The sequence below is a fragment of the Pantoea sp. App145 genome (genome assembly GCF_047947045.1).
Lineage (GTDB): Bacteria > Pseudomonadota > Gammaproteobacteria > Enterobacterales > Enterobacteriaceae > Pantoea.
Genome location: NZ_CP133290.1, coordinates 115,343 through 173,013, shown reverse-complemented (window position 1 = coordinate 173,013; position 57,671 = coordinate 115,343). Strand labels below are relative to the sequence as shown.

At 53.8% G+C, this 57,671-nt stretch carries 53 protein-coding genes and 1 tRNA gene (2 of these 54 running past the window's edge); 16 read left to right on the top strand and 38 right to left on the bottom strand.

Going from position 1 to position 57,671, the window contains the following annotated elements; all coding sequences use genetic code 11:
• From tssH to RCF31_RS00640, 24 genes are all read right to left on the bottom strand, one after another.
• A protein-coding gene (gene tssH, locus RCF31_RS00755; protein WP_416412169.1) for a type VI secretion system ATPase TssH crosses the window boundary here: on the bottom strand, positions 1-310 show its start. Its footprint begins 2,294 nt before the window's first position; 310 of the gene's 2,604 nt are visible here — the first part of the coding sequence; it begins with the start codon at positions 308-310; its stop codon lies off the left edge, out of view.
• A 54-nt stretch (positions 311-364) separates the two neighbouring features.
• Positions 365-1,414 carry a type VI secretion system baseplate subunit TssG gene (gene tssG / locus RCF31_RS00750; RefSeq protein ID WP_416412168.1) on the bottom strand — a complete coding sequence of 350 codons (1,050 nt, stop codon included), beginning with the start codon at positions 1,412-1,414 and terminating at the stop codon, positions 365-367.
• The gene (gene tssF, locus RCF31_RS00745) at positions 1,411-3,285 is read right to left on the bottom strand and encodes a type VI secretion system baseplate subunit TssF (protein WP_416412167.1); all 1,875 of its coding nucleotides are present in this window, start codon (positions 3,283-3,285) and stop codon (positions 1,411-1,413) included. The genes tssG and tssF overlap by 4 nt, the downstream gene beginning before the upstream one ends.
• A gap of 2 nt (positions 3,286-3,287) precedes the next feature.
• Positions 3,288-3,863 (bottom strand): type VI secretion system baseplate subunit TssE, encoded by a 576-nt coding sequence (gene tssE / locus RCF31_RS00740; RefSeq protein ID WP_332666900.1) that lies wholly within the window; start codon positions 3,861-3,863, stop codon positions 3,288-3,290.
• A complete protein-coding gene (locus RCF31_RS00735; RefSeq protein WP_416412166.1) occupies positions 3,853-4,680 on the bottom strand; it encodes a type VI secretion system accessory protein TagJ in 828 nt (275 codons plus the stop codon). Before RCF31_RS00735 ends, tssE begins: the two co-directional genes overlap by 11 nt.
• A gap of 15 nt (positions 4,681-4,695) precedes the next feature.
• Entirely contained in the window at positions 4,696-5,655 is a 960-nt protein-coding gene (locus RCF31_RS00730; protein WP_416412164.1) for a hypothetical protein, read from the bottom strand.
• Between the two features lie 10 nt (positions 5,656-5,665).
• On the bottom strand, positions 5,666-6,457 hold the full coding sequence (locus tag RCF31_RS00725) for a PP2C family protein-serine/threonine phosphatase (RefSeq protein ID WP_299449432.1): 792 nt from the start codon (positions 6,455-6,457) through the stop codon (positions 5,666-5,668).
• Positions 6,454-8,235, bottom strand: a complete 1,782-nt coding sequence (gene tagH, locus RCF31_RS00720) for a type VI secretion system-associated FHA domain protein TagH (RefSeq protein ID WP_416412163.1) — start codon at positions 8,233-8,235, stop codon at positions 6,454-6,456. Before tagH ends, RCF31_RS00725 begins: the two co-directional genes overlap by 4 nt.
• A 135-nt stretch (positions 8,236-8,370) precedes the next feature.
• The gene (locus RCF31_RS00715) at positions 8,371-8,766 is read right to left on the bottom strand and encodes a lysozyme inhibitor LprI family protein (protein WP_416412161.1); all 396 of its coding nucleotides are present in this window, start codon (positions 8,764-8,766) and stop codon (positions 8,371-8,373) included.
• A 490-nt stretch (positions 8,767-9,256) separates the two neighbouring features.
• Positions 9,257-9,682 carry a hypothetical protein gene (locus RCF31_RS00710; RefSeq protein ID WP_416412159.1) on the bottom strand — a complete coding sequence of 142 codons (426 nt, stop codon included), beginning with the start codon at positions 9,680-9,682 and terminating at the stop codon, positions 9,257-9,259.
• A gap of 27 nt (positions 9,683-9,709) precedes the next feature.
• Complete coding sequence (locus RCF31_RS00705; RefSeq protein WP_299449424.1) at positions 9,710-10,123, bottom strand: hypothetical protein; 414 nt, start codon at positions 10,121-10,123, stop codon at positions 9,710-9,712.
• Entirely contained in the window at positions 10,120-11,112 is a 993-nt protein-coding gene (locus RCF31_RS00700; RefSeq protein ID WP_416412158.1) for a hypothetical protein, read from the bottom strand. The genes RCF31_RS00705 and RCF31_RS00700 overlap by 4 nt, the downstream gene beginning before the upstream one ends.
• Positions 11,113-11,192: 80 nt before the next feature.
• Positions 11,193-11,675 carry an Hcp family type VI secretion system effector gene (locus RCF31_RS00695; protein WP_084875884.1) on the bottom strand — a complete coding sequence of 161 codons (483 nt, stop codon included), beginning with the start codon at positions 11,673-11,675 and terminating at the stop codon, positions 11,193-11,195.
• Between the two features lie 222 nt (positions 11,676-11,897).
• On the bottom strand, positions 11,898-13,397 hold the full coding sequence (tssC, locus tag RCF31_RS00690) for a type VI secretion system contractile sheath large subunit (RefSeq protein WP_416412156.1): 1,500 nt from the start codon (positions 13,395-13,397) through the stop codon (positions 11,898-11,900).
• A gap of 2 nt (positions 13,398-13,399) precedes the next feature.
• Positions 13,400-13,927, bottom strand: coding sequence for a type VI secretion system contractile sheath small subunit (tssB, locus tag RCF31_RS00685; protein WP_416412155.1), 528 nt, complete (start codon positions 13,925-13,927; stop codon positions 13,400-13,402).
• Between the two features lie 69 nt (positions 13,928-13,996).
• A complete protein-coding gene (tssA, locus tag RCF31_RS00680) occupies positions 13,997-15,019 on the bottom strand; it encodes a type VI secretion system protein TssA (RefSeq protein WP_416412154.1) in 1,023 nt (340 codons plus the stop codon).
• Between the two features lie 11 nt (positions 15,020-15,030).
• Positions 15,031-15,744 (bottom strand): type VI secretion system-associated protein TagF, encoded by a 714-nt coding sequence (gene tagF / locus RCF31_RS00675; protein ID WP_416412152.1) that lies wholly within the window; start codon positions 15,742-15,744, stop codon positions 15,031-15,033.
• Positions 15,745-15,758: 14 nt separating this feature from the next.
• A complete protein-coding gene (gene tssM / locus RCF31_RS00670) occupies positions 15,759-19,385 on the bottom strand; it encodes a type VI secretion system membrane subunit TssM (RefSeq protein ID WP_416412150.1) in 3,627 nt (1,208 codons plus the stop codon).
• 3 nt (positions 19,386-19,388) lie between these two features.
• Positions 19,389-20,630 (bottom strand): DotU family type VI secretion system protein, encoded by a 1,242-nt coding sequence (locus RCF31_RS00665; RefSeq protein ID WP_416412149.1) that lies wholly within the window; start codon positions 20,628-20,630, stop codon positions 19,389-19,391.
• A 16-nt stretch (positions 20,631-20,646) separates the two neighbouring features.
• Positions 20,647-21,987, bottom strand: coding sequence for a type VI secretion system baseplate subunit TssK (gene tssK / locus RCF31_RS00660; protein WP_416412148.1), 1,341 nt, complete (start codon positions 21,985-21,987; stop codon positions 20,647-20,649).
• A 9-nt stretch (positions 21,988-21,996) separates the two neighbouring features.
• Entirely contained in the window at positions 21,997-22,500 is a 504-nt protein-coding gene (gene tssJ, locus RCF31_RS00655; RefSeq protein ID WP_084875898.1) for a type VI secretion system lipoprotein TssJ, read from the bottom strand.
• Positions 22,501-22,526: 26 nt separating this feature from the next.
• A complete protein-coding gene (locus RCF31_RS00650) occupies positions 22,527-23,117 on the bottom strand; it encodes an SH3 domain-containing protein (RefSeq protein ID WP_416412146.1) in 591 nt (196 codons plus the stop codon).
• A gap of 939 nt (positions 23,118-24,056) precedes the next feature.
• Complete coding sequence (locus tag RCF31_RS00645; protein WP_299449392.1) at positions 24,057-24,713, bottom strand: methionine ABC transporter permease; 657 nt, start codon at positions 24,711-24,713, stop codon at positions 24,057-24,059.
• On the bottom strand, positions 24,694-25,794 hold the full coding sequence (locus RCF31_RS00640) for a methionine ABC transporter ATP-binding protein (RefSeq protein WP_416412144.1): 1,101 nt from the start codon (positions 25,792-25,794) through the stop codon (positions 24,694-24,696). Before RCF31_RS00640 ends, RCF31_RS00645 begins: the two co-directional genes overlap by 20 nt.
• A gap of 194 nt (positions 25,795-25,988) precedes the next feature.
• On the opposite strand from RCF31_RS00640, the gene RCF31_RS00635 reads away from it, so the two are divergent.
• The 3 genes from RCF31_RS00635 to RCF31_RS00625 all read left to right on the top strand — a co-directional run bounded on the left by RCF31_RS00635 (position 25,989) and on the right by RCF31_RS00625 (position 28,928).
• Positions 25,989-26,627 (top strand): TetR family transcriptional regulator, encoded by a 639-nt coding sequence (locus tag RCF31_RS00635; protein WP_299449386.1) that lies wholly within the window; start codon positions 25,989-25,991, stop codon positions 26,625-26,627.
• A gap of 75 nt (positions 26,628-26,702) precedes the next feature.
• Positions 26,703-28,082, top strand: a complete 1,380-nt coding sequence (locus RCF31_RS00630; RefSeq protein ID WP_416412143.1) for a D-arabinono-1,4-lactone oxidase — start codon at positions 26,703-26,705, stop codon at positions 28,080-28,082.
• 18 nt (positions 28,083-28,100) lie between these two features.
• On the top strand, positions 28,101-28,928 hold the full coding sequence (locus RCF31_RS00625) for a glycosyltransferase family 8 protein (protein ID WP_416412142.1): 828 nt from the start codon (positions 28,101-28,103) through the stop codon (positions 28,926-28,928).
• A gap of 107 nt (positions 28,929-29,035) precedes the next feature.
• On the opposite strand, the gene RCF31_RS00620 is transcribed toward RCF31_RS00625, so the two are convergent.
• Entirely contained in the window at positions 29,036-30,157 is a 1,122-nt protein-coding gene (locus tag RCF31_RS00620) for a Gfo/Idh/MocA family protein (protein ID WP_416412141.1), read from the bottom strand.
• 344 nt (positions 30,158-30,501) lie between these two features.
• On the opposite strand from RCF31_RS00620, the gene RCF31_RS00615 reads away from it, so the two are divergent.
• Positions 30,502-30,577, top strand: a tRNA-Asn gene (locus RCF31_RS00615).
• Positions 30,578-30,655: 78 nt separating this feature from the next.
• Here RCF31_RS00615 and RCF31_RS00610 read toward each other — a convergent pair.
• Complete coding sequence (locus RCF31_RS00610; protein WP_416412140.1) at positions 30,656-30,823, bottom strand: hypothetical protein; 168 nt, start codon at positions 30,821-30,823, stop codon at positions 30,656-30,658.
• Between the two features lie 154 nt (positions 30,824-30,977).
• Between RCF31_RS00610 and RCF31_RS00605 the strand changes: the two genes are divergently transcribed.
• Positions 30,978-31,271 (top strand): hypothetical protein, encoded by a 294-nt coding sequence (locus RCF31_RS00605; protein WP_416412138.1) that lies wholly within the window; start codon positions 30,978-30,980, stop codon positions 31,269-31,271.
• 58 nt (positions 31,272-31,329) lie between these two features.
• On the opposite strand, the gene RCF31_RS00600 is transcribed toward RCF31_RS00605, so the two are convergent.
• Entirely contained in the window at positions 31,330-32,352 is a 1,023-nt protein-coding gene (locus tag RCF31_RS00600) for an LLM class flavin-dependent oxidoreductase (RefSeq protein ID WP_084875917.1), read from the bottom strand.
• A gap of 217 nt (positions 32,353-32,569) precedes the next feature.
• On the opposite strand from RCF31_RS00600, the gene RCF31_RS00595 reads away from it, so the two are divergent.
• Together RCF31_RS00595 and RCF31_RS00590 are read left to right on the top strand one after the other, a co-directional pair.
• Positions 32,570-33,541, top strand: a complete 972-nt coding sequence (locus RCF31_RS00595; RefSeq protein ID WP_416412136.1) for a fatty acid desaturase — start codon at positions 32,570-32,572, stop codon at positions 33,539-33,541.
• Positions 33,534-34,322 (top strand): phosphate/phosphite/phosphonate ABC transporter substrate-binding protein, encoded by a 789-nt coding sequence (locus tag RCF31_RS00590; protein ID WP_416412135.1) that lies wholly within the window; start codon positions 33,534-33,536, stop codon positions 34,320-34,322. The genes RCF31_RS00595 and RCF31_RS00590 overlap by 8 nt, the downstream gene beginning before the upstream one ends.
• 2 nt (positions 34,323-34,324) lie before the next feature.
• On the opposite strand, the gene fusA is transcribed toward RCF31_RS00590, so the two are convergent.
• Positions 34,325-36,421 carry an elongation factor G gene (gene fusA, locus RCF31_RS00585; protein WP_416412134.1) on the bottom strand — a complete coding sequence of 699 codons (2,097 nt, stop codon included), beginning with the start codon at positions 36,419-36,421 and terminating at the stop codon, positions 34,325-34,327.
• 204 nt (positions 36,422-36,625) lie between these two features.
• On the opposite strand from fusA, the gene RCF31_RS00580 reads away from it, so the two are divergent.
• Positions 36,626-37,537 (top strand): ketopantoate reductase family protein, encoded by a 912-nt coding sequence (locus tag RCF31_RS00580; protein ID WP_416412132.1) that lies wholly within the window; start codon positions 36,626-36,628, stop codon positions 37,535-37,537.
• Between the two features lie 78 nt (positions 37,538-37,615).
• On the opposite strand, the gene RCF31_RS00575 is transcribed toward RCF31_RS00580, so the two are convergent.
• Positions 37,616-38,542, bottom strand: coding sequence for a LysR family transcriptional regulator (locus tag RCF31_RS00575; RefSeq protein ID WP_416412131.1), 927 nt, complete (start codon positions 38,540-38,542; stop codon positions 37,616-37,618).
• A 115-nt stretch (positions 38,543-38,657) separates the two neighbouring features.
• Here RCF31_RS00575 and RCF31_RS00570 point away from each other — a divergent pair, with 115 nt between their 5' ends.
• Genes RCF31_RS00570 through RCF31_RS00560 form a run of 3 tightly spaced genes read left to right on the top strand, consistent with a single transcriptional unit; the run spans position 38,658 to position 41,438 of the window.
• Positions 38,658-40,097 carry an NAD-dependent succinate-semialdehyde dehydrogenase gene (locus RCF31_RS00570; protein ID WP_416412129.1) on the top strand — a complete coding sequence of 480 codons (1,440 nt, stop codon included), beginning with the start codon at positions 38,658-38,660 and terminating at the stop codon, positions 40,095-40,097.
• A gap of 10 nt (positions 40,098-40,107) precedes the next feature.
• On the top strand, positions 40,108-40,440 hold the full coding sequence (locus tag RCF31_RS00565) for a carboxymuconolactone decarboxylase family protein (RefSeq protein ID WP_299449354.1): 333 nt from the start codon (positions 40,108-40,110) through the stop codon (positions 40,438-40,440).
• Between the two features lie 17 nt (positions 40,441-40,457).
• Complete coding sequence (locus RCF31_RS00560) at positions 40,458-41,438, top strand: NAD(P)H-quinone oxidoreductase (protein WP_416412128.1); 981 nt, start codon at positions 40,458-40,460, stop codon at positions 41,436-41,438.
• A 3-nt stretch (positions 41,439-41,441) separates the two neighbouring features.
• Here the strand turns inward: RCF31_RS00560 and RCF31_RS00555 are convergent, their stop codons facing one another.
• Positions 41,442-42,215 (bottom strand): YdcF family protein, encoded by a 774-nt coding sequence (locus RCF31_RS00555; protein WP_416412126.1) that lies wholly within the window; start codon positions 42,213-42,215, stop codon positions 41,442-41,444.
• Between the two features lie 99 nt (positions 42,216-42,314).
• Between RCF31_RS00555 and RCF31_RS00550 the strand changes: the two genes are divergently transcribed.
• A complete protein-coding gene (locus tag RCF31_RS00550; protein WP_416412125.1) occupies positions 42,315-43,373 on the top strand; it encodes a LacI family DNA-binding transcriptional regulator in 1,059 nt (352 codons plus the stop codon).
• A 42-nt stretch (positions 43,374-43,415) separates the two neighbouring features.
• Here the strand turns inward: RCF31_RS00550 and tmaR are convergent, their stop codons facing one another.
• From tmaR to dacD, 4 genes are all read right to left on the bottom strand, one after another.
• Entirely contained in the window at positions 43,416-43,736 is a 321-nt protein-coding gene (gene tmaR, locus RCF31_RS00545) for a PTS system regulator TmaR (RefSeq protein WP_013509702.1), read from the bottom strand.
• 281 nt (positions 43,737-44,017) lie between these two features.
• Positions 44,018-45,076 (bottom strand): FUSC family protein, encoded by a 1,059-nt coding sequence (locus RCF31_RS00540; RefSeq protein ID WP_416412124.1) that lies wholly within the window; start codon positions 45,074-45,076, stop codon positions 44,018-44,020.
• Between the two features lie 171 nt (positions 45,077-45,247).
• Entirely contained in the window at positions 45,248-45,709 is a 462-nt protein-coding gene (locus tag RCF31_RS00535; protein ID WP_299449341.1) for a GyrI-like domain-containing protein, read from the bottom strand.
• A gap of 53 nt (positions 45,710-45,762) precedes the next feature.
• Complete coding sequence (dacD, locus tag RCF31_RS00530; protein ID WP_416412123.1) at positions 45,763-46,929, bottom strand: serine-type D-Ala-D-Ala carboxypeptidase DacD; 1,167 nt, start codon at positions 46,927-46,929, stop codon at positions 45,763-45,765.
• Between the two features lie 195 nt (positions 46,930-47,124).
• Between dacD and sbcB the strand changes: the two genes are divergently transcribed.
• On the top strand, positions 47,125-48,546 hold the full coding sequence (sbcB, locus tag RCF31_RS00525) for an exodeoxyribonuclease I (RefSeq protein ID WP_416412122.1): 1,422 nt from the start codon (positions 47,125-47,127) through the stop codon (positions 48,544-48,546).
• 51 nt (positions 48,547-48,597) lie between these two features.
• Here the strand turns inward: sbcB and RCF31_RS00520 are convergent, their stop codons facing one another.
• Both RCF31_RS00520 and RCF31_RS00515 read right to left on the bottom strand, forming a co-directional pair.
• Positions 48,598-49,956 (bottom strand): APC family permease, encoded by a 1,359-nt coding sequence (locus RCF31_RS00520; RefSeq protein ID WP_299449336.1) that lies wholly within the window; start codon positions 49,954-49,956, stop codon positions 48,598-48,600.
• Between the two features lie 370 nt (positions 49,957-50,326).
• The gene (locus tag RCF31_RS00515; RefSeq protein WP_299449333.1) at positions 50,327-51,742 is read right to left on the bottom strand and encodes a glutamine synthetase family protein; all 1,416 of its coding nucleotides are present in this window, start codon (positions 51,740-51,742) and stop codon (positions 50,327-50,329) included.
• Between the two features lie 211 nt (positions 51,743-51,953).
• Between RCF31_RS00515 and puuD the strand changes: the two genes are divergently transcribed.
• The 3 genes from puuD to RCF31_RS00500 are packed head-to-tail and all read left to right on the top strand — an operon-like array spanning position 51,954 to position 54,574.
• The gene (gene puuD, locus RCF31_RS00510) at positions 51,954-52,718 is read left to right on the top strand and encodes a gamma-glutamyl-gamma-aminobutyrate hydrolase (protein ID WP_416412120.1); all 765 of its coding nucleotides are present in this window, start codon (positions 51,954-51,956) and stop codon (positions 52,716-52,718) included.
• A complete protein-coding gene (gene puuR, locus RCF31_RS00505) occupies positions 52,715-53,272 on the top strand; it encodes an HTH-type transcriptional regulator PuuR (protein ID WP_299449327.1) in 558 nt (185 codons plus the stop codon). The genes puuD and puuR overlap by 4 nt, the downstream gene beginning before the upstream one ends.
• Before the next feature lie 24 nt (positions 53,273-53,296).
• Complete coding sequence (locus RCF31_RS00500; protein ID WP_416412119.1) at positions 53,297-54,574, top strand: NAD(P)/FAD-dependent oxidoreductase; 1,278 nt, start codon at positions 53,297-53,299, stop codon at positions 54,572-54,574.
• A 34-nt stretch (positions 54,575-54,608) separates the two neighbouring features.
• Here the strand turns inward: RCF31_RS00500 and RCF31_RS00495 are convergent, their stop codons facing one another.
• Positions 54,609-56,915, bottom strand: a complete 2,307-nt coding sequence (locus RCF31_RS00495) for a hypothetical protein (protein ID WP_416412118.1) — start codon at positions 56,913-56,915, stop codon at positions 54,609-54,611.
• Between the two features lie 30 nt (positions 56,916-56,945).
• Positions 56,946-57,671, bottom strand: partial view of a glycosyltransferase family 2 protein gene (locus RCF31_RS00490; RefSeq protein WP_416412117.1) — the 3' portion only. The gene runs 78 nt beyond the window's last position; only the last 726 of its 804 coding nucleotides appear in the window; its start codon lies off the right edge, out of view; its stop codon occupies positions 56,946-56,948.

The following is a 57,671-nucleotide window of genomic DNA, read 5'->3' as shown; positions in this document are numbered from 1 at the left end:
AGGCGTAAACCCAGGCGCGTTCTACCGCGCTGTCGATGTGTTCGGCAAGATCGGAGACGGCACTGGCACCGCGCGGCAGGCGATCCAGCGCCGCCACGATATCCCGCGTCAGCGCGTTTTCATCCAGTGAAAAATGGCTGATGACCTGCTGTAAATCCCCCTCCTGTTGCTGCATCAGCTGATGCAGCCAGTGCACCAGTTCAACATAGGGATTGCCACGCAGCTTACAAAAGGCGGTGGCGCTTTCCAGCGAGGAAAATAACAGCGTGTCCAGTTTACCGAATAACACGGCTCGGCTGATTTCAGACATATCGGGTCCTGTAATATGAAGAAGCTGGCTATGTGGCAGGGAAAAGGGGTTGGGCTAGAGCGAAGCGGCCTCAACCTCAAAAACGAAATCTTCGCGATCGACAGGCTGGTCGGGCTGTCCCAGCCAGCTGGTATAACCCAGACGGGCATTACCCCCTAAAGTCACGCCGTTGACATCTTCAGCCGCAAGAATCAGGCTGAGATCCCATTGCATTTCGATGCCGAGATAATGGCGCACCCAGTCGCGCACCTCGCATGCCCCTTTCCCGTCGGGCAGGAAATGCGCATATTGCTCAGCGCTAAGTGGGCCAAAACGCAGGCGGAAGCGATGCTGAACATCACGCACTGCAATCCCAAGAAAGGCGGACTCTCCCAGACGAGGCATTTGCCTTCCGGCACCGAGTCGGGCCTGGTCACGGTGATCCAGCGTCAGCCATTGCGGTACGTTTTGCTCCATCGTCACTGGCACACCAAAATAGAGGCGCAGAATGCGTTCTAAACCTTCTGCATCGTGTCCGTGGCGGCTGAGATGGCCCACCAGCATCAGTCGGGCATGCAGGCTGAGCGAACTGGCCTGCTGTTGCGCCGGAAAACCAATGCCCGCCAGACACGCCAGATAATCCTGAAAGCGTTTATCGTCACCGCGATCCAGCGAGGCGGTCGGCTGCGCATCAGCCCAGGCGCGATAAAACAGCAGCGTGGCACGATGGTGGAACAGGTCGGCAAAAGCTGAAAGGCTGTGGTCCTGATGATGGCTGATGCGCTCGCGCACGTATTCAGTCAGATGCGTCGGGAGCGGACCATTTGGACCAAACAGGCCAAAACTGTAGATCGAGACATCATGACGTCCATCCTCTTCGCGCTCACTGACTTTAGCCAGCGTCGCCGGGGCAAACGCCAGTGAAGGCGTCTGGCCGAGACGGACGGCTTCGAACTTCGGCAGTGGCGCACGCCCCAGGCTATAACGCTGACCACTCTGCGCATTCAGCCTGCGCAACAGCTGGAAAAGATCGTAGCGCCAGGGCGCAGCCATCACCGCCTGCCAGAAATCATCAGACAGACGACTGGCGCGCTGCAGCGGAATAACCTGTGCGACATCACTCATAGCAGTGCCTTCTGGCCCATACGTGGCGACCAGTAACCAATTTCGCCCCGTTGCTGGCTGCTCAGGGTCAATTCGGTAAAGCTGTTGAGCGCCACCAGCCGCGAGAAGACACGCTCCAGCACGCTGCCAAACAACCATGGGCTGGCACCGGAGAACACCTGCTCATCCACCTCCAGCGCGATACTCACGCCGCGAGCAAACACCACCGGCCCTGGCTCAGGGACACGACGATGCACCGCCTTCAGCTGGCAATGGCGGATACCTTCAATCTGGCGGGCCACCGGTGCCTCAGCCAGATTCGCATACAGGCTGAGTAACTGACGCAATGCAGCAGCACCTTCGCCGTCAGCGCTGTCCATCAGGCTGAGGTAGTTCATTTGCAGATGGCTTATCAACCGCCAGGAGGATAACCCTTCAGCCAGCGCCGGACGCGGCGGTGTTGGCCCTTTGCAGAGCGTCAGCTGGCTTACCGGGATAGAGTCCGGCATGACGAAGTTGCCCTGCTCCTGTTGCAGCAACATCAGCGGTAAATCACGGCTGGTGCACATCACTTCAGCGGAGAAGAAACGCATGTCATCCCGCCACGGCGAATGATGTTCATCAACCAGTGAGAGAAAAACTTCAGAACCGATATAGCCGGTGCGGGTGCCGTAACGTTGCGCATGTTCCGAGAGGGTGCGTTGTTCGCGGCGCAGAGAAAAATACGCGCCATAGTCGCCGCTATCCGGGCTGAAAGTGCTCCAGAACGGGCGGAAAACCTGTTCCTCGCGTTGCCCGTCTACCGTGGCAAACAGCCGCTGCACCGAGTACACCTCATAATCCAGCGGGCGGATATTGTCCACCACCAGATGATATTCATGCTGGCTGTCGCTGACTTTCAGGCGCTCAGCCGTTTTCGGAAACAGATTAATCACCGGTGTGCAGTGCAGCGCCAGATGGCTGCGATCCACCACGCTTTCCAGCTCAGGGTCGGCCTTATCGAGCAAAATGATGATGTCGAATGCCTGTGCTTTGTGGCATCCCGCCAGAAACGACGCCAGCTGGTGCAGGCTGATAAACTGAAAACGCGCCGGGAAGGCAAAATATTCCTGCAACAGCCGATAGCCATCGAAATTGCGCAAATCGTCCGGCAACAATGCCTGCTCCGGTGCAAAGCCCTGCTGTTGCAGCGCACTATCTGCCAGCACCTGGCGCTGTGGCTGCGCCTCTACCGATTGCAGCAGGATGCCAACCCGATGCTGCATCAACAGTTCCAGTAACTTCAGCGCCTGAATATCCGGCCCGCTGAGGTATAGCATCAAATCATCGAGATTCAGCTGACTGAGAGAGGAAACGCCCTCGCACTCGATACGCACCCGTAACGCGCTACTGGCACCATGTCCGCTGAGTTTCAGTTCACCCAACGGGATATCACCCGGGACGCCACCCAGTGACACTTCACTGATGCGTAAGGGATGGAGCATCACGTCGTGTGCCGTGGTGTAACTGCAGGTGACGCCGGATTTTTTCAGGCTCTGGCTTTCCATCATGGTGCCGCGTGGCACCAGAAAGCCGTTGCTGATATCCCCTTTACGGCTGTCCGGCGTTAACTGAGCTATCGCCATCGAAGGTGTGGGTGCCAGATAACCCGGTGCAATCATTTCCAGCAGCCGCTGCGAGAAGCGTGGGAACTCTGCATCCATTTTCAGCTGCACGCGGGAGGTGAGAAACGCGAACCCCTCCATCAACCGTTCAACATAAGGATCAGCGACATCAATGCCGCGCATCCCCAATCGCCCCGCCACTTTGGGGTAATGGGCAGCAAACTCCGCTCCCATTTCGCGCAGATAGGCAAGCTCACGGTTGTAGTAGTCGAGCAGTTTACTGTCCATGATTACCCCGCATCCTGTAGTTCGAAATGGCCGCTTTCAAGATCCACCTCGGTACGGAACAGAAACTCCAGCGGATAAGGTACGCACCACAGGCGACCTTTGATCTCCAGTGACAACACGTTGTGCAGATCGAGGGAAGTCAGGTCGCTAACGCAACGCACCTGCAAACCCTGCGGCAGGATACGGGGTTCAAAATGCAGGATGGCATCGGTCATTTTGCGCTGGACATCCTGCCATTCGATATCGGACATATTTTGCCCGGCCAGCGGTGCGACGCCGAAATTCCACACCGAGCGCTGCACATGGGTAAAGCAGTCGAGATCCTGCTGCGCTTCGTTGTTGATGGTGTTAAACAGCCACTGCAAATCACGCAGCACATGGCGACGCAAAGTACTGTGGCTGATCAGGATACTGTTGCCAGGCTCCGTGCGTTTGTCGGGGGCATCATCGGTCAGACGATCCAGCAGCGATGATTGCAACTTGTCACGCGAAGTGAGGGTGTCGCGATTTTTACGCGCACGATAGCCGCCATGCAGCTGGGCATAGCCGTCCTGTTGCGCAGGATAATCACGGCTCATAAGACGACTCGACGAGATCGAACGTGAGGCGCTGCAGCGCCAGCAGCGGATATTCAGCGCTGTCGCTCAGCCAGACTTTCTGACCGTGACCAATAAACTGGCTGTCGTCATTGCCCAGCGGTTGCCATTCGGTGACGCTGCTACGCAGCCAGCGCTCTTCAGGCGTTGCCGTGAGAGGATAACGCACCGGAAGCTGACAGACCTGCTCGCTGCCATCCACCAGTTGTACCCGCGTGTGACGCCATACCAGATCCGTCACGCTGGTCGGTGCCTGAAACTGCATTTCACGAATGGCGGCAAACGGAATCCAGTAATAACGCCCGTTAACCAGCGCCTCACAAACCGGACCAAAACGGCTGTCACCATCCATCAACCAGGGGAAATCCATCTGCTGGTCCTGTTGCTCCAGCGAACCCGGATTCGCGGCAGCGTTTTCCAGTGCCTGCTGACGCAGTTCGGTGCCATGTGCAACATCTCCGGCAATGTCAGCCTGCAACGCAGCCAGCAAGGTTTCACACCACATCCAGGCACTGCCCGGCAGGTGTGGCTGAGCTTCACCCTGCAATACCGCAGCGCGCTGTTGTTCACCGGCAATCGCCTGTTGCAGCAGCGTGACTGTCGGTTGCGCCTGCGGGGTCAATGCCAGCCAGGATTGCAGCTGGGTTTGCGCTCGCGTCCAGTTGCCAGCCAGACACAGCAGTTGAACAAAGGCAGCGCGCAAATCGGCATCAGCCGGATTCGCCTGGATCTGCGCCGTAATGCTGGCAAGATTTTCCGCCAGTGATGCGGTAGCCAGACGCTGTTGTAACCTGTCCATGCATGCTCCTTTGCGTTAGTTAACGGTGCGATAAACGGCAGCAGCCGGATCTTTCAGTTCCGGATGCAATTGTTCCACCAGCAGAATTTTCAGCGGTGATGCATTGTTCAGCCACGGCGACCAGACTTTGCGTACTTCCTGCAGCCGGGCGCGTAATGCGCTTTCATCCGCAGCATCGCTGGCTGGCATTTGTACCACCACCTGATCAGGTGCCTGCCAGCCGTTAAACTGCGGGCTAAACGGCAATACCAACCAGCTTTCTGGTGATTTCTCGTTACTCAGCACCATGCGCTCACGGTTGACCGTGGTAATCGTCAGTTCACGGGGTGAGGGTTTGCTATTCAGCCCGGCAACCGGAAATCCCTGCAGGAAGGTGACTTCCACCGATTTTGCTGCGCCATTCCCCATCTGTGTCAGGGTGCTGTGACCACTCAGCCAGCCATCCTGAGCGCAGACCAGTCCCTGTTTCGACGGGACAAAAATCGCGCTGGAATGTGCCGGTTGAGTCCACCAGGTACGGAAATGGCACCCATCCAGCAGACTGAATTGCTGCCAGGGCGTGGTATCCGCAGGGGGTGAATTGAGCACCGGTGCCGCCGGTGCTGGGGCAGCGACGGGTGGTGGTGGCGTGGTGACGGGCTGCCAGTTCTTCGTCTGCTCGGCACTGCCCTCTGCCAGCGCGTGACCTTGCTCATCCTCCAGCTGCCAATGCAGCTGTTGCAGCGACTTACACTGGGAAGCCATCAGCCCCGCCACGCGCGGCAGGAATCCATCCAGTACCGCTGCATTTTTTTCACCTTTGGTGACGATGCGCAGATCCACACTCTTCTGGCACCAGCTTGCCAGCTGGTTATCTTTTACGTCATCAATCCAGACATCCAGTTTCTGTGCCGGGGACTGAACAATGCGATAGTTCTCTGCAAAAGCGTGTGTGCTCAGCAGCAACGCAGCCAGACCCAGTAATCCATATTTCATGTTGGCGTTCTCAATCGCGAAGAGGGAAAAACTGCGCCGCATCTGACAGCGAGTGCAGTAAGGTGGTGTCCTGAGGTGAACCAACCCAGACAGCCAGCGCACTGAAATTATCCTGCTGACCTTTTTCCGGTTGGTCGTTTCTGATGATTTGTTGCATCAGCGTCAGCCACTCCTGTGGCGTATTGACCATATGCAACGATTGCTGCATCTGCTCCAGCGTGACGCCGTGCCAGAATCCATCGGTGCACAATAAAAAGGCGTCACCATCTTCAATCTCCACCACATCGCTATAGCTGGCATCACGCTGTTCATCCCCCATACCAAGGGCAAAATAAAGCAAGTTGGTATTGATCCCTTCCGTCTGATGACCAGCATCTTTCATTTGCTGGACCAGGCTGTGATCGGTCGTGACGTGATACAGATAACCGCGCCGAAATAAATAAAGACGGCTATCTCCAGCATGTGCCCAGTAGGCCAGCTCGTAATCACGATCGATAAACAGGCTGACCAGCGTCGTACCCATACGACTGTGCTCGCTGCTGGCTTTCTGCTGCTGGCGAATCGCGTGATTGGCGTGATTAACATAATTGCGGATGGACTGTGCATTCAGGTGGCTATCACCGTTGAAAGCATCCATCAGGCTGCTGCGGGCGATGGTGGCCGCCACCTCACCGCCGGGAAAGCCCGCTACGCCGTCACAAACGACAAAGCAGGCTGAACGTTCACCGATGATTTCACCGGTCTGATCCTGATTGCTGGCGCGGTCGCCCTGATTCGACGTGGAAGCAATGGTGATATTCATGCGTCATCCGTGTGGGTTTGTGAGTCTTTGTACTGATTAACTTCCATGTCATAGGCGTGCAGGAAGGCTTCGCCGAACAGGGTGTGGAAGTCGTCTTCGATTTCTCCGGCTGTTTCACCGTAACGCTCAACAAAATGTTCCCACAATGCCGCCTTGCGACTGCCGGGCAGCCCCAGACGCGATACCGATCCCGCCTGACGCGCCTCTTCTTCCAGCTGATCCGGGTTAAAGGATTGCAGCATCGAAGCGATAATGGCGCGGATTCCGGCGATCATTCCCAACTGATGCGCCTGCAAATCGATCAGTGCATCACGCACCGCCTGACGGGGTGGCATAAAGCCGGGCATGCGGCTGCCAAACATCTGCATCAGGACAGTTTTGCCCGAGGGCAGCAATTTGAAGGGGTTGTTGGCGTCGTCGAGAATCACCGTCATATCCGCTTTTACGCCACGCTTCAGAATCGAACGTGAAGAGAGCAGCGCCACCGTCCCCTGTGAGAACATGCTGAGCATCTGACCAAACTGACGCATCTGTTCACGATCGAACTGCGGCGTGGGCTGCAAATCCTGCAACCCCATGCCTTCCAGCAAGGCATCCAGCAATTCGCCTTTTAACGCGTCGCCACTGCTCTGAGCTGAAGTACCGCTCTGGCTGCTGGAAGCCACCGGGTCAATACGCAGACGACCTTTCGGCGTCGGTGATGGTGTACGTTGTACCGCCTGCGGTGTCGGCAGGGTGATGCCGCCGTATTCAACCTGGCTTGCCGGGCTGGCTTCCACGGCCTCATCAATCAATGGCACAGGTTCAGCGGCTGGTTGTGTTTCGGTGTCGTCAAACAGCGGTGAACTGCTCAGATCGGCCAGTTTGACGTCTGAGGCTTCTTCTTCAGGCTCAGGTTGGGTGACGCTGATGGCTTGCGCTGGCTGTGGCTGTGCCAGCGGAACCGCCCCTCCCATCATCAGGCCGAGCGGATCGTCATGAATACGAGGATCGGGAGCGCTCTGGCTGCCAAACAGGCTGAGCGGGTCCAGTTCCGCGGGCTTCGCTTCGGGCGGTGCCGCTGCAACGACGCTTTTCTGCCCTGCCAGCGCGCTCGGCGTTGCATCGTCGAAAATACTGTCCTGGGCGAACAGGGCGTCACCGGCATCAAACAGGCTGTTATTTTTAGGCTGCTGACCAATATCCAGCGGGGCATCATTAATCAGTGAGGCCAGCGGATCTTCCGGGTTACGATCGGGCGATGCGGGGGCCGTCAACGGGTTCACTTCTGGCGCTGCGGGTGTCACTTTGTTTGGCTTCGAGAGATCATCGGAGATGGAGAACTCCTTCGCCAGGCTATCCCAGATCTCACTAGGGATCGCAGCGGTACCGCTGGCCACTGCTGCGGGGGGTTCATCAGCAATCACAGCAGGTTTGGTCACCGACTGGGATGGGGCCTTCGGCGGCTGAGCGGGTTGCTGTGCGTTAATATCATTAACCAGCAGCTGATAGTCATCAATGCCGAGAATATCGCCGTCCTGTAATTCCACCTGTCGCCCACGTTCCAGCGGAATATCGTTCAGCATCACACGCGTGACGTTGCCGCGATTCGTCAGGCGACATTCACCGTCAGCGGTAATATGGACAATGGCCTGTAAACGGGAGATGGTACGGTCGTCATCGGGTAACACCAGGTTGTTATCAACACCACGACCAATGGTGCCACCAGGTGGTAAGAAGTCAAAAAGGGCTTGCGGCGGCTGATGGCCGGGTTTAGTCGTTATTATCGTAAAGCGCATAACGGATTCCTGCGGTTAGCTGTTCGGCATCTATATTGCGCACCTCTCGGAGGAAAGGGGCGGGATATAGGGAGCTGATTTTTTTGAGTGGGGAAGTTTAATTTATAAAGCCAGAATGGTTTGATACCGGTAAAGTCAGTTATAAGGTATGATTTTAAGTTGTTCGACACGTCCCATATCTATTCGGGAGATACATGTATCATTAAGGGTATTGTGAACAATGGTGCCTTTCTCGGCGATAAAGGATTCAAGATTACATTGACCATTACGATAGACAAGCCATCCTCTCTGGGACTTGATGAGAATATCGAGGTAATTTTTCAGATCTACAGGTGAAGATTTGTATTCATCTTCTATTCTTTTTTTCGCCGCAAGGTATTCCGTATTTAAGGCTTGTTCAGACTTAAGTTTCTCTTCTTTACGGCAGGCATAGTTTTCACTATCACTTACCGCATGGCTACATACACTCTGAGCATTGGCATAACATTGATACAGAGCCAGTAATGATGCTATTGCTACTCTTTTATTCATGAGCTTCCCTCTCCTTTTGAGGAAACCAACTCGACTACAGGCGGGTTAAATCTACAAGTCACTTACACACATGAATAAAAATCACCATAAAAGAAAAAAATAAAGCCGTTATAAAATAAATCACCCTATACAAACTCAACAACCCTTTCATCCAACCTATTTTATCATTTGGTTGTTTCTGAACAAACTCATACGCTTCCCTCCTGACAAACTCATTACGCGAAAATCGTATTTTCTCCCAACGATACAATCGCATAAAAAAGCCAATTTCTGATAATTAGCATAGAAACCCATATGACTAGAGACTTTGGTGGTAAGATCTAACTGCAGCCCTGCTTGTTCATACTCATCTAAAAAATCATCATATTTGTTTTTGTTTCTTTTAAAAACAAAGTTCGCATATATATGCAAAAATCCAATCAAAAAGAACAAAAATACGCTTCCGTACATAAAAAAATCACACATATTAACCTGACTCATCCTTGATAATTCAAAAATACAAAAATCTCCAGATCAAAGCGACTACAACGAACAACCCAGCCATACCGAAAGCAAACATATTTACTCGATGAAGTTTAATAATCCAGCCAATTTTATCCTTTGGGAGCTCCTGAACAAACTGATATGTTTCCGCACTCACCACCTCATTTTTCTTGTAATACCACGCCTTCCCATAGTAGAGGCGGGTAAAATACATGATTTTAAGCTCATTCAAGAAACTTCCAAAATGAGTGGAGATGCTGGTTATTATATCCAATTGCAAGCCTTTACTACCAAAATCCTTTAATAGAGAATCATAGATTCTGGCATTAATTTTGAACAGGAAGACTCCATACATATGAATACTGAAAGTAAGAAGTAATAAAAAAACTTGTAAGAAAAGCAGGAAATCATAAAAGGCATCGTATTTATCCACGATAGTACCTACCACACCACCATTGAGCTACTTCAGAAAAGAATTGGATATAAAACTTAATGCAACAGCAAGAAACAGCACCGTAAAACTGGCAACATTTAACTTATGCAAACTCAATATCCAGGAAATTCTGCTCAGCGGCTGATTTTTAACAAACAAGTTCGCTTCTTCACTCACGGATTTATTTCTATCCAGATAAATTTTCTTTCCGTGATAAACATCAACAAAATAAGCTATTTTATGCGCATTAAATATTGGACCAAGAAAAGATGCAAAATTCGTGATGATATCCAACTGAATACCGTGCTGTCTGAAGTCACTCAATAAAGACTCGTACTTACTTTGATTTTTTTTGAAAACAAAATAAGCGACTAACTGTGAAGAGAATGCGATAAAATATAACACCAGAGATAAATATAGGAAATAATCAGCCAATGTCATAATAACTTATCCATTAAAGAACCCACACTCACTTCTGCACCTTTTGCTGCAATTATTCCACCAGCAGCAGAGCTGACTATAGTACACGTTAGCAATCCGACAGGTCCAGTAACTGCTCCAACCGCAAGACATGCCCCTCTCAGGGCAAGGGCCGCACCGATGCCACCATAAATGCCTGCCGCAGTGCTGGCAGCAAACTGGGTGTATTTACTTACCGCAACCTGAGCACATTCATCCCTGCGGTCTACGGTGCAGGCATCATAAACATCATTTGTCGTATTCAACGCACTAAATCCAATCGATACCCAGCCACCCATTTTCATAAACTTTGCGGCCTTCGCGGCACCATCAACGTAGGTGGAGTAACCACGAATTGCACCAACCCCTGCACTCTCCCAGTCGTGTACGATCGATGAACTTGACAGGTTTAAAGCGTGTTTTAACTTCTGATAAGGCTGTAATTTCAGTACCAGACGGGAAAATTTATTTAACAGCACATCCAGTTCGCCAAACAAACGACGACGCTCAACAAAGAACTGCTCGCCGATAAGCGTACCCGCAGTCAGGTATTGGTTGCGGTAAGCGACCTCAATGGCGGTCAGTTTTTTACCAATCTCCGCGAAATATTTCTCTCCGGCATCACCGATAACACCCGATGATTTGTCCATAAAGTTGGTGATTGCTGCAATCGAAGCGTAATGCTGATGAAAAAAGCTGGCTTCATCTGCAGAGAGATGATCCAGGCTGTTATTGGTCGCAGTTTTTGCTGCTCTCAACGCATTCATGGCTGCCGGGCTGTTATGACCGTAGGGATCAGCCACTATCAGTATCTGCCCTGGTTTCGCCCAGGCGACATCCGCATTTAATTGCAAAAAGTAATTGGCCGCCGCAATATTGCGGTTTCCGAACAGAAACATCGCCTGCTCTGTCAGTCTGCCGGGACGTTGCACCACACAAAAACCCGGTTCAACCATGCTATTTCCGCTCATCACAATATCCTTTTGCTATTAAATGCAGTTATTTTTTAATATCACATAAAGCGGCCCCGTAAGGCCGCCTTATAAAACAATTACGACTCTTTGTTTTCTTTAATATTCCAGCCAGCGCTGCTCTCAGCACCTTTACCACCAGAAGAACTTTGCTCCCAGTATTGCTGTTTCACTTTCGCTGCCTGGAAACCGTAGGTCACAGCCAGAGTGTCGCCATTGGCAGCACCTGTGTAATCCAGACGAGAAACCAGCACGTCTTCCAGCGTGATACGCGCATATTCAACCTGAGAACCACCGGCTTTGCACACGGACAGTTCCACTTTAGTCACGTGTTTACCGTTCGCACAGTACTTCAGAATAGCGGAGGTGGATTTGTCGATCAGGGCATTCACGCTCAGATCATTAAAGTTCACTTTACCGGCACCGCCGCCGCCACCTACTGCCATATTGCCAGGCTGAGTCGCCCCCCAGCTAAAGGAGGTAATATCCGTCCAGCCGGTGTGATTAGAGTCCTTTGACTCACCCGTCACACCATCAACTTTTAAAAACATATCTATAGCCATAATTCTCTTCTCTTGTTTGATTTACGCTTTGCTTTTAACAAGCATCGTTATGGCAAACAGGAAAGCATGGGGCTGAATAAAACAGTCCATATTTTACCTCTGCCTCGTGTTCTGAATAGCGCTACATGTGTTATTCAGAGGGGATTCTTATTACGAATTAACGCAATAAGAAAAGGGTGCAGAGAACCTGAAAATTCAGATTCTCTGAATCATTCGCAACGATTAATTATCTTTCGATTTCAGCGACGGCAGTTTTGATACCAGTCGCAGTGATACCGTCAGACCTTCAAGCTGATAATGCGGACGCAGGAAGAATTTCGCCGCGTAATAACCCGGATTATCTTCCTGTTCTTCAACATTGACTTCGGCTGCCGCCAGCGGCTTGCGTGATTTGGTTTCCTGAGATGAGTTAGCCGGATCACCGTCTACGTAGTTCATCACCCAGTCGTTCAGCCAGCGCTCCATCTCATCGCGCTCACGGAAAGAACCAATTTTGTCGCGCACGATGCATTTCAGATAATGAGCAAAGCGGCAGCAGGCAAACAGATACGGCAGTCGAGCCGCCAGACGTGCATTGGCAGTCGCGTCAGGATCGTGATATTCAGCCGGTTTCTGTAACGACTGCGCACCAATAAAGGCAGCAAAATCGGAGTTTTTACGATGCACCAGCGGCATAAACCCATTTTTCGCCAGCTCGGCTTCACGGCGATCGCTGATGGCAATTTCGGTTGGACATTTCATATCCACGCCGCCATCGTCGCTCGGGAAGGTATGACAAGGCAGATTTTCTACCGCCCCGCCCGATTCCACGCCGCGAATGGAGGTACACCAGCCGTACTCTTTAAACGAACGGTTAATGTTCGCCGCCATCGCATAAGCGGCGTTGCTCCAGGCGTAATTGTTATGATCGGAACCGTCAGTCTTTTCTTCGAAATCAAAGCTATCGACCGGATTGGTGCGGATACCATACGGCAGACGCGCCAGGAAACGTGGCATCACCAGGCCGAGGTAACGTGAATCTTCCGATTCACGCAGGCTGCGCCAGGCCGCGTATTCCGTGTTCTGGAAGATCTTGGTCAGATCGCGTGGATTGGCCAATTCCTGCCAGGACTCCATCTGCATCACTTCCGGTGCTGCACCGGTAATAAATGGACAGTGCGCGGCAGCGCCAATACGCGCCATTTCACCCAGTAGCTCCACATCCTGCGGGCCGTGGTCAAAGTAGTAATCGCCCACCAGGCAACCAAAGGGTTCGCCACCAAACTGACCATATTCCTGCTCATAGACTTTCTTGAACAATGGGCTACGATCCCAGCCAACACCTTTGTAACGCTTCAGCGTGCGTCCCAATTCCTGCTTGGAGATGCTCATAAAACGGATTTTCAGCATCTCATCCGTTTCGGTGTTATTCACCAGATAACTCAAGCCACGCCAGGCGCTTTCCAGTTTCTGAAACTCATCGTGATGAATAATCTGGTTAATCTGCTGCGATAATTTCTCGTCAATTTCCGCGATCAGTGACTGGATGGTGCGATAGGAATCGTTCGAGATAGTCACGGTATTTTCCAGCGCCTGATGCGCCAGAGTTTTTACCGCGCTTTCTACCGCTTCTCGTGCCTGATCGTTCTTCGGGCGGAACTCTTTACTGAGTAACGCACTAAACTCATCCTGGCTGAAGCTGGTGCCACCCTGTAGTTGCTGCTGTTCGGTGCTCTGGCTCATGATTACTCCTCCTTCCCTTCTGCCGCGTCAGCCTGTTTTGGCAGATGCGTCAGCGCCTGCAACAGCGTGGGATCATGCAAAATCTTGCCAATCAGCTCTTCCGCACCATTTTTGCCATCCATATAGGTCAGCAGGTTGGCGAGTTGAGTGCGCGCTTCCAGCAGTTTGTTGAGCGGCTCAACATGACGGGCAATCGCATCGGGCGAGAAATCATCCATGCTTTCGAAAGTCAGTTCGATATTGAGTTTGCCTTCGCCGTTCAGAGTGTTGTCCACCTGGAACGCCGCACGAGGCTTCATCGCTTTCATGCGCTCGTCAAAATTATCAATATCGATCTCAAGGAATTTACGATCATCAACGGCTGCCTGCGGTTCCAGCGGCTTGCCTGCGAGGTCTGCCAGCACGCCCATGACGAACGGCAGCTGGATTTTGCGCTCCGCGCCATAGATCTCCACGTCATATTCGATCTGAACGCGAGGCGCGCGGTTGCGGGCGATAAATTTCTGCCCACTGGATTTCATTGTGGCCATGGTTTTCTCCATAAATGATGCGCGGGTAAAGGCGCAGGTCTCACTGCGTGATGAAGAGGTAAACGCGCGTTAGTTACGGCGTCCGAAAATATTTTCCAGCTGGTGAACCCCGTCCGGGGCCAGATCACGGATGATGTCCATAAAGTCGAGCTCGATCAGCCGTTGCACACGATCAATCATCAGCGGTGCCGGATGGCTGGGTTCGTGCTGGCTGAAGTATTGCTTTACCTTTTCCAGCATCAGTTGCGCATCGGCGCGGGTGCTGAGTTGCGCGCTACGCCAGTCAGGTGCATTGCGTGTGGCCCCAGGGACTGCGGCAGGGGAAGATTCATCGGCGGCCTGCTCACTGGCAGTGTCAGGTTGCATCGTTCCCGGATCACCGGGCTGAGCCAGCCCCGCTAACAGCGCAAAACTTTTCTGCAACTGCGCCATATCTGGTGCTGCGGTTTCATCCAGACGTTCCACCAGGATTTCGCGGATAGCTTGCAGACGCACATGAATACTCAGCACGGCTTCAGCCGCAGGTTGCCCTGGCTGTGCCAGTTCATCCCGCAAGCGCGCCATGCCGCCGGGGTAATCAGCAATTTCCGCTTTGCTGCCGTCGCACAGGGCGGCGGCATCGCGCAGGATGATGCCATCGGAAGCATGGCGTAAAAGCCAGGCCTGACGTACCGCCGCGGTCAGAGAAGATTGATCCCCCAGCAGCGCCAACGCGTTAATACGGTAGAAAGGATCCTGCTCGCCATCCTCTTCCAGACGGGGCCAGAGCGGTTCCCAATACAACAGCAGGGCCTGTTCAATCAGTGTCAGCCCCCGGGCATACCCCAGCAGACCCTGGAGATTGGCCCACGCCTGCGTCAGTGCCAGCATCACGCGCAAGTCTTTGCTGCGACTAAGCAACTCAGTCGCCAGTTTTTCTACCCGGTTCCAGTCAGCCGGTTCCGCCGGGATGATGGTGTCACCAAATTGCTGTTCCGCCTTACCGGCACTGGCCTGCTCCATCGCCTGATAATCTGCGTGGTATTCCAGGTTTTCACCGCAGGGATGGTCATTGCTGACCGGTGCCAGCAGCTCCTGAATATTGATCGTCATGCGGGTACACCTCAGGATTCAAACATAGGGGGATAAAGTCCGTTTCGTCCTGGCTTCGCGCCGCCAGCGGGATCAAACAGTAGCGAAAACAGCTGTGCAGTGAAGTTGCCACTATGCACATGGGTGTACAGCGGGAATCCGTCGCTCTGATTTGTCCACCAGAAACTGGTGTAAAACTGTGGGTCAAAGCTGTCGGCAGGCAGTTGCCAGCTCAGGGTCGAGACACTTCCCCCCTCCCCGATAATCGCCAGAATGTCCGAGGGCTCGCCACTCGCCTGCTGCTGTGGCTGCGGAATGCTGAGCAGCGCCTGATCCAGTTGCTCCACTGTGCTGCCATCCCTCACCACCCGCAACAAGGTGTTGCCGACCTGCTGATACCAGTCACCGGAATGGGCCAGCAAAGCAGGTGACCATTCCGCAGGGCTGAAGTGGCGCAAGGCGCACAGCGGGTAGTGACGGCCCACGCTGTCGCGCGAGGCGGTCAGGCTGCCCATCTGGATGAGCTGGCTCCCCAGCATCGGGGGTACCACAAAATTCCAGACCGGTGCGCTCAGAAAGTCACGCGAAGGGGCGCTCTCCCCTTCAGTGCTGGTTTGCCAGTGGTGCAAACCCACCTGAAACCAGTTTGACCATTGCCGCAGCAAGGTGTCGGGAAAGCGTCGCTTCACAAAATCACCCGCATTGGGCAGTTTGCCGTACCAGCCGGGTGCTGCGTATTGCGTCATTGTCAGGCTCCAATTCAGGGGCAGCTAAAAGCGGGAAGCTGGAACGGGTTACGAATACTGCCGGGCGTGAACGACAGCGTGACCTGATGGCCCTCAACATTAAAGCTGGCTTCGCGCGTCAGACCACCTGCGTCCGTCAGTCGGGCGCGGTCAAAAAAGCGGTTAAGTGCCCAGGGGCCGCTGGTCACCAGCGTTGATGTCGTACCGTTGGTTAAACCGAGCTGCATACGCACCTGGCTGGTCCCACCGGTTCCTGGCCAGCTCACCATTTGCACCGCCTGCGGACCGTGGCTGTAACGCAGAATCTGCCCGTCCACATCGAGCGTCAGGTTGAGGATGTCGTTATCCATTTTCACCGTGCGCAGCGTGACGCGGAATGACGGCGTGGTGGCGCCGTTGGTGAAGAAGGCATCGCGGATTGACTGGGCCTGTTGGAACGGGCGTAAAAGCGCTTCACCACCAGGCAGGGTTTTGCCATCAATGCCCGGGGTAAACCGCCAGGCCGCATGAGTGGTATCCACTTTGTTCGCCAGATTGTCACGGAAGAAGCTATCCATCAGGCCACTGCCAGGCGCAAACATTCTCGCTAAATCATCCGGTGTCACTTCATTACGGCCATTACGTACCAGCGGGTACCGTCCGGCAATGGCCTGCTGACAGAAGCTGCCTACCTCCATGCGGATACGCTTACGCACATTTTCCATGTCACGCTGCTGTGCATCACTGCTGGCCCCGACAGCCATACTTGAAACCATATTTTGCAGCGAACCCGGTAAGCGTCCGGCACTGGCCTGCACACGACTGATCGCATCACCTGAAGGCGGCGGCATGCCGCTGTTAGCCGCATCCTGTACTGCGGTGAGATAACGATAAAGATCGTCAATCTGGCGCAGAAAATCGTCCACTGCCAGCACCTTGCTGCCCTGCTGCAACGGCTGCGCCAGTTCGATAATGGCCGCAAAGTGCGCGCCAACCACCTGCTCCGGCGCCGGGCTGCCCTGGCTTTGTGCCGCATTGGCTTTCGGCGTACTAAACAACGCCTGGAGGGTACGTGTTGCGCTGTTATCTGAGGAAGACGGCTGCTTTTGCGCCGTTTTGTCATCCGTCGGCGCGCGTGTAAGCGTCAATATTTTGCTGAGATTCACCACCAGCTGGCGCAGCGGTGAATGGTTGCCGGAAAGCAGACGCGCGGTGTTAATGCGTTGCGCGAGATCAGCGCTGCTATTGAGCTGGATATCGCTAAGGAATTGCTCCCACTGGCGGATGTAATCCTGCATATACAGCTGACGCACCGCCAGATCGGTCTGCTGGCTGTTTTCCTGTTGGCTGGTGCCGCCCAGTACCCACACATCATCCTGGAACAGCGCCTGGGTTACCGGCGCTATTTGTTTATCCACGTGCTGCCAGTATCCCTCCGGCGTATACAGGCCGGACACACCATCATTCACTGATTTGCCACTTTTACGGGAAAAGACCAGTTCACTTTGCGGACCGCCCAGCGCTGCCAGCGTCACCGCGGGTAAGGTGCCATCACGTTGCAGCAGACGCTTCAGGCGTCCGTAAACGCGCTGGGATAGCGGCATCTGATTAATCAGCGCCTGCTCGCGCTTTACCAGCGCATCATCCTTCGCATAGGGCGAGGATTGAATTTGCGTTTCCAGCAGTTGTTGCAGATGCCATGCCAGCTGTTTCACTTCCTGCTGCGTCACGTTCTGCGGCAGTTCACGCGAGATGTTCAGCATCAGCCACGCCTGTAGGAACTTGCCGTCGTAGTGCTTCGGCTGATACAGCATCTGATACGCCTTCAGCGCTTCGTAGCTGTAGTCAGCATCGCTGCCGTTGTCATTACGTAACCAGCGAGTGATATGCTGCGCCACCTGTGGCATCAGCAGTTGCTTCAGAGCCTTGTTGTACAGCGCCTGGGTGGCGTCACTGACTTCAGTACCCCGGTACAACCACATGCGGCGTGTCAGCGGCGGATCCTGCAACGAAAAGTCATTGCTTTCTGGCAGGTGCAGAATGGTATTGAGATAAGGCACCAGCGCAAACAGATCGCCCGTTCCTTCCCGTTGCAGCAGCGCCCCGAGTTTTTCCACTTCAGGCGTTTTTGCCGCCATTTCCTGCAGGTAAGCCTTATTTTTACTGTAGCTGGTCAGCCACAGCGCACCGGCGATCAACACGATGACCAGTAATGCCAGATAGCCAGACCACAGACCGGCACGGTTGCGCAGTTCCCACCAGCGATTGCTGGCCGCCAATCCTGACTCCTGGAACACCACGTCTTCGAGCATGTCTTTGAGAAAGAAGCTTTGTCCCTTCGGCGGCGGAATTGGTGCATCTTTTCCGACCTGGTCCCAATTGCCTGACTCGCCGTCCCGTTGTCCGGGCAGGTGCAACGCACGGGTCAGCTCCCCCATCACGCGGTCAAATGGCAAACCTTCCTGGGTGCCGCTGGCAAAATAAATGCCACGCGGCGCAAACTGGGTCTCGAAATCCGAACGGGCAAATAACGTATCCAGCGCTTCCGCCAGATGGGGACGCAAGGCGGCAAACTCCTGCGGGAACAGGTAACTTTCAGCACGTCCCTGCGCATCACTGACCAACGGCAGGGTATCCGCCAGGCCTGCATCAAGACGTTGCTGCAGCAGTGAGTATTCCTGCTGGAACTGGCTACTCAGTTCAAATTCAGCCGTTGAGGCCTGCGCCCAGGGAAAGGTGAAGCCCCAGATTTGTTCCCGCTGTGCTTTATCCAGCCCACCAAAGTAGCTGCGAAATCCCTTAAGCAAATCCGCCTTAGTGACCAGCACATACACCGGGAAACGAATACCGAGACGATCGTGCAATTCCATCAATCGCTGACGTAAAGCCAGCGACTGATTACGCAACGCTTCCGGCGTCTGACTCAACAGATCTGCCACGCTGAGGGTGACGATTACGCCATTGATCGGCTGACGACCACGGTACTTACACAGCAGCCCAAGAAAATGATGCCACTCGCTGGCATCGCGCTCCTGCTGGCTTTCCTGGGTGGTATAACGTCCGGCGGTATCCAACAGCACCGCTTCGTTGGTAAACCACCAGTCACAATTACGTGTCCCGCCAATGCCACGCAGCGCCGCCTTACCAAACTTATCCGCCAGCGGGAATTGCAGACCGGAGTTCACCAGCGCCGTGGTTTTCCCGGCACCCGGTGCGCCGATGATCATGTACCAGGGCAGCTGATAGAGATACTGACGGCTGAAACGCTGCGCCCAGAATGGCGTGCCTTTGCTGTTATGGCGCTGAAAATGCGCCTTTTTGAGCATGTCGGTCGCTTCGCTAAAACGGCTCGCCAGCACCTGTTCTTCGTTGGTCAGGCGTTTGCGATCCTGCTCTGGAACATCCGCCGGTGACGTTTCGAGACTCGACATCAGTTTACGGTTGAGCCACATATTGTAGATGCGGGGAATCGCCTGACTCAGGCCCCACACCAGATAGAGCAAAGCGATGCTGATAACACGATTCTGTTCCGGCTCCAGTGGCCGGGAGTCAACAATAGAGAATACCGGGCCAATGACCCAGATAATGAAAGAAAGTGCAGTGATCCCGACAAACCCCCAGGCAAGGCGGCTGGTCAGCACGGCAAAAAGCATATTCAGCATGGATTAGTTCCCTCTCGCCAGGCCGTTGAGTTCAGCTTGCGTCGCATCCGGTGCCACCAGCAGCGTAATTTCTACGCGGCGGTTACGGGAGCGATTTGCGGCGCTGGAGTTCGGCACCAGCGGATTGCTTTCGCCCCGCCCTTCGGCCTTCACCCGATTCGGCTGCGCCAGCTGCTGTTGCAGCAGGGTCTGGACTGACTGCGCACGCGCCAGGGAGAGTTCATAATTGGAGGCAAAGCGGGCGCTGCGGATCGGGACGTTATCGGTATATCCCACCACCAGAATCTTGCCGCTGACATTGTTCATGGCCGCCGCAATACGCTGAATAACCGCTTCATAGCGGCCACGTACCGTCGTTGCACCGGAGGTAAACAAACCATCACCTTTCAGCGTCACCACACTTTGATCGGCTTCATCACGTACCGCTACCAGACCCGCATCAATTTCCGGTTTGAGGAAGGTTTTCAGGTTAAGTGCCGCAGGGGGTGGCGGTGCCGGATTACGAATCTGGATTTCTGGCAGCGATGTCTGATAGATGTTGGCCAGCACCGGGGTGGTGTAGTCCCCCAGCCGCCAGTTCAGAATGATGTAAAACAGACAGGCCCCCAACGCCGCCACTGCCGCGCAGGCCCACAGAGGGATCATGGGACGCCACAGCTTGCGCAGCACCGGTTGATCGGTAGGATGCACCGACAGTGCAGACGCATAGCTGCCACGAACGCCTCTGATCATCTGCAACAGACGCTGTTTGATGGTTTCAAGTTGCGAGCGCCCGTTATCCAGCACCCGATAGCGCCCTTCAAAACCGAGCAGCAGGCAGAAATAAATTAACTCCAGCAACAAAATATGCTGACGTGGATTCTGTGAAAGTTTTGCCAGCAGCTGGAAAAACTTCTCACCGCCCCAGGTTTCGTTATGAAAGGTCACCAGCAGACCGTTGCTGGTCCAGACTCCCCGGCTGCCCCACGGCGTGAGCGCTGCGGCCTCATCCAGTGCGGTACACAGACAGTAACGCGCACCAATGATCACTTCATAGCTCAGACCCGATTGCTGACAACTCAGCTCGAAACGACGAATCTGATCAATCAATTGCTGACGCAGACGCGCAGGGTCGTCGTGAGATACAGAATGGCGGATTTGAGGGATGGCGTTAATCAGCGGATTCGCCGCTGCCACCAGGATATTCTGGTGGCTCAGGTCTGGCGTCGCGGCATCGCTATTCGATTTTGGTTGTGGCTGCATCATGCGTGCTCAGTTTTGATTATTCTGACTGACTGCGAATGGCCCAGAACTCCATATTCAGGCCCGGAAATTCACCGGCAAGGTGTAGTGCAAAGGCTCCTGAGCGCTCCATCTCCTTCCACAGCTCACTGTTTTTATCCAGTTCAAAGTAGCTGTAACCCGCATGCCACGGGATTTGCGGCGGTGCACCAGGCATGGCAATCAGCGCCAGACCGGGGAGTTGCAGCTGCACCAGATCGCGGATTTTGGTGACTGGTGCGACTTTCATCTGCGCCGGGAAATGGGTTTTTAAGGCATCGGCCGGGACGCTGGCTTTCACCGCCAGTACAAAACCAAACTCGCGCACCATACTGCTATCCGGCACGGTCGCGACATTGAGGCCATGTGAACGCTGCGTCAGAGGCAACTGGATCGCGCTCTCCTCCATTACCTGCGATAGCCCCTGGCGTAACAACAGTGCCAGGCGGGTAAAACACCCGCGCAAATCGTCATGGTCATAGCGGGGAAAAATATCCGGCGTGCGGGCCGGTAGCCAGGTGCAAAGCTCCGCCGCCAGTTGCAGCCAGTGGCAGTACAGCGATTCGGGGTGGAGCAACGGCAAATGTTGCAGATGGGCATGCAAACCGAGTTGGCGATTCAGAAGCGCCAGCAGCATGAAATCAACCATGTCGGCACTATTAAAACGGCCCGTGTTAGGTGCACGCTGGCTCAGTTGCTGGCTACGCTGCTGTATCAGCCCGTGCAGATCGTTCATCATGCTTTGTAAAGCATGACTACCGGTGAGGGTCAGCATCGGCGGGATGTAGTCACTGTCGAGGCGGATATGGTTATCGCTACGCTTTTCCACCACCCGAGCAACACCCATCGCGGTCCATTCGGCGGTAAGATCCTGCTCCAGCATCAGGCGCAGGCGTAATTTGCCAAACTGCACCGTTGCCGCACCAACAGCCAGCGCATTGTCATCTTCCACCTCGGTTTCCCAGGCAAGGTAGCGCGCCAGCGAGTCCTGTGAATCCTGAAAGGCCACCGCTTCACGCCCATTGCGTCGTGTCGGAATCGCCAGCACCACTTTGGCACGATCAACATTTTCTGGCAGGTCAAGTGGTGCCGGGCCCTGCTGTGGCTGACTGAAGGAAAAGAAGGTGCCATCTGGCAGACAACCACTGGCAGCACTCAACGCCAGTTTGCCCTGACGCAGCAAGGCTTCATCAAATTCAACGTCAAAAAAACCCCAGGTATAGACGCGCTGGGATTGCCCCCATTCGCGCAGCGTACTGTGCAGAAAGTTTTCCGACTGCTGGAAATGATGCGGGCGCAGGAACATACCTTCTGTCCACACCACCTTTTCGGCTCTGTTCATAATCATCCTTTACTGCTTAACCGGGCGCAGACCGTTGATATCAGCAACAATGCGGGCGTTAAGCTCACCATCATTACTTTTCCAGAATTGCCAGAAAGAACTGTTGTCACCATCCGGGAAGGGCAATGCCAGACGCCATACCTTGCCATCCAGCGTCTGATATTCAGCCATAACGCCAATAAAACGCGCTTCCGGCAGGCTCTTGCCGGTGAGAGTTTTGCTGAGTTGTCCTGATCGCAGGAAGAATTCCTGCGTATTAAGAAGTGAGTTGCCCAGGGCAGTGGCCGGCTGGTTTTGCAGGGAATAGAAATCCGCAGACATAAATGCCGCATCAGAGGTTAATAGCATCACCCGCACCTTGAGCGGCGCACCGGCATTGATTTGCGGGTGCGCCTGAAAGTTCAGGTTGTAACGCGCCACCGGGGTCTGGCTACTGCTGCAGGCAGTCAGCAGCAGGACCAGCAGCGGCCACAGCCACTGCCTCAGTCGGAATGTTGTTAGCGTCAATGCCATCTTCTGTCCCTCCATGTTCATCGTGTTTAGTTGATGATCCAGGTCCCGCTATTGCCGTTCTGACAGGCTTTGCTGTCACCATCGACCGACACGCAGGTTTTCTTCTTCGCACTGGTACGGGCACGGCGTTTAGGTTGGTCAGCCTTCAGGGTTTGATCATACAAATCGCTTTTCACCAGCGCGCGGAACGGCACATAGCCGGTTAGCTGAGCTGGCTGCGCCGTCGTCTGAGGTACTGAATCTGCGGCTTTCTTCGCATCGGCATCCGGCGCTACAGCCTGCTGAGGTTGTTCGCCTACAGCCAGCCAGTTGTTCTCTACCATGCCAAGCACGGTATAGCTTCCGCCGGTTTGTAACGTCGTGACGACTTTGCCGCCGAAGTCAGGGCGGGTCATAACCGACGCCGGATAGAGCGCACGATATTCTTCATTGATGGGGCTTAACTGCGCAGGGGGGGTAACGGCATGACGATGGATCAGGGTCACACCATCGACGGTGCTGGTGACCATAGTGTCATCAGTGATTTTCGGTGGCGCTTTACAACCTGCAACAGCAAAGACAAACAGCAGGCTTAACGCAATGCGGAGATTCACCATTTTCTTCATGTTTAGTTCCATTAATCTCTAAAAAATGGCCATTGGCCGGTTGTTGGCAAAACAAATCACTGTTTGCAGTTATTTATGCTGCAATACAGGACCATTTAAAAAAATTAACCACAAGATTCCTGTGGCAGAAATAAGCAAAAAGATGCTCACAACTGATCAGTTATAATTAAGTATTTAAGATGCAATAAAAGGAAACGAGAGACCAGGCGGGAGTTTCTGAGTGGCGGACAAATCATTCATCAAAATGATCAATATTTGCAACTCAAAGGAGGTTAATCAGCGATCACAAGATTTTCTTATGACATTCCCGGTCTGAAAATCACCCTGTTCAATGAGACTGGTTAAACAGTATTGAATCAGGGGGTAATAGCAATGACGAATTTTAACTGTTAATTACGCTAAAATAATCGATCTAAATCAATATGTTAAAAACATTCGCGCCAGCATGGCTACCGCACGAGCCAGGTAACACCCGCCCGTGAGCACAAAATCACAATCGAATTGTTAACAATTGCCAAAGGTTTACATAACCCTGACGAAATATCAACGCGATGTTATCCTGGAAATATACTTAAATAAACATTAACAAATAAAACTAATGCAAATTCAGCCAAATTTACCGGGTTTAAATAAGAATGCTCCCAAAAAATGATTAGAAACATAAGAAAATAATCACTTATGATGAGATTTCGTACATAGAAAATTCATAAAATTTCATACAAATAATGGATCTGATTCAGGGAAGAATGAGTGAAAACTGCAGTGACGGGCGACATGAAGGTTAAAAAACTTACAAAACCGTACAAATGAGACGTTTATCCCATCAGATAATGGATTTCACCTGATTATTGAAAATAAACGCCCATCTGAAATGTGAAGAGAAAGAAATGAATTCGAGTTTTTCCGATGCTTACCAGCCAGTTCCGGTGGGGTTGGACAGAAAACGGGCGCTTAACGCCGCTTGTCCACGCGCGCAACCAGACGATCGCCCAGCCACTGAATGCCACATACCAGGATAATCAGTACCGCGATCACCGCCAGCATGACATTGGTTTCGAAGCGTTGATAACCGTAGCGAATCGCCAGGTCCCCTAACCCACCGGCCCCAATGGCACCCGCCATCGCCGACGCGCCCACCAGCGCCACCAGGGTGACAACAAACCCCGCCAGGATACCCGGAAGAGCTTCGGGTACCAGAACCTCCCAGACGATGCGTAATCTGCTGGCTCCCATCGCGCGTACTGCATCGATCAGGCCACGATCCACCTCACGCAATGACACCTCCGCCACCCGGGCAAAATACGGTGTCGCGGTGATTGAAAGCGGAACAATTGCGGCCCAGGTTCCAAGCGAGGTGCCAACCAGAAAACGGGTAAAAGGAATCAACGCCACCAGCAGAATAATAAACGGCAGCGAACGAAAGCCATTAATGATCACCCCAAGTACCCGATTGATGAATCGATGTTCGGCAATTCCACCCGGACTGGTGACCACCAGAATTAAGCCTAAGGGTAAGCCTGCTACCAAAGAGAACAATCCAGAAACCAGCGTCATTAGTAACGTTTCGCCAATGGCGTTAAGCAATAAATCAATCATGACTGGCGACATAACCTATTAACTCCACTTGCGCCTGCTGCTGTTGCAGCCAGCTGATTAACGGTTGCTGCTGCGCGTATGGCAGTGCAATAAAGAAACGGACGACCGCGTAGTGCTGAATATGATCCACCCCGCCCTGTAACAGACGAAATGCGCCAGGCCATTGACTGGCGAGCCGCGTCAGCAGGTCCCCCTGAGCATCATCACCGGCAAAATTGACGCGAAAAATCGCTTCTCCGTCAGGTTGCGGCTGGATACGTGCCGCCAGACTTTCCGGCAGCTGCGGCAGCAAACCACGTAATAATGTTTGTGTTAATGAGGTTTGTGGATGGGCAAATACCTGCCACACCGGGCCACTTTCAATAATTTCGCCGCCGTCGATCACCGCCACCCGATGAGCAACCGTTTTGATTACCTCCATCTCGTGGGTGATCAGCAGGATAGTGATGCCGAGCTGCTGATTAAGTGATTTCAGCAGCGCGAGAATCGAGCGTGTGGTTTCAGGGTCGAGTGCCGATGTGGCTTCATCACACAGCAGCAGTGCTGGTTCTGCCGCCAGTGCACGAGCAATCCCCACGCGTTGCTTCTGCCCCCCTGACAGGGCTGCCGGGTAGTGATCCGCTTTGTCAGCCAATCCCACGAGTTGTAATAATTCATCAACACGTTGCTGCCGCTGTGCGTTGGCCACCCCGGCGATTTTTAGCGGCAGCGCCACGTTCTGTGCCACCGTTTTTGCTGACAATAAATTGAAGTGCTGGAACACCATCCCTACCCGGCTACGCACCGCCTGTAAGGCTTTCTCTGATAAATCACTGATAGCGCGCCCTTCAATCTCAATCACACCTTCATCAGGTTGTTCCAGGCCGTTCAGACAGCGAATCAGCGTGGATTTCCCGGCACCACTGCGGCCAATGATGCCGAGGATTTCTCCCTGGTTTACCGTGAGTGAAACCTTGCGTAGCGCATGTGTGGCACCAAACCGGCGTGAAATATCGCGTACGCTTACTACCACGGGTGAGGGGTGCAAGCGATCCTGCGTATCGCTGACCGCACGGCGCGATATTGAAATGTCATGGGGAAAGAGTAGTGTCATGGGTCATCCTGCATCGGCTGAGCACTGCCCGGTTAACGGGCCGGGAATCAGCGCAGTATACGCAGCGCGTTATTATCACTTAATCTCGATTTCAGCATTGTTATTCACAAAATGCATATAAAGCGCACAGCCACTGCGTGATCACGCGTTATGCTGTGCTAACATCCTCTTTTTGTACCTTGTTACTGAGCACTATGTCGGATACCACCAAACGTAAGAATGACCCTGAAGGGCTAAAAAAACGCATCCTCGCTGGCGCACTGAAAACCTTTGCCGAGTTCGGTATGCAGGGTGCACGGCTGGAGCAGATTGCCGAGCACGCTCAGACCACCAAACGTATGGTGGTGTACCACTTTGGTAATAAAGAAAAGCTATATATCGAAGTGCTGGAGCAGGTTTATCAGGCAATTCGTCAGCATGAAACCGGGCTGAATCTGGCGGCGATGGCTCCGGAAGAAGCGATGATCAAACTGGTCGAAGCCAGCTTTGATTACCACGTCTCCCACCCCGATTTTATGCGACTGGTCTGCACCGAAAACCTGTTACGTGGTCGCTACATCACCCAGTCGGAACGGATAAAAGCGCTGAACAAGAGCGCCCTTGATTTGCTCGATGATATTTTGTTGCGCGGGCAACAGCAGGGCATCTTTATCACCGATGTGAATACCATCGATGTGCATCGCCTGATCAGCAGTATCTGCGTACATCATGTCTCGAACCGCTACACCTTTAACGCGCTGTTTAGCCCGGATAAGAGTGAAGAGGAGAGTATCCACCGCAACCGGCAGCTGGCCGTCACCGCCACGCTGCGCTATATCCGTAAAGCCCCTTAGTCTGCGGCTGCGCTGTGATGGTCTACGCTTTAGTGAAATGGGACCGTCACAGACCTCAGACTAAGGAACGCCGTAGTGAAAGATTCCCACCTTTATCCATTACGTCACACCGCCAGCATCGATCATGCCACTGCCCTATGGAACTGGGCGCAAAATGCCGTCGTCGGCCAGCGCAGCCAGTTACTGCGACCACAGAATGAAGCCGAACTGCAGCATATTTTGCGCCATTCGCAGGGCAAAGTGCGCGTACTGGGGAGCCGTCTGTCACCCGGACGAATGCTGCGGGTCGGTGAGCAGGATGTGTTGCTGGATCTCAGCGCGTTACAAGGGGTGATCGCCAGCGATGAGGTCAGCGTCACCTTTGGGGCGGGCACCCGGCTGGAGCAGGTCTATGCCACGCTCACTGCCATGAACCTGATGCTGGCTTCATCTCCGGGCGTGATTGCGGTACAAACACTGGCTGGCGCTATGTCCACCGGTACCCACGGCCAGGGATTGGATCAGAGTTCACTGGCAGACGAAGCGCTCCGGATCCGTATGGTGCTGGCCGATGGCAGCCTGCGGGAATTTACCCGCGACGATGCCGATTTCCCTGCCGCCCAGGTCGCGCTCGGGGCACTGGGCATTGTTACCGCTGTCACGCTGCGTACCCAGCCTTTTCGCCTGTTTACCTGCCACAAGAATGCCGTGTCCGCTGATAATCTTGAACAGGATTTGCTGAACTGGAACCAGCAATACGAATTGAGCAAAGCCTGGTGGTTTGTTGATGACAATCTGATACATGTCTGGAATGCCGAAGAGGCCAGTGAGCAGGACAAGCAACGTTATTACGCCAGTCAGCGTGAAGTGATTGAGCATGGAGAAGAAACCAACAGCAGCCTGAATGACACCATCGATCAAACGCTGGCGCAGATGCATCGGGATACGCAGATCCAGGGCAAAGGCGGCAAACAATTCCGCACGGTCACGCGTTTTCGTGACTTCACCGATATCAGCGGCGATATCTACCAGCTATTTTGTCGCGGCATTGCGGTGCCACAAATTAATGTTGAGATTGGTGTTCCGCTGGACAAGACTCCGCAAATAATCAGCAAAATCAAAGCCTGGTATGCGGCCAATCATCCCCATATGCATTACCCGATCATTCTGCGCTGCACCGGCCCCTCCTCAGCCTGGCTGAGTCCGTCCTGGCAGCAAGCCACCTGTTTTTTCGGCTTTGTGGTGTATTACGCCGATGATGGTTCGTTATCGCAGGATGGGCTGCACTTTCTCACTGAAGTGGAAAAATTGCTGGCAGCCGAGGGGGGACGCCCACACTGGGGCAAATATTACGATGCCCGACGCTATCACTGGCGTGATATTTATCCGCAGTGGGATGCTTTTCGCGCCGTGCGCCAGCAGCTCGATCCGTATCGCCGTTTCAGCAATGACTACGTTACCGCCCTTTTCGATTAAGCCTGACGAGAGGAAAGTATGTTTGCCTGGGTCACTTTATTAACACAACCCGATTACCTGGTCGGAGTGAGAGCTTTGCATCGTTCGCTACAAAAAAGCGCAACCCAATGGCCACTGATTGTGATGGTGACCGATGCCATTGATGTCGCCACGCGTGAAGCGTTGCAGACTGATGGTTGCGTGCTCCATCCCGTGACGCCGCTGACACCCCGTGCCGATTTGGAGCAACACTACGCTTCGGCGCAGTTTGGTGAGGTGTGGAGCAAACTGCGCGCCTGGGAGCTCACCGGCTGTGAACGCGTGGTTTTTCTCGACGCCGATATGCTGGTACTTCGCAATATGGACGAGCTTTTCACCCTTGATCTGGGTGATTACCCCCTCGCCGCCTGCCATGCCTGCCGCTGTAACCCGAATCAGATTGCCAGTTACCCGGCCAGCTGGCAGCCGGAGAATTGTCACTATACCTGGCAGGAGCGCCACCAGCCGCCCCCGCCAGAGCTGGATCGTTATCTCAACGGCGGATTTCTGGTACTGAAGCCCGATATGGCAGTTTTTCAGCAGTTGCAGGATAAAATCGCCGCGATTGACGATCTGCGCCGTTATCCTTTCTCCGAGCAGGATTTACTCAATGAGGTTTTTGCCGGGCGCTGGCTGCCACTGCCCTATATCTACAATGCGCTGAAAACCTTACCTTTTCAGCATCCGCAGATGTGGCAGTCTGAAGAGGTGAAAAACCTGCATTACATTCTGACGAAACCCTGGAAGCGTGATTTGTATCAGCCTGAGATGGAACGCGACCGGTATTATGCACTGGATAAGTTGTGGTGGCAGATGTCAGCAGAGTGACCACAGAACTGCTCAGATCGTAGCGGCGCGATTTATCGCGCAGGTTTTTCCAGCAGCGTGCATGGAATTGCGCGATAAATCGCGCCGCTACGATTAACGTTCCAGGGTTACACCGTCATCCAGCGCCGTTCCACTGCCGACACCGCCACGGCTTCCAGCACCTTCTGCACCTGTAATCCCTCGGCAAAATCAGGCCACATACGATCGCCTGCCGCGATGCCATTAATCAGGTCACGAATTTCCACGGTTTTCTGATCGTTGAAACCAATGCCATGCCCGGCAGAAACGCAGAAGTTGGCATAGTCTGGGTGAGCAGGCCCGGTGAGAATGGTTTTAAAACCCTGGCGACCTGCCGGGTCATCGTGGAGATAAAGTTCCAGCTCCGCCATACGCTCCTGGGTATAACGCAGCGTACCTTTGGTGCCAGTCACCACGTAGGTCAGTCCCATTTTGCTACCGCAGGCGATGCGCGAGGTTTCAAACACCCCATGCGCGCCGTTTTTGAATCGCAGCAACGCACTGGCCTGGTCTTCATTTTCTACTGGCAACAGACGAGTCAGGTCTTTCGGATCGGGGCGCTGTTTGATGACCGTCATCATGTCGCCACTGACTTCGGCAATATCGCCCACCAGATAGTGCGCCATATTGACGATATGCGCTGCAAGGTCACCCAGCGCGCCCAGTCCGGCCAGCGATTTCTGGCAGTGCCAATCCAGTGGCGTTTCCGGCTTCGCCAGATAATCTTCATTGTGGGTGCCATAAAAATGCACCACCTCACCAATTTCCCCCCGGGCAATGATTTCACGCGCCAGCTGGCTGGTCGGATTTTTCATGTAGTTGAAGCCCACCAGGGTTTTGACACCTGCCTGCCGGGCGGCCTGCACCATCTCTTCCGCATCGGCAACCGAGAGAGATAACGGTTTTTCTGAATAAACATGTTTACCATGGCGAATCGCTTCCAGCGCCATCTCCTTATGCAGGAAATTGGGGGCGCAGATATCAACCACATCAATGGCGGGATCGCGCACCAGCTCACGCCAGTCACCGGTGGAACGGGCAAAACCAAAGGTTGCCGCCTGTTTTGCTGCCAGCTCCGGATTGACCTCCGCCAGCATCTCTCGCACGATTTCACCTTTCAGCGCAAAAACCGTGGGTGCCTGTGCATAGGCAATTGCATGGCAACGTCCAATGTAGCCACTGCCAATCATACCGATTCTGACTTTGTTCATAGCGCACATCCTGGGTTCACAGAAGAAGTGATCCGGAATATAAATTTCACCTTGTGCATCTACAATGGTGAAATGAAATATCTGTGATCATGCATGCGATCGGCCTGACAAAAACGACAAAATAGAATGTAATTTTTCATATGGTTAGTGATAAGCATCACAATCTATTGTTCCCATTTAGTATTGTGATGAATTTTACATTTCATTATTTCCCCGGGTCATTTTGTTGATATCTGGTTTCACGCTGGTCAGCCTGATGCTTTATTCAGCAGTCAGAACAATTTATGCAAAAGGGCTTTGACAAGCCGCTGCCTGCTCGTTACTATGCGCCCCGTTCAAACGATTCCTCTGTAGTTCAGTCGGTAGAACGGCGGACTGTTAATCCGTATGTCACTGGTTCGAGTCCAGTCAGAGGAGCCAAATTCGAAGAAGAGCAGCCTGAAAAGGCTGCTTTTTTTTTGCCTGTAGCAACGCCAGCAATATGCCAACGTCAAAACATCAGTTCTGCATGGCCTGCCACTGTATCGCTTCCTCCATTAACCACGTAATAAACGCCGCCTCTTCCTGGCGCTTGTCACTCTCCCTGCGCGTCACCAGCCAGTGGCTTGCGAAAGAAGGCACCGCCTCAAAACTGCGCAGACCGGCAACCGGGGGAAAATCAGCCATACAAACTCCGCCATAGAAGAAAACCTTAGCCTGCCATATTAAGCGTTAGTTTTGCTAACAGAAATCCTTAGAAAGCGTCGCTGGCTGAGCAGCGGCAGCACTGGCAAAAGATACGCAGATTCTTGGTCTGGCGCTGGCTGCCAGCGATAAAGCAGTGCAGTACCATTACGAACGTAGCCTGCGCCCTGAGGAGAAACAACATCAGCCCTGGATTGACCGTGTGACACGGCAGTTACTGGCGGCGTGTAAAGGCTGGGAGTGCTTGCTGGCGGATCGTGATATCAACCCGCAACATCCGGATCAGGTGGCGATCAGCAGCGCAGTGATATGGGGATTTATTCAGTCGATCATTCCGCAGGTGGTACCCGCGGAGGATTACCCGCAGCTGCAACAGGTGGTGCAGCAAATGGAAGAGACAGCGTTGTTTGCACAATTTCCGCCAGAATAAAAAATGGGAGGCACAGGGGCCTCCCTACAGGGTGCGCGATAAATCGCGCCGCTACGGCTTAACGCCAGCCCAGCTCCGGTGCAACGTGGGTCAGAATCGCTTCCATCACATGGGCACAGTAATCCACACCCAGCTGGTTCGGAATGGTCAGCAGCAGGGTATCGGCTTCAGCAATCGCCTCATCCTGCGCCAGCTGTTTGATCAGCTGTTCCGGTTCCGCCGCATAGCTGCGACCGAAGATGGCACGGGTTTTCTCATCGAGGAAACCGACTGAATCCTGTTCCTGACCGCTGCGACCGAAATAAGCACGGTCAATATCGTTGGTCAGCGCAAAAATGCTGCGGCTGACGGAAACGCGTGGCGTATGCTGATGCCCCGCCGCCTGCCAGGCTTCACGGTAAGCACGAATCTGTTTGGCCTGCTGGATGTGGAACGGCTCGCCGGTTTCATCATCTTTCAGCGTAGAACTTTGCAGGTTCATCCCCTGCTGCGCCGCCCAGATGGCCGTCGCATTGGAGCCAGAACCCCACCAGATACGCTCACGTAGCCCTTCTGAGAACGGCTCCAGACGCAGCAGGCCCGGTGGATTCGGGAACATCGGTTGCGGATTAGGTTTGGCAAAACCTTCTCCACGCAACACCTCAAGAAACTCCTCGGTGTGGCGACGGCCCATATCCGCATCGCTTTCGCCTTCCTTCGGGTTATAACCAAAGTAGCGATAACCTTCGACCACCTGCTCCGGCGAACCACGGCTGATACCCAATTGCAGACGACCATTAGAAATCAGGTCCGCTGCACCGGCGTCTTCCGCCATATACATCGGGTTTTCATAACGCATATCAATCACGCCAGTACCAATCTCGATCTTTTTGGTACGCGCCCCCACCGCAGCCAGCAGCGGGAATGGCGAACTCAGCTGACGGGCAAAGTGGTGCACACGGTAATAAGCGCCGTCAGCTCCTAACTCTTCAGCAGCCACGGCCAGATCAATGGATTGCAGCAGTACATCCTGCGCGGAACGGGTGGCGGACTGCGATGATGGGGTCCAGTGACCAAAGGATAAGAAGCCAATCTTTTTCATGGAAATATTCTCCTCGTGGGCGGGTTACGCCCCGGCTAAGTCAAGTCAGTTTCGATGCTGAAAGGTTACGTCAGACCGGTGCGTACTGATAGCCAATAGTTTTCAACCGTATCATCAAGTTTTTCGACATAAGTAAGAAAATTAAGGTCTTTGTCTTTTTTTTGACCTTGCCGCATCGTCTGGCGGAGAGATTACACAGCAGGACGACGCCGCCATCATGACCCAGGGTTCCTCCGCCTATATCAGCGCGCAACAGCGTGAACAGATTTATCAATTGAAGCGCAGCTGGCTGTGGCGCAGTGAGTTGCCAACCTGGCTGCTGATCCTGGTGGTCTATAGCGGCTGGTTTGGCACCTTGTGGTATGGACAACGGCTGGGGCTGTTACCCACCACCCTGCTGCTGATTATCTTCACCACCTGGTATATGTCGTTGCAGCATGAGCTGATCCATGGCCACCCCACTCGCTGGCCACGCCTTAACCAGCTGTTTGGCACCCTGCCGCTGGCGGTGTGGTATCCGTATGGGTTATATCGTGATTCGCATCTGGCACATCATCACAACCATACCCTGACCGATCCACAGGATGACCCTGAAAGCTATTACCTGACACCACAACATTGGGCGCGGCTCCAGCCGTGGCAGCGCCGGATCATTCATCTGCGTAATACCTTCCCCGGGCGTCTGCTGCTCGGGCCACTGCTGGATATTCTGGCCACCCTGCATGCCATGCTGAACGCTTTCCACCAGCGCGATGGGCGCGCTATCACCATGTGGATCATTCACCTTGGCCTGCTGGCTGGGCTGTTTACCTGGCTGGCACAGCAGGGCTTTTCGCCGCTGTGGTTTGTGCTGGCTGTCAGCTACCCGGCGCTGGCACTGACCAAAGTCCGATCCTTTTATGAACATCGGGCTGAAGAGGAACCGCTGGCCCGCTCGGTAAATAACGAAGCTGCACTGCCGTGGCGTTTGCTGTTTCTCAACCTCAACTATCATTCAGTACATCACGATCTGCCTGGCCTGCCGTGGTATGGCCTGCGTCGGGTTTACCTGCTGCACCGGGATGGCTACTTCCAGCGTAACCAGGGTTTCCGTGCGGCAGGTTATGCCGAGTGGCTGCGACGTTTCTGGGCCAGGCCGGTCAATGTTAACGCCCATCCGGGCCGCAAACAGGATGCACAGGATGACTAAACGCTTGTCGTTGCCGATGTACGATATCAATCATGCCGTGACTGCAGCACTGACCGGGGCACTGGCGCAGCTGCTGGCAGCACGTGGCATCACGGCAAACGTGGAGTGGCACAGCGACCTGCTGCCGCACTGGCGCGACAGCAATTTATTGCTAAGCCAGACCTGTGGTTATCCGCTGGTGAAATTGCTGCCGGAGGTGCAACTGGTCGGCGCGTTTCAGTCCGGTGCACCGGGTTGTGAGGGGCTGCGTTATCGCAGCTGGCTGGTGGTCCGCGATGAAGATCAGGCGCTGTCGCTGGCTGACTTTCGTGGTCGCCGCGCGGTGTGCAACAGCGACGATTCGCACTCCGGCTACAACTCGCTGCGTTATGTGGTGGCGCCGCTGGCACAGCAGGGGCGTTTCTTTGCGGAGACTCACTTCAGCGGCAGCCATCGTCAGTCACTGGCCGCACTGCGTCAGGGCCTGGCCGATATCGCCGCCATAGACTGTATCACCTGGGCGCTGGTGCAGCGCAATTTCCCCGGGGAACTGGCCGGGCTGGCGATGATTGGCGAGACGCCACTGTGCGCCGCGTTGCCGCTGATCACCGCGGCACAGACCGGCCCGGATACGCTGGCACAATTACGCGCCGTGCTAACGCAGTTGACGGAGGATGAGAAGTATCGGGAGCTGTGCGCTGCCAGCCTGATTGGCGGTTTCGCCACGCCAGATCGCGCCTTTTATGATGAGGTGTTGCAGTGGGAACAACAGGCCGCCACGCTGGGCGTGACGGCGCTGTAAGTTTAATGACGTGAAGCGATGATCGCATCGGCCACGTTTTTCGGTGCTTCGGCGTAGTGATTAAACTCCATGCTGTAGGTGGCACGCCCCTGCGACATCGAACGCAGCGTGGTGGAGTAACCAAACATCTCCGCCAGCGGCACTTCAGCGCGGATTATGCGTGCGCCAAAACGTTCATCCATCCCCTGCAACGTGCCACGGCGTGAGGAGAGATCCCCCATCACGTTACCGGCGTACTCTTCCGGGGTTTCCACTTCAACCTGCATCACCGGTTCGAGGATCACCGGATCGGCCAGTTTTGCTGCCGCCTTAAAGCCAAAAATTGCCGCCATGCGGAACGCCATTTCCGACGAGTCAACATCATGGTAGGAACCAAATGTCAGGGTGGCTTTAATGTCCACCACCGGATAGCCCGCCAGCACGCCGCTATTGAGCGCTTCGCGAATCCCCTTCTCTACCGAAGGAATAAACTCGCGTGGTACAACCCCGCCTTTAGTGGCATCTTCAAACGCAAAACCGGCTCCCGCCTGCTGCGGTTCCAGCGTCAGAACCACATGACCATACTGGCCTTTACCGCCTGACTGACGCACAAACTTCCCTTCCACATCACGTACCGTTTTGCGGATGGTTTCACGGTAGGTCACCTGCGGTCGGCCAATGTTGGCTTCGACGCCAAACTCACGCTTCATGCGATCAACGATGATCTCCAGATGCAGCTCGCCCATGCCGGAAATAATCGTCTGACCTGACTCTTCATCAGTATGCAGGCGGAATGAGGGATCCTCCGCCGCCAGCCGCTGCAATGCCAGCCCCATTTTTTCCTGGTCGCTCTTGGTTTTCGGCTCGATGGAGAGCGAAATCACCGGTTCCGGGAATTCCATGCGCTCCAGCGTGATCACCGCGTTGGGATCACACAGGGTTTCGCCAGTGGTTACCTCTTTCAGGCCGACGCAGGCAGCGATATCACCCGCCCGAATCTCTTCGATTTCAATACGATCGTTAGCCTGCATCTGTACAATGCGCCCGATACGCTCTTTGCGCCCTTTCACCGCGTTCCACACGCTGTCGCCTTTACGCAACACGCCAGAATAAACGCGGACAAAGGTCAGCTGGCCGACATACGGGTCGCTCATCAGTTTAAAGGCCAGCGCCGAGAAGGGTTCGTCATCGTCGGCATGGCGTTCAGCATGTTCGCCACGCTCATCCACACCGGCAACCGGCGGCACATCCACCGGCGACGGCATCAGCTCGATCACCGCGTCCAGCATGCGTTGCACCCCTTTGTTTTTAAAGGCACTGCCGCACAGCATCGGCTGGATCTCGTTCTGCAAAGTACGCTGACGCAGACCAGCAATCACCTGCTCCTCGCTCAGGTCTCCCTGCTCAAGATACGCATCCATCAGCGCTTCACTGGCTTCCGCCGCAGCGGCAACCATGTTTTCGCGCCACTCCGCCGCCTGGGCCTGCAAATCATCCGGGATGGGTGCGTAACTGAAGGTCATCCCCTGAGTCGCGTCATCCCAGGAAATGGCGCGCATTTTGATCAGATCCACCACGCCGGTAAAGTGTTCCTCGGCACCAATCGGGATCACAATCGGCACCGGATTGGCGTGCAGACGATCCTTCATCATCTGCACCACATGGAAGAAATCCGCCCCCTGCCGGTCCATTTTGTTGACGAAGGCAATACGCGGCACATGATATTTGTTGGCCTGACGCCAGACGGTTTCTGACTGCGGTTGCACGCCGCCAACGGCGTCATACACCATCACCGCCCCATCCAGCACGCGCATAGAACGTTCCACCTCGATAGTAAAATCGACGTGTCCGGGGGTATCGATGATGTTGATACGGTGCGGCGCAAAGCTGCCATCCATACCCGGCCAGTAGCAGCTCACGGCAGCCGAGGTGATGGTGATACCACGCTCCTGCTCCTGCGCCATCCAGTCGGTGGTTGCCGCGCCATCGTGCACTTCACCCAGCTTATGGCTCATCCCGGTGTAAAACAGGATGCGCTCGGTGGTGGTGGTTTTACCGGCATCGATGTGCGCGGAAATGCCGATATTGCGATAACGTTCGATGGGTAGCGGTCGGGGCATGATGCGTCCTTAGTCTGTTTGACGGAAAAAAGCGGGCACCATTGCCCGCTGTTGCTATATAGCGTAGACCTATTGTACGAATGAATACGAACAGTTTGAGCTGTTTTTCACCAACCACAATTACATCAATACGCATTTGACCACTGGCATCCCATGCCGCTGCGTTTTATGGTAGGGGTCTCATTCTCAACGGGAAACACAACCATGCGCATTCTGGTAGTCGGCGCCGGCGCAACCGGCGGGTATTTCGGTGCGCGTCTGGCGCAAGCAGGACGTGATGTGACTTTTCTGGTGCGCGAGCGCCGTTTTCAGCAGTTAAAAAACGGCGGGCTGGTACTGAAAACCCCCACCAGCAGCGAGACCCTGCATCCACAGCTGGTGCAGGCCGGTGCGCTGCACGGCACTTATGATCTGATTATCCTGACGGTGAAAAGCTTTGGTCTGACACAGGCGATTGAAGATATCGCCCCTGCGGTTGGCCCGGAGACGCTGATTATGCCGATCCTGAACGGCATGCGGCATATCGATACGCTACGCAGCCGCTTTGGCGATAAGGTGATTGGCGGTCTGTGCAAAATCAACGCGACTTTGGGTGAAAACGGCGAAGTGGTACAGATGACCCCGCTGCACATCCTGTTTTATGGCGCGCTGGATGGTCACAACGATGCACGTCTGCAACGGGTGAATGAGGCCCTGAGTGGTGCGCAGTTCGACAGCGTTTTTGCCGATAACATCGGCAGCGAACTGTGGGAAAAGTGGCTGCTGCTCAGCACGCTCGGTGCCGTCTGCTGTATCGCTCGTGGCAATACCCAGCAGATCCTCACCTCACAGGGCGGTGAAGCGTTATTGCGGGGAGTTTTCGGCGAAGTGCTGTCCGTCATCAGCGCAGAAGGCTATCAGGAGCGCCCGGCCGTGACGGCGAAGATTTTTGAGACGCTGAATAAGCCGGCGGCAGCGATGACATCATCGATGTATCGCGATCTGACCCAGGGCTATGACATCGAAGCGGACCAAATCATCGGCGATTTGCTGGTGCGTGGCACGCGCAACGGCGTGGTAACGCCGCTGCTGAATGCGGTGTATGTCAATTTGCAGGTGTATCTGAAGAATCGATAGCACATAAGCGTAGCGGCGCGATTTATCGCGCATTTTGCCCGCTGCATCAAGGTCAAAGGCGCGCGTTAAATCGCGCCGCTACGTATCCGTTACTGACCAGATGGCCGGGTTACCGATATAAGCCCGCAATGCATCAAGAAATATCGTCACACGCGCCGGTGGATGCCGCAGCGCGCGCAAAGCATAGATACCGGTGACCGCCTGGGGCTGCGCCGACCACGCAGGAAAGAGCAGTTGCAATTTTCCCGCTTTGATATCTTCCCCCACTACCCAGTCGGGCAGATAAGCAATCCCCATGCCCTCAACCGCCGCCAGCCGCATACCCTCGAAATCATCACAGCCAAACAGCGGCGCAGTGCTACCCGCACGTGTCGGATGCCCCAGCACATCGGCCCAGCCTAGCAAATCAGAACCATGTAATTTGTCGATCAACAGATGCGCCGCCAGCCCGGCCAGTGAATCAGGCGTCCCCTGCTGCGCCAGATAAGCGGGACTGGCACACAGCACACGGGTCTGTGAGGCAATGCGGCTGCCAATCAGGGTGCTGTCGGACATATCTCCAATGCGGATCACCAAATCCAGCCGTTCTGCGACCGGGTCCGCCAGCCTTTCCGTCAAATCCAGTTCCAGTCGCAGTTCAGGATGTTGACGCGACAGTTCACCCATCACCGGCAGGACATAACGTTTACCAAAGGTCGGGTAGCAGGCCACACGCAGGATCCCGGTGACCTCGCCCTTCATCGATGCCAGCTCCTGCTGCACATCCACCAGTGAGTCCAGAATCTGTCTGGCGCGGATCAGCAACGCCTCGCCGGCATCGGTCAGAGTCAGATGGCGGGTAGAGCGCAGAAACAACGGCGTATCAAGATGTGCTTCCAGCGCATCAATCTGGCGGCCAATCGACGATGGCGTGCGGCCACGGCGACGTCCGGCGGCGGAAAAACTACTCTCGCGTGCTACGTCTACGAAGACACCGAGGAACTCGGCAAATTTCTCTGATTGCATCTGTGCATTTCTTGCATAGCTGTTGTGGGGAGAAGCCATCTTATCAGCGAAGCCTCCCCGGCTTAACCTTCTTCTCAACGCAAATCGAAACATCATCAATCTGAGGAAGAAGACCATGCAAACACCAACTTATGATCCACTTTACCTGTTCATCAACGGTACCTGGCTGGCCGCAGACCATCGCGATACTGCGCCGGTCGTCAATCCGGCCAATGGTGCCGTGCTTGGCCGCCTGCCGCTGGCGACCGCCGCCGACCTGGCGCTGGCGCTGGATGTCGCACAGGACAGCTTCAATGTCTGGCGTCATACCGTCCCGGCTGAGCGCGCCCGCATTATGAAACGTGCAGCGGACCTGATGCGTGAACGGGCGGAGCATATCGCCACACAAATGACGCTGGAAGAAGGCAAGCCGCTGACTGAGAGCCGCGATGAAGTCCAGCGCGCCGCTGAATATTTCGAGTGGTTCGCCGAAGAAGCTCGTCGCATCGATGGCCGTGTCGTCCCGGCCAATCGTCCGGGCGTACAACAGCTGGTGAAACGCCAGGCGATAGGTCCGGTTGCCGCCTTCACTCCGTGGAACTTCCCGGCTATCACCCCGGCGCGCAAACTTTCCGCCGCACTGGCCGCAGGATGCAGCGTGATTCTTAAGCCCGGAGAAGAAAGTCCGTCCACCGCGCTGGCCCTCGCCCGCTGCCTCGATGATGCCGGTTTACCGAAAGGGGTCCTGCAAATCGTCTTTGGCGTCCCGGACCAGGTCTCTTCCCAGCTGATTGCATCACCGATCATTCGTAAAGTCGCCTTTACCGGTTCGGTGCCGATTGGTCGTTTGCTGTCCGAACGGGCCGCCGCAGGGGTGAAACCCATTACGCTGGAGCTGGGTGGACATGGTCCGGTGCTGGTGTTTGCCGATGCCGATATCGATGCCGCCGCCACCGGTGGCGCAGCCAACCGCTTCCGCGGTACCGGTCAGATCTGCATCTCCTCAACCCGTTTCCTGATCCAACGCCCGGCCTATGAGCGCTTTGTCGCCACCTTTGTCGCCGCCACGGAGCAGCTGGTAATTGGCGATGGCATGGCCGTCGAAACTCAGGTGGGACCGTTGGCGAATCAACGTCAGCTGGAAAAGATGGAATCACTGGTGGCTGATGCGGTTGCCCAGGGCGCCAAAGTGCTGACCGGTGGTAAACGTATCCCCGGCCCCGGCTATTTCTTCGCCCCTACCGTGCTGGCGGATGTGCCGATGAGCGCCCGCATCATGCATGAAGAACCCTTTGGTCCGATTGCGGTGATGCTCCCCTTTGACACGCTGGAAGATGGCCTGGCCGAAGCCAATCGCCTGCCCTATGCGCTCTCCGCCTATGCATTTACCCGTGATGCACGCACCGCTATCGATGTGGGTGACGGGCTGGAAGCCGGCATGATCGGTATCAACCAGTACCGCATCATCGCCACCGAACTGCCCTTCGGCGGCATGAAAGAAAGCGGCCACGGTTCTGAGGGCGGCAGCGAAGGCATCGGACATTATTTAACCAACAAATTTATCAGCCAGATTTAAGGAGAAAACCATGAAACCGATTGATTTCACCAGCCCGCGTGCGGCCGCCCGTCCCTTTACACCCAAACTGGCGGATTTCGTTGAGCAACCGCTGTATTCAGAAGTCTGGAAGGATGCCGATCTGGCCCCGCGTGACCGCAGTCTGATCACCATCGCCTGTTTGATCGCCCTGAATCATGCCAATGAGCTGCCCGCGCACTTACGTCGCGGTATCGAAAATGGCCTGACGAAAACCGAGTTGAGCGCAGTGATTACCCATCTGGCGTTCTACGCCGGTTTCCCCGCCGCGATTACCGCGTCGGCTTATGCCAACGCCACGTTTGCTGACGACCAGGCTAATTGATATTTAAGGATAACGCGATGAAAGCCATTACTTTTGAACAGTTTGGACCGGCAGAGGTATTAAAACTTTGCGAGGTGCCGGAACCGACACTTCGCCCTCATGACCTGCTGGTCCGTACCCGCGCCGCAGGCGTTAACCGCGCCGACCTCACCCATCGCCGTGGTGGCTATGGTCGGCCCGATTTTGGTGATTCTACCCTAATGGGGCTGGAAATCGCCGGGGATGTGATTGCGGTTGGTGCTGAAGTTACCGGCTTTAGCATCGGTGACCGGGTGATGGGGATTGTCGGCGGGGGTGCTTACGCCGAGGTTGCACGCATTGATTACCGCATGGCGATGCCCATCCCTGACAGCCTCAACTATGTTCAGGCCGCCGCCATCACCGAAGTGTTTGTCACGGCGAATGAAGCGCTGATCCACCTGGGCAAATTACAGGCGGGGGAAACGGTGCTGATCCATGCCGGTGCCGGTGGCGTGGGTGGTGCGGCGGTCCAGCTGGCGCACGCCCTGGGCGCAACGGTCATTACCACAGCCCAGGGCAGCGCCCATCAATTGGTACGCCGTATGGGGGCGGATTATGCCATCGATTATGTGCATGAAGACTTTGCCGAGGTGGTCGCCAGCCTGACGGAGAATCGCGGTGTGGACCTGATCCTCGACTTCATTGGCGCGCCCTACTTCGAACGCAACGTCAATGCACTCAACTTTGGTGGCCGTCTGGTGCAAATTGGTATTATGGGCGGCATCGAAAACGCGAAAATTCCGCTGGATCGGCTGCTGTATCGCCACCTGCAAATTATCGGCACCGTGATGAAATCGCGCAGCCAGGCGGTTAAACACGCCATGTCACAGCGCTTCCGTGAGCGCTGGCTGGCAGAATTTGGTCACGACGGACTGATGCCCATCATTGACAGTGTCTATCCCCTTGCCGAAGCCAGTGCCGCCCATCAGCGCATGGAAGAGGGTCTTAACGTCGGGAAGATTGTATTAACCGCTTAACGATTATTGGCTGATGCGCGACTGCACCCCTGGCAGGCGCATCAGCCGTTGCCAGCCTGCTTCCACCGCTTCCGGCACATCAACATGACCAAAGAATCCTTTGCCACGCGGCCCATAACCGTTCTCATCATCACGCAGCCGCTGCACCTCACCCATCAGCAGCGACAGGAACCGCTCCATGGACCACAGCCCCTGTGGCGGCGCGCCGGTGATACGTAACATCCCTGAATCAATAATCACCTGCGGGATAAACACCGGCCAGCTGATAAATTCCGGCGCATCCGTGCGATCGCGCCATTGCCAGCGAAAGGTTTCCCAGGTACGACGTTGCATCAACGGGTCCTGCACCAGAATCACCCGCTGCGGCAGCCACTGCTCGGCATCCAGCAACTGCTGGCTGAACGCAGCATTTTCTCCGCAGTTGCGTGATTTTTCTTCCAGCAGCAGCTGATCGTCAGGCAATGCCGCAAAGACGCGTGCAATGTCACCCAGCATGGCGGCCTCGCTTTTGCCCCGGGTATCAATCTGTCGATACAGCGGATGCGCGGCCATCATCTGTGCCAGTAACGGCGTGGAATGACCAATCCCGCCACTGATTAATAACGGCAGCTGGTATTTCTTTGCCAGCGCCACCACACCTTCAATATTCGGCAGCACCGCATGCCCGGCCAGAATGGCCAGGTCAGCCTCCAGCGTGCCCTGATGCGGCATATGATCCAGCGCCAGCCACTGCGCCAGTGTGTTGATATCGTGAATGTGTTCCTTATTGAGTTGCATGTTGTTCTCCTCAGGTTATCTCTCGCAGTGTACGCCTTAAGACCACGCCGACAGGGAAAAATTTGCTACACTCGCCGCTATCATCTTCAGGAGAGTTCAATGACTTCGCGCTCCGTAACCCTCGATGACGTCGCTCAACTGGCGGGGGTTTCCTACCAAACCGTTTCCCGCGTGCTTAACCGCTCCGCACAGGTCTCCCCGCGTACCCGGGAAAAAGTTGAAGCCGCGATGCTGCAGCTAAACTATGTACCGAACCGCGTGGCGCAGCAACTGGCCGGTAAAGCCACCCGCACGCTGGGGCTGGCAACCAGTGACCTGGCTCTGATGGCACCGGCGCAGATCGCCTCAGCCATCCAGCAACGTGCCGCAGTACTTGGCTACCATCTGGTGATTGCCATGGCTTCAGGCAGCGCTCAGGACACGGTCAATGAACTGCTGGCGCAGCGGGTTGATGCACTGCTGATCAATCTGCCGCTGGACGCCAGCGCAGCAGAACAGATTCAGCAGCAATGTGGTGATAAACCTGCCCTGTTTCTTGATGTTGAGCGTAGTGCCCGGGTCATGCAATGTCAGTATCGCAGTGAATCTGGCGCACGCCAGGCGGTGGATCATCTGGTAGCGCTCGGCCACCGCCAGATTGGGGTGCTGAACGGTCCGGCAAGTTCAGCCTCTGCGCGCGCACGCTTTCAGGCATGGCAGCAGGCGCTGGCAACCCATAGACTGACAACCTGTTGCGTGCTGGAAGGCGACTGGAGCGCGGCGTCAGGTTATCAGGCATTGCTCAGCCAGTTACCGCATCACCTGCCGCAGGCGCTGCTGGTGGCGAACGATCAGATGGCGCTCGGAGCAATGCGCGCGCTGCATCAGCATGGCGTGCAGATTCCCGCTGAGATAGCCGTTATTGGTTATGATGACACGGTGGAGAGCGCCTGGTACCAGCCCCCACTGACTACGGTGCGTCAGGATTTGCAGCAGCTCGGTGCAATCAGTGTTGATCGGCTGCTGGCGCGCCTGGACGGTGCGAGCCACGACGAGCAGCCACTGGAAACCACGCTGGTGGTGCGGGAAACCACGGCAGCGCCGCAACAGGAAAAGTCAGATCTCGCCGAGGTGGCGCAACAGTTGCAGGTGCTGGCAAGACGGCTGCTGCGCGAATAGTCGCGACGGAAAAACATTCAGGGGCCTTCGGCCCCCGAATACTTATTGCGGCTTGGGTTCACCCATCGCCTTGAGCTTTTTCGACAGCTCACGGCGTTCTTTGGAGAGATCCGCGTTTTTAATGATGTACTCGTCCACGCGGTCTTCATAGTCTACGCGCATGCTGGCGATAATTTCCTGAATCGCCTCAACGCTCATGCCCGGTTTGATGTATTCGCTCAGGTTATCCAGCAGCAACACACGTTTCTGGTTATCACGGATTTTCTTCTCGTTGTCCGTAATTTCGCGCTGTAGTTTGTTTTTACGACGAAACATACGCACAAACTCCAGAACGTCCTGAAATGATTGCTTGGCATTTTCCATGTTGGCACCTTTCTTTGGGCCTGCCTGAGCAGGCGGAATAGTCATATACCCTAAATACTTCGAGGTGCAGGAAGGCGGCAAGAGAATGAAGCCCAGGAGCTTACTGAAGTAAGTGACTGGGGTGAATGAGCGCAGCCAACGCACCTGCAACTTGAAGTATGACGGGTATCTTTAGCTTAGCGGCTTGCCAGCCTCGTAAGCAATTTTCACAGCTAAAATCGGACAGGGACTTATCTTAGCGCAAAGAAAGGGCGATTCACATTAAGTCATTGCCGCGAAAACTATTTACGTAACGCCAGACGTACCAGATCGGTCATTCGCTCCAGCTGGCGCGCCTGTTCAAGGCTCAGCCAGACATAGCCATAAATCGAGGTGGTCTCCAGCTGCTTGCTGCCATTAGCAATCAGTTGCTCCAGTTCCTGCATGATGTTGCCCAGTTCATGGCTGTTGGCCGTGACCTGTTCCGTCTCCCCTTTAACCATCAGCACCGCCAGTGCCTTAAGGGTGTTTTCCGTCATCTGCTGGGTGCGGCGTAACGCGGGTGCATTCAGTAACAGATAATGGCTCTCGCGTGACGCCCACCACGCATCAATTTGCATCTGCATGGTGTTAACCATATTACGGTTTATGGTCTGAATCGCTTCAAACACCGATTTTGGAATGCGCGTCTCTTTGCTGGCGGGTTCCAGTAGCGCGCGCATTTTGATCACGCTGGTGAGCAGTTTTTGAAACGGTTTATTCAGCCGGGGTTTATCCACCAGGTTGGCAGAAAACCCGGTGTGATGAATTTTCGCCATATTGATAAAGGCATCGGAGAGCTGGATACGCCAGTGAATGTAGGCACGCTGCGCCCAGATGGCGGTGAACATCAGTGCCATCAGCGAGCCCAGAATCACATCCCCGCCGCGCCACATCGCCACGGTGAAGTCCCCGGCCGGTGCGCCAACCACCACACTCAGGGTGATGCCTATCAGCAGTGCCATATACGGATGTTTGCCAAGGGTGAGATAACCGCACACCACCATCACCGCAAAACACCAGACCAGCATCACCGGCAGTGAGATCAGTTCCAGCTTCAGGGCGATCAGTCCCGAGACCGCACCCGCAAAGGTGCCAATGATACGCTGGACCACACGAGGAAAGACATTTCCCCAGGTCGAGATCGGCCCCATCACTACCACCAGCGTAATCAGTGGCCAGGTTCCTTCCGGGATCTCTGTCAGACGGACAAACAAAAAGCTCAGGACAAAAGCGATGGCGATACGCACGCCATGCACGGCGCGATAATGACGGTAGAGCCAGAACTCAATGGATGAAATAGGCTTATCAGCGTGTAACATGATGGTCCGGGAACGGGAAATTTTTGCGCGCTATGTTACCCTGGCAAAACAGGATCGCTTAAGCCCTGACGCGCATTTTTACTGACTTTTTGACGACTGCTTACAAAAACCAACATGCGCGCTACATCCATTTTTCCCAATCGAAACATAGATGTAACGACATGCTCTTTTTTAGCAGGGCCGCACCGGAATATACATGTTGAGCAGCCAGTTGCCGCTTTGCGAACCGTCGGAAAGATAATGCTCATAGCAGGGGCGTTCATCGATTTGCCAGTCACTGCGTTGCTGCAACAGCACGAACAACTCATTCCAGGCGGCGAAGAAGTCGTTATTGGTCACTTCCCGGCAGGTATGGAAGTAGTACCCTCCCGCCAGCGTACCGTGCTGAATATTGTCCCCCGCCGCGAGGGCAAAATCCGCAGGAACCGTAAGCACGGTTTCCACTTCTAACTCCTCAGGCGGTAACTGCTGGGGATTTCCATAGTAAATGGCCATCCACTCCCCGGAGAAGCCATGACGCGCCGCCCACACCTTCAGCTGCCCAAAACCCTGCGGCACAGTTTCCTGCCAGGGTCCCTTCAGGCGATAACCGACCCAGCTTTGCGCCGGACGATCAACGACAGATGTTTTCATGATTCACCTCGGTATCAGCAAATGGGGATGCTGATACCGAAGTTAGACCATGCTTACAGTTTTTGCTTCAGGTAATCTTCAATACGCGTCACGATCCCGGCTTTATTTACCGCTGTCAGCGCATAGAGCGGATAGCTCGCCAGCTGCTTATCTTTATCCATCACCTGAATCTCACCCACCTGCTCGTTGGCCTTCAATGGCGCTTCCAGATCTTTGCGGTCGATGACGTATTTCGCTTTCACGTTTTGTACTTCGCCACGCGGTAGCGACAGATAGATGTCCTGGATGGTGCCGACATCCACCTGATGCGGATTACCGTACCAGACGTTTTCGGTGCCAATTTTCTTGCCCGCATGGAACAGCTGAACGGTATCGAAATTATTCTGACCCCAGATCAGCAGTTTACGCGCCTGATCCTCACGTCCTTTAGAGCTTTTACCCCCCATAATCACCGCAATCAGACGATGCTGGCCGATGATATTTGAGGCGATAATGTTAAAACCGGCGGTTTCGGTATGGCCGGTTTTCAGGCCGTCAACATGCAGATTGTTATCCCACAGCAGACCGTTACGGTTGTTCTGGGTGATGCCGTTCCAGGTGAGGGTTTTCTCGCTGTACATGGCATAGAAATCGGGTTCGCCACTGATAATGGCGCGAGAAAGCACCGCCAGGTCGCGGGCGGTAGTGTGCTGACCCGGCGCATCCAGGCCGTGAACGGTTTCGAAGTGGGTATGCGTCAGGCCCAGTTTCTGCACGTAACTGTTCATCATGGTGACGAAGTTTTGCTGGCTGCCCGCAACGTAATCAGCCAGTGCCACACAGGCATCGTTGCCTGAATCGATGATCACCCCACGGCTCAGGTCACGCACCGTCACTTTATCGCCAGGCTTAAGGAACATCAGTGAGGAGCCTTTGAACACCGGGTTGCCGGCAGCCCAGGCATCTTTGCCAACAGTAACCACATCGTCGCGCGTGATTTTGTGCTGATCGATAGCCCGATCCACCACGTAGCCGGTCATCAGTTTGGTGAGACTGGCCGGGTTGCGCTCCTCATCGGGATTTCCGGATGTGAGAATCTGCCCGGTAGTCGCGTCCATCAGGACCCAGGAAGCCGCATCAATCGACGGAGGCGTCAGGGGGAATGGCATGCTGTTGTCAGCCTGCGCCAGCGATGCCCAAAAAATCATTCCAGATACAGTTACCAGCAGACGCCTTTTCAACACTTCTTCCTCAAAAAATGAATTTACCGCCGCACTTTGTACGGCAAATGCCTTTAAGAGGTTTGAATAAATTGAAAAAAAGTATGAACTGAGGACAAATTCTGCGCGCGGACGCGCAGAGCGGTGGAGGAAGGTTGTACTGTGCCAGCCGGACGACTATTCTGTGCGTTGATTTTACATTGCCAGGATAACGCCGTGCCCGCCTCCGAATTCACCTTTTTAGTCCACGATTACGAAACCTTCGGCAAGAGCCCCTCGCTGGATCGACCGGCGCAGTTTGCCGGGTTGCGTACTGATAAAGATTTCAATGCCATAGGTGAACCGCAGGTGTTTTATTGCCAGCCGGCAGATGATTATCTGCCGCAACCTGAAGCCGTGATGATCACCGGCATTACCCCGCAAACGGCGCAGGCACGCGGCGTAACGGAAGCGGCCTTTGCCGAGCGTATCCATGGCCTGTTTACCGAGCCGCAGACCTGCGTGCTGGGATACAACAATGTCCGCTTCGATGACGAAGTCACCCGCAACATTTTCTATCGAAATTTCTTCGATCCTTACGGCTGGAGTTGGCAGAACGGTAACTCGCGCTGGGATTTGCTGGATGTGATGCGCGCCTGCTATGCGTTGCGCCCGGAGGGCATTATCTGGCCGGAAAATGATGACGGCTTCCCCAGCTTTAAACTGGAACATCTGACCAAAGCGAACGGCGTGGCGCACGAGCAGGCGCATGATGCGATGTCGGATGTCTATGCCACGCTGGCAATGGCAAAGCTGGTCAAAGAGAAGCAACCGAAACTGTTTGAGTTCCTGTTTACCCATCGCAATAAACAGAAACTGATGACGCTTATCGACATCCCGCAAATGAAGCCGCTGGTGCATGTTTCAGGGATGTTCGGCGCGGCGCGGGGCAACACCAGCTGGATTGTGCCGCTGGCATGGCACCCGGATAACCGTAACGCGCTGATCGTGGCCGATTTGGCCGGGGACATGACGCCACTGCTTGAGCTGTCTCCTGATGAACTGCGCGAACGCTTGTACACCCGCCATAGCGAACTGGGCGATCGTGCGGCAGTCCCCATCAAACTGGTACATATCAATAAATGCCCGGTGCTGGCCCCGGCCAACACCCTACGCCCGGAAGATGCTGAGCGGCTGAATATCGATCGCCAGGCCTGCCTGGCAAACCTTGCGCTGTTGCGTCAGCATGCGGAAGTGCGGGAAAAAGCAGTGACGTTATTTGCAGAGGCCGAGCCGTTTACCCCATCAGATGATGTGGATGCGCAGTTGTATAACGGTTTCTTCAGTGATGCCGACCGGGCAGCAATGAATATCGTGCGTCAGACACCGGCACAGAATCTGCCCGCGCTGGATTTAACCTTTGATGATAAGCGCATTGCAAAGCTTTTGTTCCGCTACCGGGCGCGCAACTTTCCGGGCACGCTGGATGATGCCGAGCAGCAGCGCTGGTTACAGCATCGCCGCGAAGCGCTGAACGCCGAGCGTGTGCAGGCATTCCTGCTGGAGCTGGAGTCACTGGCGAGTTTGCATGAAGGAAATAACGAAAAGCTGGGATTGCTAAAATCGCTGTATTTATATGCGCAGGAACTGGTTTCGTAATTACATTCAGAACATAACGTAGTGGTGCGCGTTACCGCGCACCACTTTGATTTATACTTCTTCGCTGTACTGCGGCACCGGGTTACGGAAGGTGCGGGTCACAAACGCCAGGTAGATAATCCCTACCGCTGCCCACACCAGACCTAACACCATCGAGGTCTCTTCCAGGTTAATCCACAGCGCGCCGACGGTCATCGCACCGAGTACCGGCAACACCAGATAGTGGAAGTGATCTTTCAGCGTTTTGTTACGCTTTTCACGGATCCAGAACTGCGCAATCACCGACAGGTTAACAAAGGTAAACGCTACCAGCGCACCGAAGTTAATCAGTGCCGTTGCGGTCACCAGGTCGAAGTTAATCGCCAGCAATGCAATCGCGCCCACCAGCAGCACGTTCAGTGACGGGGTACGCCATTTCGGGTGTACATAGCCAAAGAAACGCTCCGGGAACACACCATCACGCCCCATCACATACATCAGACGGGAAACGCCCGCGTGTGCCGCCATGCCAGATGCCAGCACCGTGACCACCGAGAAGATCAGGATGCCAACCTGCAGCGCTTTACCTGCCACAAACAGCATAATTTCCGGCTGAGAGGAATCCGGATTCTGGAAACGCGAGATATCCGGGAAGTACAGTTGCAGGAAGTAAGACACCGCAATAAAGATCACGCCACCGATCAGCGCGGTAAGGAAAATCGCGCGCGGAATGGTGCGTTCAGCGTCTTTGGTCTCTTCCGACAGCGAACTGATGCCATCAAAGCCAAGGAATGAGAAACACAAGATAGTCGCACCGGTGATCATCGGCACCACATGGGCGTCAGATGACCAGAACGGTTTCGAGCTGGTCAGCGTACCTGCACCTACACCGTGCGCCACACCGTAGATCACCATCGCGGTAATCCCGATCATCACCAGAACCTGCAACACCACAATCAGGCTGTTGAAGTTAGCAACGGTTTTGATACCACGCAGGTTGGAGAGCGTCATAAAGCCCACCAGCAACACCACGAAAATCCACGACGGAATGCCCGGCACCAGCGTTTCAAAATAGCTTTTTGCCAGCAGGATGTTGATCATCGGCATGAACAGATAGTCCAGCAGTGATGACCAGCCCACCATAAAGCCAACATGTGGGCTGATGGCCTTCTGTGCATAGGTATAAGCGGAGCCCGCAGATGGGAAGCGGCGTACCAGCTTACCGTAGCTAATAGCAGTGAACAGAATGGCAATCAGCGCGAACGCATACGCTGTGGCGACGTGGCCGTCAGTCAGACCTGAAACAATGCCAAAGGTATCAAACAGGGTCATGGGCTGCATATATGCCAGGCCCATCATGACCACCGGGATCAAGGTCAGGGATTTTTTCAGATGTGCACGCTGTGGTGCGCTAGAGGTATTAAGCGACATTGTTCAGGCCCCCTACAGCAACAACCGGACTGGGTTGTACCACAGGGAAACTGCGCAAATTGCGACAGGAGGTGGGTTGATAAGCATTTGTGCTTACCGCAGCGCCGTAGTCATCACGAAAGCGAGAACCAGCCTGCGCTGGTGCAGTTGTAAACAGCCCCATCTTTGTATCCTCAAAATCTCACGCGCAACGCGTGTTTCAGTGTCTATCTATCCGGATGCGTGTCCGGCCTCGGTTAAATTATGGTGAAATCACTCTGCAAAAAATAACCGACGCGATAAGCGTCGGTTATATTGGTATTTTGCAGGGCGCATATTTTGCCTTAATTACTGGCTTCAATACAAGATGTTGCCGCTATTCTTCCTGCGATCAGGCATTCTTCAGCATCCAGTCAATCTCGGTTGCGGTGATCAGCCGCTCAAACTGCATCAGTTCGTACTGTTTGCAGCTATGCCAGACGGCACTGAAACGCTCCCCCAATATTTTTTGCAGCGGATAGCTGTTCTCAAATTCATACAGCGCATCACTCTGCCGAATCGGCAGCGCCAGCCCCTCCGCCTCATGACCATTGCCTTTCACCGGATGCGGTAGCGGCAATGCGTTGTCCAGACCGTGCAGAATACCGGCAAGAATGGTTGACACTACGAGGTAAGGATTTGCATCGGCTCCGGCAACACGATATTCCACGCGATGATTTTCCACATCGCCGCAGGGAATACGTAACGCGACCGTGCGATTGTTATGTCCCCAGGAAGCCTGCAACGGTACAAAAGCATCCGGCAGAAAGCGACGATACGCATTTACATTTGGTGCCAGCAACGCCATGGAAGCCGGCATCAAATCGATCATCCCAGCCAGCGCACGCTTCAACAGTGGTGAATCGCTACCATCATCCAGTGAGAAGGCGTTGTGATCGGCCGCATCGAGCATACTGATATGTACGTGCATCCCGCTGCCCGCATACTCCTCGTAGGGCTTCGCCATGAACGTTGCGGTCATGCCATGATTTTCCGCCACCTGACGCACCAGGCGTTTCAGCTGGATGGCGTGATCGCAGGCTTTCAGCACATCACGCGTGTGATGCAGGTTGATTTCAAATTGTCCTGGTGAGGCTTCGGCCAGCGCACCATCCGCCGGAATGCCTTGCTGTTTTGCCAGGTCGTCAATATCACGCAGCACGTCGGCGAAGTGATCGAGGTTATCCACCGAATAGACCTGGCTTTGCATGTTGCGTTCATCACTGCCAGGCGCACAAGGCGGCTGGATATACCCTTCTGCATCACGCTTTTTATCGACCAGATAGAACTCCAGCTCTACCGCTACCACCGGAAATAATCCGCGATTGCGCAACTGTTGCCACAGCTGATTGAGGACATTTCGGGGTTCAACGTCAAAGGGAGTGCCATCTTGGTTGCACATGGTCAGCAGCAGTTGTGCAACGCGTTGGGGGTCGGCAGCAGAGGGCATTAAAGAACCCAGGACAGGAAAGCAAATATTGTCTGGCTCGCCGAGCGCCTGTCCCAGTCCGGCCTCTTCGACGGTGTTACCCAGAATATCCATGGCAAAGACCGAAGCCGGGAAGTAACAGCCCTTTTCCAGTTTTGCTAACGCTGAGACGGGAATGCGCTTACCGCGAAATACCCCATTCAGATCATTTAAAAGTATATCGACATACTGCGTTTCAGGATGGCGTTCCAGCCAGGTTTTCACCTCCAGCTGGAACGCGCTGGTTCGCTTCTCTTCACTATGTCGCGTGAAGTCTTCTACTTCCACGAGGTTCGTCATGATCCCACCCGCCCTTTACCGTTTTGTCAGGTTTGCGCAATGCTCAAAATAACAGCCACCCATCTAACATAGCTCCAACACAAAAAGTGTGCAAATGTAACAAATCTGTTTGAAGATTAGCCAGGTGGTTGCTAGATTGACAATATATTGCACACTTTTACCTCAAGTGCGCATTATCGGCGAAAATATTGAACAGCGACGCGGAGACGTAATGGGCATTATTTTTGACAAACCCTTGATTGGCGTAGTGATGTGCCAGAACAACATTGGCAGCCATCCGGGTCAGACCGTTCATAACAAGTATCTTGATGCCATCGTGCTCGCTGATGGCCTGCCCCTCCCTTTGCCACATCAATTGATGCAAGCTCCTCATCTATTAGAAAACAGTATGACGCTGCTGGACGGTATTTTGCTCACCGGCAGCCCGAGTAACATTGAACCCTGGCATTATGGTGAGGAAGGGGTGGAATCCCATGCCGACCCGGCGCGCGATCGTCTCGCTTTTGGTCTTATCACCCACGCGATGGGTAAAAAGATGCCGTTACTGGGTATTTGTCGCGGTTTACAGGAACTGGTGGTGGCGAACGGCGGTGCGCTGCATCGCTACCTGCACCTGACGCATCAGTTCCAGGAACATCGTGAAGATGACTCGTTACCACTGGAACAGCAGTACGCACCGGTACATGAGGTAAAACCGGAAGCGGATGGCCTGCTCAGCCAGTTGCTTGGTAGCGATGCCGCTTTTACGGTGAATTCGCTCCATCAACAGGGGATACGCGAACCCGGTCCCCAGGTGCGCATCGAGGCGCGCGCGGCCGATGGCCTGATAGAAGCGGTGAGTTTACGTCAGCACCCGTTTGCCCTGGCAGTGCAGTGGCATCCGGAGTGGCATTCGACCGACGATCCGGTTTCGCGCCGGTTGTTCGAAGCATTTATTCATGCTGCTGCTCGTTATCACAAGGAAAAACGACCATGAACGACGCCACTCTGGCGCCCGGACGACGTTTATCACAAATCCGCCAGGAGCTGGGATTGTCTCAGCGCCGCGTTGCCGAATTATCCGGTTTAACTCACAGCGCCATCAGCACCATCGAGCAGGATAAAGTCAGCCCGGCGGTGAGCACCCTACAAAAACTGCTCAAGGTTTATGGCTTGTCCCTGTCGGAATTTTTTTCCGAACCCAAACAGGATAATACCCCACGGGTGATTATCCGCCCTGACGATCGTGTCGAGATCGGTAGCCTTGGGGTGTCGTTACAATTAATTGATAACGGTGTACCACAGCGCGCACTGGCGATGCTGCTGGAAAATTATGCTCCTGGCTCCAGCACCGGTGAAAAACTGCGCCATCCCGGCGAAGAGACCGGGACAGTGCTGGAAGGCGAGATCACCCTGGTGGTGAACGGCCAGAGTTATCACCTGTATGCCGGTGAAAGTTACGTGATCGATACTGGCTTGCCACACAGTTTTACCAATATGTCCGATCAGCCATGCCGGATTGTCAGCGCCCACTCTCCGGCAAATTTCTGACGTTTCGCGCATAAGGAGGTTGTGATGCAACATGTGGAGAGTTATTACGCCGCAACTGCGAATGCGCACCAGCCCTGGCCAGCACTGCAGGAAAGCATTCAGTGTGACGTGTGCATTATTGGTGGCGGCTTTACCGGGCTGTCATCGGCGCTGTTTCTCACCGAGGCTGGCTATGATGTGGTGGTGCTGGAAGCGGCGAAAATCGGCTTTGGTGCCAGCGGCCGTAACGGCGGTCAGGTGGTGAACTCCTACAGCCGCGATGTTGATGTGATTGAACAGCGTTATGGAAAAGATACCGCGAAGATGCTGGGCAGCATGATGTTCGAAGGGGCGGACATTATTCGCGATCGCATCGATCGCTATGCCATCGCCTGTGATTATCGACCCGGAGGCATTTTTGCTGCGCTCAACAACCGCCAGATGGGACATCTGCGCAGTCAGAAAGTCAGCTGGGCACGTTATGGCAACCATGATTTAGAACTGCTTGATGAACGTGCTATCCGCCGGGAAGTGGCGACCGATCGCTATGTTGGTGGTCTGCTGGATAAACGCGGTGGACATTTGCATCCGCTGAATCTGGCGCTGGGTGAAGCCGAAGCGATTCGTCGGCATGGTGGGCGTATTTATGAGCAGTCCGCCGCACTGCAAGTGGCATATGGCACACCGAATCGGGTGAAGACCGCGCAGGGGGATGTCAGCGCCACTTTTGTGATTTTCGCCGGAAACGCCTATCTGCCTTCACAGCTGGAACCGCGTCTGAGCCGCAAAAGCATGCCCTGTGGTTCGCAAATCGTCACCACTGAACCGCTCAGCCGCGACCAGGCGCTCGGGTTGCTGCCAAACAATCATTGCGTCGAAGATTGTAATTATCTGCTGGATTACTTCCGCCTGACTGCCGATAACCGCCTGCTCTACGGTGGCGGCGTGGTGTACGGTGCGCGTGAACCCGATGATATTGAGACGCTGATTCGGCCAAAATTGCTACGTACCTTTCCGCAACTGCGTGATGTGCAGTTGAGTTATCGCTGGAGCGGCAATTTCCTGCTAACACTGTCGCGCATGCCGCAATTCGGCCAGTTGGAGAAAAATGTCTATTTTATGCAGGGCGATAGCGGGCATGGCGTAACCTGCACCCATCTGTCCGGCAAGCTGATTGCGGAAGTGCTACGTGGCCAGGCGGAACGTTTTGATGCCTTCGCCAGATTGCCGCACCTGCCCTTTCCGGGCGGCAGACGTTTTAAAATCCCCCTGACGGCGATGGGTGCTGCCTGGTATGCATTAAGGGACCGGCTGGGGGTGTAAAAAAGGGAGCGAAAGCTCCCTTTTAGGTTCTGGCTTATTGAAGTGTGATAGGTTTGGCGAAGTTACTGCATTGCAGCAGTTTTCCATCACCGGCAATTGACACACCGACCTGATAATTTCCTTTAAAATCCGTGACATCTGCCACAACTTTATAACCGGAATTGATTAAACCTGGCTTATGGAAATAATTCGCCACATCACCACGTGGAGTAGGCGTCATTGGCGCATAGAAGCGCTGCCCTTGATCATTGGTCAATGTTAACCATGCCCGTTCGGCAGGCTGATTATGTTCGATAGAAAATGCGGTCCAGCCCGCACTCGTCAGCCTTGTTTTCGTCTGTCCGTCAAGAACCATACGTATCGGTTCAATCGCATCGATACTGGCATCACAAGTTGTCGTTATCTCAGACAACCCTGCAGGTTTTTCAGCCGTAAATGTCTGTAATGATGAGTTTTCGACTTTAATATTATCAAAAGGATAGTTTTCCCAGCTCGCCTGGAAATCATCTTTGAAGTAGTGCCGATTCGGTGTCTCAAGCATCACTTCAATGACGCGTTCTCCTTGCTGAGGGAAGCTATCAAGCCAGGGGGACACCCAGACTCCACTCTGTGCATTAATAATATTCAGGCGATAACGCTTAATTTCACCACTGCCCAGTTTATAATTTACGTAGAGAATACCACCACGATATAGCGTATTTTGTAATTTCGCCATCAACGTTAAATTTAGCTCTGGTTTAAGTTTTACCGCACCAGAAGTGAATTTAGGTACAGGAATCCATTCACCAAAATGCAAACTCACTTTGCCCAGGACTTGTGGTGTTAATGGTGCGCTCTGTGGTTTTTTCTTCAACAACATAACAGGCGTTCCTCTTTCTCCTGGGAAAGTACGGATTACCTGATAATGGCTCAATATCGCCGTCGACGTCAGAGGGTCTTCATTGAGGACATATTTGTTATCAAAATCATTATATGCCTCACAATGAGGGTCGGTACACATCATGGTCGCAGTCCACAACACGAACTCAGGGGCATCATCACCGGCAAAAAAGTCAGCATTTAGATTATCCAGCACCGGTGTCAATGTCATATAGTTTTGAAATGATGGGCGATGGTAGTAATTAAGTTTATTAGCTAATAAATATTCATTGCTATTGGGGTAGACATCAATTTTTTGATTGCCAATTTTTGCAACAATATCGGAAGGCAATATGTATTGAGGGTATTTTCCAGCGGCACGGTCAGTATAGCTTTGTGAAAAATCTTCATGCGTATTCAAGTAGGGGAGTTTATTTACTCCGGAGAAAATTGATATACGCCCCATCGTAAACATCAACGCCACTATAAAAAATGCTAATGCAATCCATTTGCGCCTTGAACTTATAATAAAGACCAAAGACATTAATGAAACAGGAAAAATAAAATAATTTATATAGTGATCGGCACGTGAAAATCCAATTTTTAAAAAAATCAAAAGAAGACCATTAATGGTCAACAACAATACCGGTATATTTTTAGCGAGAAAAAAATTAAAGCAAACGAAAACAAGAAAAATTATGATGTAAGTAGCGTTTTTCAAACGCACATCATACGTCATATCAACTGAGTTACCAAAGTTAAGCTGTGAATTGATAACGGTGTAATCAATGATACTGCTGGCATGATGAAAGATAAGAAGACCGAATAGAAAATAGAAAATGACAGCTGTGATTGTAAAAAAAACCACTGCTGAGAATTGACGCTTTATTATTCCTTTCGAAAAAAAATAGCTACCAAAAGTAAGCAATGCAACCATGCCATAAAAAAAACGCACGTAAAATAAAAACGAGATAAAAATCCCAAGAAAAAACAATGCTCGTTTATTTTCCAACCAGCGTTCCTGGCCTATTGAACAACAATAAACTATGATAAAAAGCGGCAGGATAAAATAAATTGCTGCCGAATCGAAAACTCTTACGACTCCAACATAAACTATCGCTAAAAGAATAACAGCGCGATATCTGATAGCCAGACGCAACATGATTGCCCAGCTAATTGCAGCATACAAACTAATAAATATAGCAGTGAGCCAATGCGTAAGCAGGGAGTATTGGACAACGACCTTGCCACTCAGCCAATATAATGGGCCATAACTAAATAGAAAATCTTGCGGACCAGTAAAAAAGTCCGGTAGCACATTTACCCATTGTTCAGCACCACCCACTGATCCAACATTAAGTGGCTGCTGACTTGTTGCTGTAAGAATAATGGAAAATATAAAAACAAACAACTGAGCGAGATTAAATAATTCCGCTCTTGCATTGCCTGTCTGGATAGTATTAGCACGAGAAAATGCAAACATAAATCATCCTGATCATAGCAGAATTAATATTTAGTTATACTTACCAAAGCAGGCAGCAAACAGAATCGACAAAACTGACCAGTTACCACGGATAGCGCTAATTTTAGTGGGAACTTCACCTTTCGGGTAACGACGGACAGTCGCAATCTCAAGGCAACGAAAACCCAATTTTGGCGCGCGATAAGAGAGATAAGCAAGAAGCTCATAAGTCGAAAAAATGTCGCGGAACGGTGCGATACGCGCATCAAGCAACATTTTACGGCTGTAAGCCCGGAATCCCTGAGTCGTATCAGTCCATTTAAAACCTGAAAATACACTCAGCATCGGCGCATGAATAAAACGGATCGCGAAGTCGCGTGAAGCAGGGGTATTTTCAGCCACGCCACCTTTGACAAAACGTGATGCCTGCACAAAATCCACACCGTCTTTCAATGCAGCAATAAACTGCGGGATGGCATCGGGATCGTCTTTATCGTTACCATCGATAGTAACAATGCCTTCATATCCCTGGTCCAGCGCAAATGCATAACCACAGCGCAGCTGTGAACTGAGTTTGCCCGGCCCGGTTTTTAGTAATAATCCGCTGACCTGCAACTGTTTCAGCGCTTCCAGCTCCAGAGAACCATCGCGACTGCCACCATCGACAATTATGATGTCAGCATAGGACGCAACATTAATCGCCGCCATACGGGCCAGCAGATTACGAATACGTTCACCTTCATTGATTACCGGAATCACTACACAATAATCATGTGT

Excerpts from the sequence above, each read along its gene's own strand:
- tssE (WP_332666900.1), bottom strand. The coding sequence starts at position 3,863 with ATGAGCCGTGATTATCCTGCGCAACAGGACGGCTATGCCCAGCTGCAT.
- tmaR (WP_013509702.1), bottom strand. The coding sequence starts at position 43,736 with ATGGAAAATGCCAAGCAATCATTTCAGGACGTTCTGGAGTTTGTGCGT.
- RCF31_RS00700 (WP_416412158.1), bottom strand. The coding sequence starts at position 11,112 with ATGAGCGGAAATAGCATGGTTGAACCGGGTTTTTGTGTGGTGCAACGT.
- puuD (WP_416412120.1), top strand. The coding sequence starts at position 51,954 with ATGGGCATTATTTTTGACAAACCCTTGATTGGCGTAGTGATGTGCCAG.
- tssM (WP_416412150.1), bottom strand. The coding sequence starts at position 19,385 with ATGCTGAATATGCTTTTTGCCGTGCTGACCAGCCGCCTTGCCTGGGGG.
- RCF31_RS00625 (WP_416412142.1), top strand. The coding sequence starts at position 28,101 with ATGTTTGCCTGGGTCACTTTATTAACACAACCCGATTACCTGGTCGGA.
- RCF31_RS00550 (WP_416412125.1), top strand. The coding sequence starts at position 42,315 with ATGACTTCGCGCTCCGTAACCCTCGATGACGTCGCTCAACTGGCGGGG.
- RCF31_RS00500 (WP_416412119.1), top strand. The coding sequence starts at position 53,297 with ATGCAACATGTGGAGAGTTATTACGCCGCAACTGCGAATGCGCACCAG.
- RCF31_RS00590 (WP_416412135.1), top strand. The coding sequence starts at position 33,534 with ATGACTAAACGCTTGTCGTTGCCGATGTACGATATCAATCATGCCGTG.
- RCF31_RS00640 (WP_416412144.1), bottom strand. The coding sequence starts at position 25,794 with ATGACACTACTCTTTCCCCATGACATTTCAATATCGCGCCGTGCGGTC.
- tssG (WP_416412168.1), bottom strand. The coding sequence starts at position 1,414 with ATGAGTGATGTCGCACAGGTTATTCCGCTGCAGCGCGCCAGTCGTCTG.
- RCF31_RS00650 (WP_416412146.1), bottom strand. The coding sequence starts at position 23,117 with ATGGAACTAAACATGAAGAAAATGGTGAATCTCCGCATTGCGTTAAGC.
- tssC (WP_416412156.1), bottom strand. The coding sequence starts at position 13,397 with ATGAGCCAGAGCACCGAACAGCAGCAACTACAGGGTGGCACCAGCTTC.
- tagH (WP_416412163.1), bottom strand. The coding sequence starts at position 8,235 with ATGCGCTTTACGATAATAACGACTAAACCCGGCCATCAGCCGCCGCAA.
- RCF31_RS00635 (WP_299449386.1), top strand. The coding sequence starts at position 25,989 with ATGTCGGATACCACCAAACGTAAGAATGACCCTGAAGGGCTAAAAAAA.
- tssJ (WP_084875898.1), bottom strand. The coding sequence starts at position 22,500 with ATGGCATTGACGCTAACAACATTCCGACTGAGGCAGTGGCTGTGGCCG.
- tssB (WP_416412155.1), bottom strand. The coding sequence starts at position 13,927 with ATGGCCACAATGAAATCCAGTGGGCAGAAATTTATCGCCCGCAACCGC.
- RCF31_RS00565 (WP_299449354.1), top strand. The coding sequence starts at position 40,108 with ATGAAACCGATTGATTTCACCAGCCCGCGTGCGGCCGCCCGTCCCTTT.
- RCF31_RS00555 (WP_416412126.1), bottom strand. The coding sequence starts at position 42,215 with ATGCAACTCAATAAGGAACACATTCACGATATCAACACACTGGCGCAG.
- tagF (WP_416412152.1), bottom strand. The coding sequence starts at position 15,744 with ATGACGCAATACGCAGCACCCGGCTGGTACGGCAAACTGCCCAATGCG.
- fusA (WP_416412134.1), bottom strand. The coding sequence starts at position 36,421 with ATGCCCCGACCGCTACCCATCGAACGTTATCGCAATATCGGCATTTCC.
- RCF31_RS00705 (WP_299449424.1), bottom strand. The coding sequence starts at position 10,123 with ATGACATTGGCTGATTATTTCCTATATTTATCTCTGGTGTTATATTTT.
- RCF31_RS00520 (WP_299449336.1), bottom strand. The coding sequence starts at position 49,956 with ATGTCGCTTAATACCTCTAGCGCACCACAGCGTGCACATCTGAAAAAA.
- RCF31_RS00695 (WP_084875884.1), bottom strand. The coding sequence starts at position 11,675 with ATGGCTATAGATATGTTTTTAAAAGTTGATGGTGTGACGGGTGAGTCA.
- RCF31_RS00600 (WP_084875917.1), bottom strand. The coding sequence starts at position 32,352 with ATGAAAAAGATTGGCTTCTTATCCTTTGGTCACTGGACCCCATCATCG.
- RCF31_RS00560 (WP_416412128.1), top strand. The coding sequence starts at position 40,458 with ATGAAAGCCATTACTTTTGAACAGTTTGGACCGGCAGAGGTATTAAAA.
- RCF31_RS00715 (WP_416412161.1), bottom strand. The coding sequence starts at position 8,766 with ATGAATAAAAGAGTAGCAATAGCATCATTACTGGCTCTGTATCAATGT.
- RCF31_RS00575 (WP_416412131.1), bottom strand. The coding sequence starts at position 38,542 with ATGCAATCAGAGAAATTTGCCGAGTTCCTCGGTGTCTTCGTAGACGTA.
- RCF31_RS00515 (WP_299449333.1), bottom strand. The coding sequence starts at position 51,742 with ATGACGAACCTCGTGGAAGTAGAAGACTTCACGCGACATAGTGAAGAG.
- RCF31_RS00645 (WP_299449392.1), bottom strand. The coding sequence starts at position 24,713 with ATGTCGCCAGTCATGATTGATTTATTGCTTAACGCCATTGGCGAAACG.
- RCF31_RS00540 (WP_416412124.1), bottom strand. The coding sequence starts at position 45,076 with ATGTTACACGCTGATAAGCCTATTTCATCCATTGAGTTCTGGCTCTAC.
- tssA (WP_416412154.1), bottom strand. The coding sequence starts at position 15,019 with ATGACGATCAATATTCAGGAGCTGCTGGCACCGGTCAGCAATGACCAT.
- puuR (WP_299449327.1), top strand. The coding sequence starts at position 52,715 with ATGAACGACGCCACTCTGGCGCCCGGACGACGTTTATCACAAATCCGC.
- RCF31_RS00735 (WP_416412166.1), bottom strand. The coding sequence starts at position 4,680 with ATGGACAGGTTACAACAGCGTCTGGCTACCGCATCACTGGCGGAAAAT.
- tssK (WP_416412148.1), bottom strand. The coding sequence starts at position 21,987 with ATGAACAGAGCCGAAAAGGTGGTGTGGACAGAAGGTATGTTCCTGCGC.
- RCF31_RS00725 (WP_299449432.1), bottom strand. The coding sequence starts at position 6,457 with ATGAATATCACCATTGCTTCCACGTCGAATCAGGGCGACCGCGCCAGC.
- RCF31_RS00610 (WP_416412140.1), bottom strand. The coding sequence starts at position 30,823 with ATGGCTGATTTTCCCCCGGTTGCCGGTCTGCGCAGTTTTGAGGCGGTG.
- RCF31_RS00535 (WP_299449341.1), bottom strand. The coding sequence starts at position 45,709 with ATGAAAACATCTGTCGTTGATCGTCCGGCGCAAAGCTGGGTCGGTTAT.
- RCF31_RS00730 (WP_416412164.1), bottom strand. The coding sequence starts at position 5,655 with ATGAAATATGGATTACTGGGTCTGGCTGCGTTGCTGCTGAGCACACAC.
- RCF31_RS00570 (WP_416412129.1), top strand. The coding sequence starts at position 38,658 with ATGCAAACACCAACTTATGATCCACTTTACCTGTTCATCAACGGTACC.
- RCF31_RS00620 (WP_416412141.1), bottom strand. The coding sequence starts at position 30,157 with ATGAACAAAGTCAGAATCGGTATGATTGGCAGTGGCTACATTGGACGT.
- RCF31_RS00595 (WP_416412136.1), top strand. The coding sequence starts at position 32,570 with ATGACCCAGGGTTCCTCCGCCTATATCAGCGCGCAACAGCGTGAACAG.
- RCF31_RS00665 (WP_416412149.1), bottom strand. The coding sequence starts at position 20,630 with ATGATGCAGCCACAACCAAAATCGAATAGCGATGCCGCGACGCCAGAC.
- tssF (WP_416412167.1), bottom strand. The coding sequence starts at position 3,285 with ATGGACAGTAAACTGCTCGACTACTACAACCGTGAGCTTGCCTATCTG.
- RCF31_RS00495 (WP_416412118.1), bottom strand. The coding sequence starts at position 56,915 with ATGTTTGCATTTTCTCGTGCTAATACTATCCAGACAGGCAATGCAAGA.
- RCF31_RS00580 (WP_416412132.1), top strand. The coding sequence starts at position 36,626 with ATGCGCATTCTGGTAGTCGGCGCCGGCGCAACCGGCGGGTATTTCGGT.